Origin of the sequence: Xanthomonas sp. CFBP 7698 (assembly GCF_003600855.1) — a bacterium.
Lineage (GTDB): Bacteria > Pseudomonadota > Gammaproteobacteria > Xanthomonadales > Xanthomonadaceae > Xanthomonas > Xanthomonas cannabis.
This window is the reverse complement of the sequence record NZ_PRDN01000002.1, coordinates 225240-281171: the sequence shown is the minus strand read 5'-3', so window position 1 is coordinate 281171 and position 55932 is coordinate 225240. Positions and strand designations below refer to the sequence as shown.

General features: G+C 66.0%; 49 protein-coding genes and 1 pseudogene (1 of these 50 cut by a window edge). 21 read left to right on the top strand and 29 right to left on the bottom strand.

Going from position 1 to position 55932, the window contains the following annotated elements; all coding sequences use genetic code 11:
* Positions 1–86: 86 nt before the first annotated feature.
* Entirely contained in the window at positions 87–482 is a 396-nt protein-coding gene (gene bamE, locus XnspCFBP7698_RS09065; protein WP_104580006.1) for an outer membrane protein assembly factor BamE, read from the bottom strand.
* Between the two features lie 104 nt (positions 483–586).
* Here bamE and fur point away from each other — a divergent pair, with 104 nt between their 5' ends.
* Entirely contained in the window at positions 587–997 is a 411-nt protein-coding gene (fur, locus tag XnspCFBP7698_RS09060; RefSeq protein ID WP_005988392.1) for a ferric iron uptake transcriptional regulator, read from the top strand.
* Positions 998–1687: 690 nt separating this feature from the next.
* On the opposite strand, the gene recN is transcribed toward fur, so the two are convergent.
* On the bottom strand, positions 1688–3352 hold the full coding sequence (gene recN / locus XnspCFBP7698_RS09055) for a DNA repair protein RecN (protein WP_039403283.1): 1665 nt from the start codon (positions 3350–3352) through the stop codon (positions 1688–1690).
* Positions 3353–3489: 137 nt separating this feature from the next.
* Here recN and hrcA point away from each other — a divergent pair, with 137 nt between their 5' ends.
* The 6 genes from hrcA to XnspCFBP7698_RS09025 all read left to right on the top strand — a co-directional run bounded on the left by hrcA (position 3490) and on the right by XnspCFBP7698_RS09025 (position 11120).
* Entirely contained in the window at positions 3490–4521 is a 1032-nt protein-coding gene (gene hrcA / locus XnspCFBP7698_RS09050) for a heat-inducible transcriptional repressor HrcA (protein ID WP_039403282.1), read from the top strand.
* Between the two features lie 98 nt (positions 4522–4619).
* The gene (gene grpE, locus XnspCFBP7698_RS09045) at positions 4620–5138 is read left to right on the top strand and encodes a nucleotide exchange factor GrpE (RefSeq protein ID WP_047696740.1); all 519 of its coding nucleotides are present in this window, start codon (positions 4620–4622) and stop codon (positions 5136–5138) included.
* Positions 5139–5280: 142 nt separating this feature from the next.
* Entirely contained in the window at positions 5281–7209 is a 1929-nt protein-coding gene (dnaK, locus tag XnspCFBP7698_RS09040) for a molecular chaperone DnaK (RefSeq protein ID WP_104580007.1), read from the top strand.
* Positions 7210–7348: 139 nt separating this feature from the next.
* A complete protein-coding gene (gene dnaJ, locus XnspCFBP7698_RS09035) occupies positions 7349–8476 on the top strand; it encodes a molecular chaperone DnaJ (RefSeq protein WP_047696736.1) in 1128 nt (375 codons plus the stop codon).
* A gap of 608 nt (positions 8477–9084) precedes the next feature.
* Entirely contained in the window at positions 9085–9993 is a 909-nt protein-coding gene (gene pdxY, locus XnspCFBP7698_RS09030; protein WP_104580008.1) for a pyridoxal kinase, read from the top strand.
* On the top strand, positions 9990–11120 hold the full coding sequence (locus XnspCFBP7698_RS09025; protein ID WP_104580009.1) for a prephenate dehydrogenase: 1131 nt from the start codon (positions 9990–9992) through the stop codon (positions 11118–11120). The genes pdxY and XnspCFBP7698_RS09025 overlap by 4 nt, the downstream gene beginning before the upstream one ends.
* A gap of 238 nt (positions 11121–11358) precedes the next feature.
* Here the strand turns inward: XnspCFBP7698_RS09025 and XnspCFBP7698_RS09020 are convergent, their stop codons facing one another.
* From XnspCFBP7698_RS09020 to XnspCFBP7698_RS08960, 13 genes are all read right to left on the bottom strand, one after another.
* Positions 11359–11553, bottom strand: a complete 195-nt coding sequence (locus XnspCFBP7698_RS09020; protein WP_104580010.1) for a hypothetical protein — start codon at positions 11551–11553, stop codon at positions 11359–11361.
* 392 nt (positions 11554–11945) lie between these two features.
* A complete protein-coding gene (locus XnspCFBP7698_RS09015; RefSeq protein WP_104580011.1) occupies positions 11946–13349 on the bottom strand; it encodes a TolC family protein in 1404 nt (467 codons plus the stop codon).
* Positions 13346–14431: an HlyD family efflux transporter periplasmic adaptor subunit gene (locus XnspCFBP7698_RS09010; RefSeq protein WP_039403259.1), complete on the bottom strand. Its 1086-nt coding sequence runs from the start codon at positions 14429–14431 to the stop codon at positions 13346–13348. The genes XnspCFBP7698_RS09015 and XnspCFBP7698_RS09010 overlap by 4 nt, the downstream gene beginning before the upstream one ends.
* Positions 14415–16103, bottom strand: a complete 1689-nt coding sequence (locus XnspCFBP7698_RS09005; protein WP_047696729.1) for an ABC transporter ATP-binding protein — start codon at positions 16101–16103, stop codon at positions 14415–14417. The genes XnspCFBP7698_RS09010 and XnspCFBP7698_RS09005 overlap by 17 nt, the downstream gene beginning before the upstream one ends.
* Before the next feature lie 89 nt (positions 16104–16192).
* Positions 16193–17092 (bottom strand): hydrogen peroxide-inducible genes activator, encoded by a 900-nt coding sequence (locus XnspCFBP7698_RS09000; RefSeq protein ID WP_104580012.1) that lies wholly within the window; start codon positions 17090–17092, stop codon positions 16193–16195.
* Between the two features lie 87 nt (positions 17093–17179).
* A complete protein-coding gene (locus XnspCFBP7698_RS08995) occupies positions 17180–18946 on the bottom strand; it encodes an ABC transporter transmembrane domain-containing protein (RefSeq protein WP_104580013.1) in 1767 nt (588 codons plus the stop codon).
* On the bottom strand, positions 18943–19545 hold the full coding sequence (locus XnspCFBP7698_RS08990; protein WP_166752727.1) for a YigZ family protein: 603 nt from the start codon (positions 19543–19545) through the stop codon (positions 18943–18945). Before XnspCFBP7698_RS08990 ends, XnspCFBP7698_RS08995 begins: the two co-directional genes overlap by 4 nt.
* A gap of 228 nt (positions 19546–19773) precedes the next feature.
* On the bottom strand, positions 19774–20367 hold the full coding sequence (locus XnspCFBP7698_RS08985; RefSeq protein WP_047696722.1) for a TIGR00730 family Rossman fold protein: 594 nt from the start codon (positions 20365–20367) through the stop codon (positions 19774–19776).
* 158 nt (positions 20368–20525) lie between these two features.
* Positions 20526–21962 carry a dihydrolipoyl dehydrogenase gene (lpdA, locus tag XnspCFBP7698_RS08980; RefSeq protein ID WP_104580014.1) on the bottom strand — a complete coding sequence of 479 codons (1437 nt, stop codon included), beginning with the start codon at positions 21960–21962 and terminating at the stop codon, positions 20526–20528.
* A 146-nt stretch (positions 21963–22108) separates the two neighbouring features.
* Entirely contained in the window at positions 22109–23320 is a 1212-nt protein-coding gene (sucB, locus tag XnspCFBP7698_RS08975) for a dihydrolipoyllysine-residue succinyltransferase (RefSeq protein WP_047696719.1), read from the bottom strand.
* 40 nt (positions 23321–23360) lie between these two features.
* Positions 23361–26189, bottom strand: coding sequence for a 2-oxoglutarate dehydrogenase E1 component (locus XnspCFBP7698_RS08970; RefSeq protein WP_047696717.1), 2829 nt, complete (start codon positions 26187–26189; stop codon positions 23361–23363).
* Positions 26190–26369: 180 nt separating this feature from the next.
* A complete protein-coding gene (locus XnspCFBP7698_RS08965; protein WP_047696715.1) occupies positions 26370–27299 on the bottom strand; it encodes a GNAT family N-acetyltransferase in 930 nt (309 codons plus the stop codon).
* Entirely contained in the window at positions 27296–28777 is a 1482-nt protein-coding gene (locus tag XnspCFBP7698_RS08960; RefSeq protein WP_047696713.1) for a cupin domain-containing protein, read from the bottom strand. The genes XnspCFBP7698_RS08965 and XnspCFBP7698_RS08960 overlap by 4 nt, the downstream gene beginning before the upstream one ends.
* A 335-nt stretch (positions 28778–29112) precedes the next feature.
* On the opposite strand from XnspCFBP7698_RS08960, the gene XnspCFBP7698_RS08955 reads away from it, so the two are divergent.
* Positions 29113–29481 (top strand): PDZ domain-containing protein, encoded by a 369-nt coding sequence (locus XnspCFBP7698_RS08955; protein WP_326520488.1) that lies wholly within the window; start codon positions 29113–29115, stop codon positions 29479–29481.
* A 174-nt stretch (positions 29482–29655) separates the two neighbouring features.
* On the opposite strand, the gene XnspCFBP7698_RS08950 is transcribed toward XnspCFBP7698_RS08955, so the two are convergent.
* From XnspCFBP7698_RS08950 to XnspCFBP7698_RS08940, 3 genes are all read right to left on the bottom strand, one after another.
* Positions 29656–30165, bottom strand: a complete 510-nt coding sequence (locus XnspCFBP7698_RS08950; RefSeq protein WP_052077080.1) for a DUF3060 domain-containing protein — start codon at positions 30163–30165, stop codon at positions 29656–29658.
* 181 nt (positions 30166–30346) lie between these two features.
* Entirely contained in the window at positions 30347–31714 is a 1368-nt protein-coding gene (gene purB, locus XnspCFBP7698_RS08945; protein ID WP_104580015.1) for an adenylosuccinate lyase, read from the bottom strand.
* A 36-nt stretch (positions 31715–31750) separates the two neighbouring features.
* A complete protein-coding gene (locus XnspCFBP7698_RS08940) occupies positions 31751–33073 on the bottom strand; it encodes a hemolysin family protein (protein WP_104580016.1) in 1323 nt (440 codons plus the stop codon).
* A gap of 285 nt (positions 33074–33358) precedes the next feature.
* Here XnspCFBP7698_RS08940 and XnspCFBP7698_RS08935 point away from each other — a divergent pair, with 285 nt between their 5' ends.
* Positions 33359–34765 carry a class II fumarate hydratase gene (locus tag XnspCFBP7698_RS08935; RefSeq protein WP_104580017.1) on the top strand — a complete coding sequence of 469 codons (1407 nt, stop codon included), beginning with the start codon at positions 33359–33361 and terminating at the stop codon, positions 34763–34765.
* A 135-nt stretch (positions 34766–34900) separates the two neighbouring features.
* Here XnspCFBP7698_RS08935 and XnspCFBP7698_RS08930 read toward each other — a convergent pair whose 3' ends face one another.
* From XnspCFBP7698_RS08930 to XnspCFBP7698_RS08900, 7 genes are all read right to left on the bottom strand, one after another.
* Positions 34901–35323 carry a hypothetical protein gene (locus XnspCFBP7698_RS08930; RefSeq protein WP_184385150.1) on the bottom strand — a complete coding sequence of 141 codons (423 nt, stop codon included), beginning with the start codon at positions 35321–35323 and terminating at the stop codon, positions 34901–34903.
* A 274-nt stretch (positions 35324–35597) separates the two neighbouring features.
* On the bottom strand, positions 35598–36131 hold the full coding sequence (locus XnspCFBP7698_RS08925) for a DUF2884 family protein (RefSeq protein ID WP_104580019.1): 534 nt from the start codon (positions 36129–36131) through the stop codon (positions 35598–35600).
* Positions 36132–36153: 22 nt separating this feature from the next.
* Positions 36154–36978, bottom strand: coding sequence for a DUF4097 family beta strand repeat-containing protein (locus tag XnspCFBP7698_RS08920; RefSeq protein ID WP_104580020.1), 825 nt, complete (start codon positions 36976–36978; stop codon positions 36154–36156).
* 10 nt (positions 36979–36988) lie between these two features.
* Positions 36989–37975 carry a hypothetical protein gene (locus tag XnspCFBP7698_RS08915; protein ID WP_047696700.1) on the bottom strand — a complete coding sequence of 329 codons (987 nt, stop codon included), beginning with the start codon at positions 37973–37975 and terminating at the stop codon, positions 36989–36991.
* Positions 37972–38847, bottom strand: coding sequence for an ABC transporter ATP-binding protein (locus tag XnspCFBP7698_RS08910; RefSeq protein ID WP_047696698.1), 876 nt, complete (start codon positions 38845–38847; stop codon positions 37972–37974). The genes XnspCFBP7698_RS08915 and XnspCFBP7698_RS08910 overlap by 4 nt, the downstream gene beginning before the upstream one ends.
* Positions 38844–39206 (bottom strand): GntR family transcriptional regulator, encoded by a 363-nt coding sequence (locus tag XnspCFBP7698_RS08905; protein WP_003483692.1) that lies wholly within the window; start codon positions 39204–39206, stop codon positions 38844–38846. The genes XnspCFBP7698_RS08910 and XnspCFBP7698_RS08905 overlap by 4 nt, the downstream gene beginning before the upstream one ends.
* A gap of 2 nt (positions 39207–39208) precedes the next feature.
* Complete coding sequence (locus XnspCFBP7698_RS08900) at positions 39209–39457, bottom strand: hypothetical protein (protein WP_081422587.1); 249 nt, start codon at positions 39455–39457, stop codon at positions 39209–39211.
* A gap of 135 nt (positions 39458–39592) precedes the next feature.
* Here XnspCFBP7698_RS08900 and XnspCFBP7698_RS08895 point away from each other — a divergent pair, with 135 nt between their 5' ends.
* The 5 genes and pseudogenes from XnspCFBP7698_RS08895 (at position 39593) to XnspCFBP7698_RS08875 (ending at position 42612) form a co-directional block, all read left to right on the top strand.
* Complete coding sequence (locus XnspCFBP7698_RS08895) at positions 39593–40150, top strand: glutathione peroxidase (protein WP_104580021.1); 558 nt, start codon at positions 39593–39595, stop codon at positions 40148–40150.
* 90 nt (positions 40151–40240) lie between these two features.
* A complete protein-coding gene (locus XnspCFBP7698_RS08890) occupies positions 40241–41212 on the top strand; it encodes an FKBP-type peptidyl-prolyl cis-trans isomerase (protein WP_039403181.1) in 972 nt (323 codons plus the stop codon).
* A 61-nt stretch (positions 41213–41273) separates the two neighbouring features.
* Positions 41274–41627 (top strand): annotated as a pseudogene (locus XnspCFBP7698_RS08885) (UDP binding domain-containing protein); the annotation flags it as partial.
* Positions 41620–41856 (top strand): SlyX family protein, encoded by a 237-nt coding sequence (locus XnspCFBP7698_RS08880; protein ID WP_039403175.1) that lies wholly within the window; start codon positions 41620–41622, stop codon positions 41854–41856. The pseudogene XnspCFBP7698_RS08885 and the gene XnspCFBP7698_RS08880, both read left to right, overlap by 8 nt.
* Before the next feature lie 18 nt (positions 41857–41874).
* On the top strand, positions 41875–42612 hold the full coding sequence (locus XnspCFBP7698_RS08875; protein ID WP_324251030.1) for a DUF2058 family protein: 738 nt from the start codon (positions 41875–41877) through the stop codon (positions 42610–42612).
* Between the two features lie 140 nt (positions 42613–42752).
* Here the strand turns inward: XnspCFBP7698_RS08875 and XnspCFBP7698_RS08870 are convergent, their stop codons facing one another.
* On the bottom strand, positions 42753–42983 hold the full coding sequence (locus XnspCFBP7698_RS08870; RefSeq protein ID WP_104580022.1) for a hypothetical protein: 231 nt from the start codon (positions 42981–42983) through the stop codon (positions 42753–42755).
* A 21-nt stretch (positions 42984–43004) separates the two neighbouring features.
* Between XnspCFBP7698_RS08870 and XnspCFBP7698_RS08865 the strand changes: the two genes are divergently transcribed.
* From XnspCFBP7698_RS08865 to XnspCFBP7698_RS08845, 5 genes are all read left to right on the top strand, one after another.
* Entirely contained in the window at positions 43005–43847 is an 843-nt protein-coding gene (locus XnspCFBP7698_RS08865; RefSeq protein WP_104580164.1) for a transporter, read from the top strand.
* 422 nt (positions 43848–44269) lie between these two features.
* Positions 44270–45376, top strand: coding sequence for a LacI family DNA-binding transcriptional regulator (locus tag XnspCFBP7698_RS08860; RefSeq protein ID WP_233548951.1), 1107 nt, complete (start codon positions 44270–44272; stop codon positions 45374–45376).
* Positions 45377–45389: 13 nt separating this feature from the next.
* Complete coding sequence (gene fucP / locus XnspCFBP7698_RS08855; protein WP_104580023.1) at positions 45390–46700, top strand: L-fucose:H+ symporter permease; 1311 nt, start codon at positions 45390–45392, stop codon at positions 46698–46700.
* Entirely contained in the window at positions 46697–47683 is a 987-nt protein-coding gene (locus XnspCFBP7698_RS08850; RefSeq protein WP_199680121.1) for a carbohydrate kinase, read from the top strand. The genes fucP and XnspCFBP7698_RS08850 overlap by 4 nt, the downstream gene beginning before the upstream one ends.
* Positions 47680–48885 (top strand): AGE family epimerase/isomerase, encoded by a 1206-nt coding sequence (locus XnspCFBP7698_RS08845; protein WP_104580025.1) that lies wholly within the window; start codon positions 47680–47682, stop codon positions 48883–48885. Before XnspCFBP7698_RS08850 ends, XnspCFBP7698_RS08845 begins: the two co-directional genes overlap by 4 nt.
* A 130-nt stretch (positions 48886–49015) precedes the next feature.
* On the opposite strand, the gene metH is transcribed toward XnspCFBP7698_RS08845, so the two are convergent.
* The 3 genes from metH to XnspCFBP7698_RS08825 all read right to left on the bottom strand — a co-directional run bounded on the left by metH (position 49016) and on the right by XnspCFBP7698_RS08825 (position 54217).
* On the bottom strand, positions 49016–51769 hold the full coding sequence (gene metH, locus XnspCFBP7698_RS08840) for a methionine synthase (RefSeq protein ID WP_104580026.1): 2754 nt from the start codon (positions 51767–51769) through the stop codon (positions 49016–49018).
* A 316-nt stretch (positions 51770–52085) separates the two neighbouring features.
* Complete coding sequence (locus tag XnspCFBP7698_RS08830; RefSeq protein WP_104580028.1) at positions 52086–53225, bottom strand: homocysteine S-methyltransferase family protein; 1140 nt, start codon at positions 53223–53225, stop codon at positions 52086–52088.
* Positions 53222–54217 (bottom strand): metalloregulator ArsR/SmtB family transcription factor, encoded by a 996-nt coding sequence (locus XnspCFBP7698_RS08825; RefSeq protein ID WP_166743229.1) that lies wholly within the window; start codon positions 54215–54217, stop codon positions 53222–53224. The genes XnspCFBP7698_RS08830 and XnspCFBP7698_RS08825 overlap by 4 nt, the downstream gene beginning before the upstream one ends.
* Positions 54218–54340: 123 nt before the next feature.
* Between XnspCFBP7698_RS08825 and XnspCFBP7698_RS08820 the strand changes: the two genes are divergently transcribed.
* Together XnspCFBP7698_RS08820 and XnspCFBP7698_RS08810 are read left to right on the top strand one after the other, a co-directional pair.
* On the top strand, positions 54341–55489 hold the full coding sequence (locus XnspCFBP7698_RS08820) for an acyl-CoA dehydrogenase family protein (protein WP_123137382.1): 1149 nt from the start codon (positions 54341–54343) through the stop codon (positions 55487–55489).
* A 334-nt stretch (positions 55490–55823) separates the two neighbouring features.
* Positions 55824–55932 carry the start of a platelet-activating factor acetylhydrolase IB subunit gene (locus XnspCFBP7698_RS08810; RefSeq protein ID WP_146093202.1) on the top strand. It continues 1415 nt past the right edge of the window, so 109 of the gene's 1524 nt are visible here — the first part of the coding sequence; it begins with the start codon at positions 55824–55826; the stop codon falls past the right edge of the window.

Genomic DNA, 55932 nt, shown 5'->3' with positions numbered 1-55932 from the left:
CAGATGGAACAAAAAAACCGGCATCACTGGCCGGTTTTCAAGGCGCTGCACAGGGCCGGGCAATCGCCCGACCTGCAACCGGGCCATCAACGGCCGCGTTGCTTCTTCTTGTCGCGGGCCAGGTTGCGGCCGAACTGCTTGGGCGCGGACTTGGCCAGCTGCTCGTCCTGCGACGGGAAATAATCGCCTTCCCAACGCGCCACCTGATCGTTCTCGAAGAACACGGTGAAATTCTTGACTTCGGTATGCGCCAGGCGGTCGACGCGCTGGGTGGACGTGTAGTCCCAACGCTGCGCATGGAACGGGTCGGGAATGGACGGCGTCCCCAGCAACGCGCTGACCTGCTGCTTGCTCTGGCCTACCTGCAGTTGCTCCACGGCGTTCTGCTTGATCAGGTTGCCCTGGTAGATCGGCTGCTTGTAGATGATGCCGCAGCCAGCGGTGGAAAGAGCAATGGCGGCGACCAGCAGGAGATTGCGCATCGGGGAGTAAGTGCTGAGGAAATCACGCCGATGATACACTCCCGCCGGTCGCCGCGACCCGTTTGATGGCAGCTGGCGCTAAATCGCCAATGAACGGAGAACATATGGAAACCCACGACCTGCGCAAAGTCGGGCTCAAGGTGACCCATCCGCGCATGCGGATCCTGGAGTTGCTCGAACAGAAGAGCAACCAGCATCACCTCAGCGCAGAAGACATCTACCGGCAGCTGCTCGATCACGGCGACGAGATCGGGCTGGCCACGGTGTACCGCGTGCTGACGCAGTTCGAAGCCGCCGGCCTGGTGCTCAAGCACAATTTCGAGGGCGGGCAGGCCGTATACGAGCTCGATCGCGGCGGCCACCACGACCATATGGTCGATGTGGATACCGGCCACGTCATCGAGTTCGAAAGCGAAGAGATCGAAGCGCTGCAGCGCCAGATTGCGGCCAAGCACGGCTATGAGCTGGAAGAGCATTCGCTGGTGCTGTACGTGCGCAAGAAGCGTCCGCGCTGAGCCAGGTGTATCGCAGGAGGGAATGAGGAGGCGGCTTCGGCCGCCTTGTGCGTTGTGGGGTGTGTTGGTGGATTTGATGCACGGGCTTGCCCCCATCCGCCCTTCGGGCACCTTCCCCCGCAGGCGGGGGAAGGGAGCAGTCGGTGGTCAGTCGAAGTGCAACCGACATCGCGCTCAGCCAGGCATCCCTTCTCCCGCTGGCGGGAGAAGCTGGCGCACAGCGCCGGATGAGGGGCGACACCGTATACGGCTGTCGCGCCTGTCGTGGTCGCGTCGCCGCGATGTCGCCCCCATCCGCCCTTCGGGCACCTTCCCCCGCAGGCGGGAGAAGGGAGTAGGTGGGTCGTCAGTTGCAGTGCAACCGGCAGATCACGCGTAGCCAGGCATCCCTTCTCCCGCTGGCGGGAGAAGGTGGCGCGCAGCGCCGGATGAGGGGCGACACCGTGTACGGCTGTCGCGCCTGTCGTAGTCGCGTCGCAGCGATGTCGCCCCATCCGCCCTTCGGGCACCTTCCCCCGCAGGCGGGGGAAGGGAGCCTCGTCAGCGGAGCAAGGGCGTCTTGTAGACGAGTGTAGGGAGTTACGTCAGTGGAAAGGAACTCTCGCAAGCGCACGACGGTCGTGCTGCCACGCGTCATCACTGCCGCCGCCGTCGCACCGGCGTAGCGGCACTAGGCGCTGCCGGCCCCGATCAGGCGCTTTGCAACAGCTTGCGGGCAGCCGCGCGGGCTTCCTTGCTCACTTCCACGCCGCCGAGCATACGCGCCAGTTCTTCCTGGCGGGCCTGCGGGCCGAGCAGTTCGACCGCGCTCTGGGTCATGCCGTCCACCGGTGCCTTGCTGACCCGGTAGTGCGCGTGGCCCTTGGCCGCAACCTGCGGCAGGTGGGTCACGCACAGCACCTGGCGTTCTTCGCCCAGGGCGCGCAGCTTTTGCCCGACGATATCGGCCACCGCGCCGCCGATGCCCGAATCCACTTCGTCGAACACCATGGTCGGCACGCTGTCCAGGCCGAGCGCGGCCACCTCGATGGCCAGCGAGATACGCGATAGCTCGCCGCCGGAGGCGACCTTGCGCAGGGCACGCGGCGGTTGCCCGGCGTTGGCGGCTACCAGGAATTCCACCCGTTCGGCGCCGTTGGGGTCCGGCCGGGCGCTGTCGTGTGGCTGCAGCTGGATCAGGAATTGCCCACCGCCCATGCCCAGTTCGCCGATCAGGGTGGTGGTGGCGGCCGACAGGGCCTCGGCGGCGCTCTGGCGGCTGGCGCTGAGCACGCTGGCCGCACTGCGCCAGACGCCGGTGGCGGTGTCGATGTGCTTGTCCAGCTGCTGCAGGCGCTCGTCGGCGCCGCGTAGGCTCTCCACCTCGGCGCTCAGGTGGTCGCGGTGGGCGGCCAGCTCGTCCGGGGCGACGCGATGTTTGCGCGCCAGGTCGTGCAGCCGGCCTAGGCGGCGTTCCATGGCCTCGAACTGGGCCGGGTCGGCGTCCAGGTCGTCGCGCACGCGGTCGAGCAGGGCCAGTGCCTCTTCGATCTGGATCACGGCGCTGTCCAGCAGTGCGTCCACCTCACCCAGGCGCGGTTCGTGCTCGGCCACGCGGGCCAGATCGTGTCGACTGTCCTGCAACAGGCCCAGCGCGCTGGCGCCGTCGTCACCGTTGAGCTGTTGGGCCACGCTGTCGCAGGCGCCGATCAGCGCGGTGGCATGGGCCTGGCGGCGGTGATTGACGTCCAGGGCGGCGATCGCGGCCGGGTCCAGGTCCTCGCGTTCCAGTTCGGCAAGTTGGTGCTCGAGGAAGCCGATGCGGTCGGAGACATCGCCCTGCGCCGACAGCGCGTCGCGCTCGTCCAGCAGTGCCTGCCAGCGCTGGCTGGCCTGGCGCACCTGCTCGCGCTGGGCGCTGTTGCGGGCATAGGCGTCGAGCAGGGCGAGCTGGCTGTGGCGGGCCATCAGGGCCTGGTGTTCGTGCTGGCCATGGATTTCCACCAGCCGGGAGGCCAGTTCGGCCAGTTGCGAGGAGGTGACCGGGCGGCCGTTGATCCAGGCACGCGAGCCGCCGTCGGCGCGGATGATCCGGCGCAGCTGGCACTGGGCATCGTCATCCAGTTCGTTGTCGGCCAGCCAGGCCAGGCCGGGGTGCTCGGCCGGCAGCTGGAATTCGGCCGACAGTTCGGCGCGGTCGGCGCCGTGGCGCACCACGCCGCTGTCGGCGCGCAGGCCGGACAGAAAGCCCAGCGCGTCCACCATCAGCGACTTGCCAGCGCCGGTTTCGCCCGACACCACGGTCATGCCCGGCCCGAATTCCAGTTCGGTGGCACGGACAACGGCGAAATCCTTGATCGAGAGGTGTCTGAGCATGGGGTCGAGTGTGAACGCTTTGGGGAAGCTTAGGGTGGGAGGGGCAGACGGGGAATCAGGCGCTTGCCATCCCCGGGGGCAGACATTATCTATGCCCAGTCTCACCGGATGATCCCATGCGCGCGTCCCAGTCCCCAATGCTCGATCCCCGCGCCCGCCAGTTGCTGCGCACGCTGATTGCGCGCTATATCCGCGACGGCGAGCCGGTGGGCTCCAAGACGCTGGCCCAGCATGCGGGGCTGGATGTCAGCCCGGCCACCATCCGCAACATTCTTGCCGACCTGGAAGATGTGGGCCTGCTCAGCTCCCCGCACACCTCGGCCGGGCGCATTCCGACTGCACATGGCTACCGGGTCTTCGTTGACAGCCTGGTGCAGATGCAGCCGCCCGGCGAAGACGAAGTGCGCCGGCTGCGCGCGGAGCTGGCCAGCGGCAACGGCACCCAGTCGTTGCTGGGCAGCGCCTCGCAGATGCTGTCGGCGATGAGTCACTTCGTCGGGGTGGTCAGCGCGCCGCGGCGCGAGCAATTTGCGTTCCGGCACATCGATTTCGTGGCGCTGGACGCGCGCCGGGTGCTGGCGATCCTGGTGTTTGCAGACAACGAGGTGCAGAACCGGGTGATCGAGCCGCGCCGCGCCTACGAGCCCGCCGAGCTGGAACGGGTGGCCAATTACCTCAATGCGCAGTTCGCCGGGCGCGCGCTGTCGGACATCCGCGTCAGCCTGCTGCGCGAGCTGCGCATGGCCAAGAGCGAGATGGAGCAGCTGCTGGCGCACAGCGTGGACCTGGCCAGCGAGGCGCTGGTGCCGGCCGATGCCGACGACATGGTGATGGCCGGGCAGACCCGCCTGATGGGCGTGCAGGACCTGTCGGACCTGGACCGGCTGCGCGAGCTGTTCGAGGCCTTCGCCAGCAAGCGCGAGATCCTGCAGCTGCTCGAACGCACCATCCAGGCGCCGGGCGTGCGCATCTTCATCGGCGAGGAAACCGGCATGGTGTCGCTGGACGATGTCTCGCTGGTCACCGCGCCATACACTGCCAACGGCCAGGTGCTGGGCGTGCTGGGCGTGATCGGTCCCAAACGCATGGCCTATGACCGGGTGATTCCGCTGGTGCAGACCGCCGCCGAGGTGCTGGGCGCGGCCATGGAGCCGCCCGGCGCGCGATAACCGACGGCGATCGGCGCGATTGTTTGCTTGAAACGCGCGCGAGCGCCCACATACGGGGTGACGTTGGGGCGGGCGTTCCGCTTGCCCGGGAACTGCACATGAACCAAGACCACCCCGAATTCGACTCCGAAGACCTGTCCCAGAACCCACCCGAGACCGATCCGCTCAAGGCCGAGATCGAGTCGCTGCGCAGCGAGATCGCGTTGGTCAAGGCCGACGCCCTGCGCGAGCGCGCCGACCTGGAAAACCAGCGCAAGCGCATCGCGCGCGATGTCGAGAACGCCCGCAAGTTCGCCAACGAGAAGCTGCTGGGCGAGCTGCTGCCGGTGTTCGACAGCCTGGACGCCGGGTTGACCGCCGCCGGCAGCGAACCCAGCCCGCTGCGCGATGGCCTGGACATGACCTACAAGCAACTGCTCAAGGTCGCTGCCGACAACGGCCTGACCCTGCTCGACCCGGTCGGCCAGCCGTTCAACCCCGACCAGCACCAGGCGATCAGCCAGGGCGAGGCCGAAGGCATTGCGCCCGGCCACATCGTGCAGGTGTTCCAGAAGGGCTATCTGCTGAACGACCGCCTGCTGCGCCCGGCCCTGGTGGTCGTGGCCAAGCACGACTGACCGGCAGCGCCCGGCTGAACTGCCAGGCGCGCCGGTGAAACACAGATGCGCACGGATGGCTTGAACACCTGCGCACCACCCCCACATCTCAGCCAGACCCGGCGTCGCCGGACACAGCTACAGAATCATCAGGAGCGTATCCATGGGCAAGATCATTGGTATTGACCTCGGCACCACGAACTCGTGCGTGGCGATCATGGACGGCGGCAAGGCCCGCGTCATCGAAAATTCCGAGGGCGACCGCACCACGCCCTCGATCGTCGCCTACACCAAGGACGGCGAAGTGCTGGTCGGTGCCTCGGCCAAGCGCCAGGCCGTGACCAACCCGAAGAACACCTTCTACGCAGTGAAGCGCCTGATCGGCCGCAAGTTCACCGACGGCGAAGTGCAGAAGGACATCTCGCACGTGCCGTACGGCATCCTGGCGCACGACAACGGCGATGCCTGGGTGCAGACCAGCGATGGCAAGCGCATGGCGCCGCAGGAAATCTCCGCGCGCGTGCTGGAGAAGATGAAGAAGACCGCCGAAGACTTCCTCGGCGAGAAGGTCACCGAAGCGGTCATCACCGTGCCGGCGTACTTCAATGACAGCCAGCGTCAGGCCACCAAGGACGCCGGCCGCATCGCCGGTCTGGACGTCAAGCGCATCATCAACGAGCCGACTGCGGCAGCCCTGGCCTATGGCCTGGACAAGAACGGCGGCGACCGCAAGATTGCCGTGTACGACCTGGGCGGCGGTACCTTCGACGTCTCGATCATTGAAATTGCCGAAGTCGATGGCGAGAAGCAGTTCGAAGTGCTGGCCACCAACGGCGACACCTTCCTGGGCGGCGAAGACTTCGACAACCGCGTCATCGAGTACCTGGTCGACGAGTTCAACAAGGACCAGGGCATCGATCTGCGCAAGGATCCGTTGGCGCTGCAGCGCCTGAAGGACGCCGCAGAGCGCGCCAAGATCGAGCTGTCGACCAGCCAGCAGACCGAAGTGAACCTGCCGTACGTCACCGCCGATGCCTCGGGCCCGAAGCACCTCAACATCAAGTTGACCCGTGCCAAGCTCGAAGCGCTGGTCGAGGACCTGGTCAAGAAGTCGATCGAGCCGTGCCGCACCGCGTTGAACGACGCCGGCCTGCGCGCCAGCGACATCAACGAAGTAATCCTGGTCGGCGGTCAGACCCGCATGCCGAAGGTGCAGCAGGCGGTGGCCGATTTCTTCGGCAAGGAACCGCGCAAGGACGTCAACCCGGACGAAGCCGTGGCCGTGGGCGCTGCGATCCAGGGCGGCGTGCTGGCCGGCGACGTCAAGGACGTGCTGCTGCTGGACGTGACCCCGCTGTCGCTGGGTATCGAAACCATGGGCGGCGTGTTCACCAAGATCATCGAAAAGAACACCACTATCCCGACCAAGGCTTCGCAGACCTTCTCCACCGCCGAAGACAACCAGTCGGCCGTGACCGTGCACGTGTTGCAGGGTGAGCGCGAACAGGCCCGCTTCAACAAGTCGCTGGCCAAGTTCGACCTGTCCGGCATCGAGCCGGCGCCGCGCGGCATGCCGCAGGTGGAGGTGTCCTTCGACATCGACGCCAACGGCATCCTGCACGTCTCGGCCAAGGACAAGAAGACCAACAAGGAACAGAAGGTCGAGATCAAGGCCGGTTCGGGCCTGTCGGACGAAGAGATCCAGCGCATGGTCGCCGACGCGGAAGCCAACCGCGAAGAAGACAAGAAGTTCCAGGAGCTGGTGCAGACCCGCAACCAGGCCGATGGCCTGATCCACGCCACCCGCACCGCGATCACCGAGCATGGCAGCAAGGTCGGTGGCGATGTGATCGGCAAGGTGGAAGCGGCGCTGTCGGATCTTGAGACCGCCATGAAGGGCGACGACAAGGCGCAGATCGAAGCGCGCAGCAAGACGCTGGAAGAAGCCGGCCAGTCGCTGTACGCCGCGGCTGCCGCAGCAGAGCAGGGCGGCAACGCCGATGCGGCCAGCGGCAATGCGCAGGCCTCCAAGGCCGCCGACGACGTGGTGGACGCCGAGTTCACCGAGGTCAAGGACGACAAGAAGGCGTGAGTCGGGAATAGGGAATAGAGAATCGGAGGAGCGGTGCTGCGGCATCGCTCCTTCGCTGTTCTGGACCCCACCGAACGCTGATTGATTTGAGGATGTACGCTTTGAACGATTCCCTTCTCCCGATTCCCGATTCCCTGTCATGAGCAAACGCGATTACTACGAAGTGCTGGGCGTGGCCCGTGGCGCCAGCGACGAAGAGCTGAAGAAGGCGTATCGGCGTTGTGCGATGAAGCACCACCCGGACCGCAACCCCGGCGACGCTGCCGCCGAAGCGGCGTTCAAGGAGTGCAAGGAAGCCTACGAAGTGCTGTCCGATGGCAATAAGCGTCGTGCCTACGACGCGCATGGCCATGCGGCGTTCGAGCACGGCATGGGCGGTGGTGGCGGGCCTGGTGGCCCGGACATGGGAGATATCTTTGGCGATATCTTCGGCAATATTTTTGGCGGTGGCGCCGCCGGTCCGCGCGCTGCGCGACGTGGTGCCGACGTCGGTTACGTCCTGGAACTGGATCTGGAAGAAGCCGTCGCCGGCATCGAGCGACGCATCGAGATCCCGACCCTGATCGAGTGCACGCCATGCCATGGCAGCGGCTCGGAAGACGGCAAGGTCGAGACCTGTGGTACCTGCCATGGACGCGGCCAGGTCCGCATCCAGCGCGGCATCTTCGCGATGCAGCAGAGCTGCCCGCATTGCGACGGGCGCGGCACGTTGATCCAGAACCCGTGCAAGACCTGCCACGGGGCAGGGCGCGTGGAAGAGGACAAGGTGCTGTCGATCAAGGTGCCGGCCGGCGTGGATACCGGCGACCGGATTCGTCTTGCAGGCGAGGGCGAGGCCGGTCCGGCCGGCACGCCGCCGGGCGACCTGTATGTGGAAGTGCGCGTGCGTGAACATGCGATCTTCCAGCGCGATGGCGACGACCTGCATTGCGAAGTGCCGATCCGCATCTCGCAGGCGGCGCTTGGCGATACCGTCCGCGTGGCGACCCTTGGCGGCGAGGCGGAAATTCGCATCCCGGCTGAAACCCAGACCGGCAAGCTGTTTCGCCTGCGCGGTAAGGGCGTGCGCTCGGTGCGCAGCCGCAGCGAAGGCGATCTGTATTGCCGCGTGGTGGTGGAAACGCCGGTCAACCTCACCGCCGATCAGCGTGAGCTGCTGCAACAGTTCGAGGCTACGTTCACCGGTGAGGATGCGCGCAAGCATTCGCCCAAGTCGGCCACCTTCATCGATGGCGTCAAGGGTTTCTGGGACCGCATGACGTCGTAAACGACGTCTGTCTCGCGGGGAGCGACAGGAGACGCCATGCGTTTCCCGTCGCGGCAAGACCTCATTCCTTCTCCCATCGGAAGAAGGTGCCCGAAGGGCGGATGAGGGTGCGCGTGCAGGGCATCCGTCGCTCGCGGTGGATGACGCAATCGTGTCCTCAGCACTGCCAGAACACGGCAGAAAAACGATCTAGCTTCTCCCATCGGGAGAAGCTGCCCGAAGGGCGGATGAGGATGCGCGTGCAGGGCATCCGTCGCTCGCGGTCGATGACGCAATCGTGTCCTCTGCAACGCCAGAAAACGGCAGAAAAACGATCTTCCTTCTCCCATCGGGAGAAGGTGCCCGAAGGGCGGATGAGGGTGAGCCTGCAGGGGCATCAGCCGCTCGTCCCTCAATCGATGGCCGAACGTGGCAGCCACTGCCCTCGCATCATCATGGACACGCCAGGCGCGGTCTTGGCAACGCTCAATCGCGCTCGGTATGGCAATGCATCGAGCAGCTGCCATCTCGTGCCATCTGTACACGCCGGATCACACTGATCCACTACCCGCGTATCCGCTCACGCGTTCGGAGGATAATGGCGTCATCTCTTCGAAGACGGCCACCCCATGAGCGATGCAACCGACAGCCACCTCGTCCACGGTCGCCGCCAGCGCCCCGACGGTCCTTCGCCGATCGATGTGATCTCGGTGCAGTCGCAACTGGTCTACGGTCACGCCGGAAATAGCGCTGCGGTGCCGCCGCTGCGCGCGCTGGGGCTACGTGTGGCCGAAGTGCCGACGACGCTGCTGAGCAATGCGCCGTTCTACGCGACCCTGCGCGGGCGCATCCTGCCAGCCGACTGGCTGGCGGATTTGTTGCTCGGCGCCACCGAACGGGGCCTGCCGCAGCGCGCACGCATGCTGGTCTCCGGTTACTTCGGCAGCCTGGCCAATGGCGAAGCCTTCGCCGATTGGCTGGAGCAGACCTTGCCGCAGGCGCCGCAGCTGCGTTACTGCCTGGATCCGGTGATTGGCGACACGCACACCGGTCCCTACGTCGAACCGGGACTGGAGCGCGTCTTTGCCGAACGCCTGCTGCCGCACGCCTGGCTGGTTACGCCCAATGCCTTCGAACTGGGGCGATTGACCGGCATGCCCAGCCTACAGCAGGACGATGCCATCGCCGCCGCACGTGCCTTGCTGGCACGCGGGCCGCAGTGGGTGCTCGCCCACAGTGTGGCCGGTGCAGCAGGCGAGCTGGTCACCCTGGCGGTCAGCACGGAGGCGGTCTATCGCTGGGCCAGCCCGCATCTGCCTGTGGACGTGGCCGGCACCGGCGATGTGCTGATGGCCCTGCTGATCGGCTTATTGCTGCGCGATGTACCGTTTGAGCAGGCGGTGGGCCACGCGCTCAGTGGCGTGCACAGCGCACTGGAGGCGACCTTGGCGGCGGGGTACGAAGAATTCGACGTGCTGGCCGCCGCGCCGGCTGCGCTTGCGGCATCGCCGCGCTTTGCCGTCGAGCGCCTGGCATGATTCCCCAGCCGGTCGTCGGCATCGTCGGCATTGCCGGCGCGTACGGACGCTGGCTGGCGCAGTTCCTGCGCACGCGCATGCAGCTGGAAGTGATCGGCTTCGATCCTGCCGACAGTGGCGGCATCGACGAAGCCACCCTGGCGCAGCGGGCGGACGTGCTGATTTTTTCCGCGCCCATTCGCCACACCGCCGCCTTGATCGAGCGCTATGTCGCGCTTGCCGGCGCGCGCGCGGCATCGCAGCTGTGGATGGATGTCACCTCGATCAAGCAGGCGCCGGTGGCGGCGATGCTGGCATCGCCGGCCGAGGTGGTCGGCCTGCATCCGATGACTGCGCCACCCAAGTCGCCCACGCTGAAGGGGCGGGTGATGGTGGTGTGCGAAGCGCGCCTGCAGCGCTGGTCCACATGGGTACAGGCCTTGTGCACGGCCCTGCAGGCCGAATGCGTCTACGCCACGCCCGAGCACCATGACCGGGTGATGGCGCTGGTGCAGGCGATGGTGCATGCCACCCATCTGGCACAGGCCGGCACCTTGCGCGACTACGCGCCGCTGCTGGGCCAGTTGCAGGCCTTGATGCCGTATCGCTCGGCATCGTTCGAGCTGGACACGGCGGTGATCGCGCGAATTCTCTCGCTCAACCCCGCGATCTACGAAGACATCCAGTTCGGCAACCCGTACGTGGGCGAAATGCTCGACCGCTTGGTCTTGCAGCTGCAACAGCTGCGTGCACTCGTCGCGCAGGGCGACGATGCCGCACGCGCGCAGTTCCGGGCCCGGTTCCTGCACGACAACGCGCAGGCCCTGCAACACGACGCATTGGCCGCCGGCAACTACACCTACGAACGGGTGGGCTATCTGCTGGCAGATCTCACCGAGCCGCTGACCCTGAGCGTGTACCTGCCGGAAGACCAGCCTGGTTCGCTGCGCGCGCTGTTGCATGTGTTCGAGCAGCATGGGGTGAATCTGTCGTCGATCCATTCCTCGCGTACGCCGGTGGGCGAGTTGCACTTCCGGATCGGCTTCGAGCCCGACAGCGACCGGGTGGCGCTGACCCAGGCCGCGAGCGAGATCGACCGCAGTGGCATCGGGCGCGTCCTGGAACGGTCGGATCGCGCCATCAGTTGAAGCCCTGTCGGTTCACTGTCCGACGCTTGTGCGTTCACCGTAGCGCACTCGAGCGTGCACATGCGCCGCGCAGTTGTTCGGTGCGCTAAGACAGCGCCTGCGCGAAGCACAGGCAGCCGCCAACAGTTTCATCCACACAGGGTGTGGATGAAAGCTGCACAAGCATGTGGATAACCGGGCGCAGCCCTTGCGCGGCAAAGGCTGCCAGTTGGCTGGTCAAAAAATGATCAACACCGTCTCAAGGCATGGAAAGCTGCAGCTCGCCGCCTTCGGTCACGAAACGCTGGCCTTGCCGCTGCAGATGGCGGCCATCGGGTAGCTCATACCGCGGCGCGGCATGCGTTTCGGATGTGGATGCGTGCTCGTCGCGGAACTCGATGATGATGTACGGCTCGCCATCTGCACCAATCGCGGGAAATTGCCGGAAAGACATAGGCACCTCTGAAAGAGTCGAGGGTTGCAATGCGGATCATCGGCCCGCACCACCAGCGCGTGCTGGCACGCCGAGCATGCGTAGCCACGTGTTACCCCGGCGTCATCGCGCAATCCGGTGACAGCGGGAAGGTCGAGCCCGCTGGGCGCGCTGCTATGTCATGCGCGCCCGGCAACGCTGCAGCGGACGATGTGCACGTTCACACTACCGCCGGTCGCGGCAATGACGCGGGACCGCCAAGAGCGATGGCGCGGAAACTGGGTGCCTGCAGCACGCGGCTGACGCGGGCGCTTGCCAAGGCCGCGCGCACAATCGCTTGCGCGAAAAACCTCAAGACCCGGGTTGGCAGGGGCGCCAGGCAGTACCTGGCGCCCCTGCCAAAGCGCCACGCGTCAACGGCTCAGTTGCAGCGCGTCCCGGTCGGCCGTGGCAGCGGCCAGTTCGGCGCGTGCCGACGCGATGCGCGCCTGCGCATCGATCAGGCGCACGCGCGCGTCGTTGGCGGTTTCCTCGCGCTGATTGACCAGGAAGAAATCGCCCGAGCCCAGCTCGAAGCGGCGTCGTTCGGCGGCAGCCAGGCGGTCGGCCAGGCCGCGTTCTTCGTCGGCGATCTTGGCCAGGCGCTCGGCGGCATTGAGCGAGATGACGATGGATTCCACCTCCACCGAGATCTGGTCGCGCAGGAAACGGCTGCGTTGGTCCAGCGCCTCGATCTCGGCGCGCGCTTCGGCCACGCGGCCCTTGGCGGAGCGATTTTCCAGCGGCACGCTGAAGCGGAACCCGATGATCGCATCGGTCTGCGAGCGGTTTGGGCCACCCACGCCCGGGTCGCCCAGATCCTTGCTGACCTCGAAACTGACATCCAGCCGTGGCTTCAGATCGTTCTGCGCCAGCATCAGTCGTGCGGTGGCCTGATCGATGCGGGTCAGCACTGCGCGGTAATCCGGGCGTTCCACCGGCGCGGTGATCTTGCTGGCACCGGCCAGCCCTTCCAGCGCGGAGGTGTCGGCCGGCAGACGCTCGGTGGAGACGATCAGCGGCATGCCGGCCTCGTCGCGCAGGTACAGCGACAACGCGTTGGCGGCGTTGGCAAAGTCCTGCTCCGAGCGCACCACCAGGGCACGACGGCGAACCAGGTTCTGGTCGTTCTCGGTCAGCAGGATGGTTGGGCGCGCGCCCAGCGTGACCTGCCGCGAAATCGCGTTGCGTCGCCGCTCGGCCAACTCCAGCAGGTCCTTGTATGCGCGCAACTTCAAGCCGGCTGCCACCCAGCTCTGGTAGGCATCCACGGCGCGGCGCTGCACGCCGATCGCCACCATTTCCGCTTCGTACTGGGCCACATCGATGTCGGCGCTGGCGACGCTGCGACGGGTGCGGCGTTCGTCGACCACGCGGTCGCGCAGCAAGGCATACAGCGCCCCGACCTTCACTTCGCCGCCGCGGTCGGTATAGGACTTGTCTTCGTAGACCGGAAACGACCCACGCGACGAGCGGTAGCCACCGTAGTAGTAACCGCCGTTGTTCTCGAACGGCCGCTTGACGCCGGTTTCGATGGTGCTGCCGTCGTAATAGCCGGCCTCGCGCGAGCGGCCCTCGATATCGAACACGGTGTCGAACGCACCGTCGGCGGAGATGCCCTTGCCTTCGGCCTGGCGCACCTTTGCCAGCGCTTCGACGATCTGCGGTGCGGAACGGGCGGACGATTGCAGCACCTCGTCCAGGCTCAGCGGCGCGGCCTGGGCGAATGCCGCACCGGGGCACAGTGCGATCAGCAGGACAAGCAGACGGTGCCTCATTTCTTGCCCGTCTCCTCGTCTTCGGACTTGGAGGCGGCAGGCTTGGCCTTGCCATCCTCCTGCGTGGTCGCGGCGGGGCGGCGGCCAAATTCCAGCGGGAAGTTGTTGAGCTGGCGCCACAGTTCGTAGCCCACCCGCACCGTTTCGCCCTGCACCCAGCCGCGCACCTTGCCGCCCTGGCGGGCGAATTCCTGCGCCGGCCATGCCGGTTTGCCAGGCTGCGGTTCGACCAGGATGCGGAACAGGCCGTCGGGCGCGGCGTTGGGGTCGATGGCGCGCACGCGGCCGTCGAACATGCCGTGCGCCACCGACGGCCAGCCGCTGAACTGGATCGCCGGCCAGCCTTCGAACTCCAGCCGCACCGGGCGGCCGGGACGGATCAGCGGCACATCGCGGCCGTCGATATACAGCTCCACCGCGCGCTCCACGCGCTCCGGCGCGATCACCGCCAGCACCGTGCCGGGCGAGACCATGGCGCTGCCGCTGGCGGCGTTGAGTTGCTGCACGCGGCCATCGCGCGGCGCGCGCACCAGCTGCGCGGACTGGCGGTTCAACTGGATGTCGATGCGGGTCAGCTTGGCGCGCGACTCGGCCAGCTTGGCGTCGGCCTCGGCCACCTTGATCTGGGTCAGCTCGTAGTCGCGGCGGCCGGCCAGCCCTTCGTCCAGCAACTGCTTGCTGCGCGCGACATCAATGCTGGCAACCGCGCGTGACTGCTGGATGGCGGTGATCTCCGCCGCCACCTGCGCGCGCTCGCTGGCCAGGCGGGCGAGCAGATCCGGGTCCAGGTCGCCGACGCGGGCGATCGGGTCGCCCTTGGACACATGCTGGCCATCGTGCACGTACCAGCGCTCGACCCGGCCGGGCACGAAGGCGGTGACCTGTTGCTGGCGATCGCCGGGATCGAGCGAGACCACCTGGCCCTTGCCGCTGGCAGTCTGCACCCAGGGGGCGAACGCCAGGATGGACGCAGCGATGGCAACGCCGATCAGCAGCATCCACGCCAGCACCTTGGCGATGCTGGGCGGCCGCATGGACGCCAGGGTAGGGAAGTGCGCGATCCGGTCAGGGGCGTGCTGCATTGTCTGCCTCCTGGGTGGATGCGATCAGTTCGGCGCGGGTGGCGTAACGTTGCTGGCGCTCGGGCTCCAGCCGGAACCAGCCATCCAGGGTGATGTCCTCCGGCCGGCCGGTGCACAGCAGGACGGTGGTTCCGGCCTCCTTCAAGCGGCGCAGCACCCGGGTCAGGCGCTCGGCGGGCAACAGGTCGTACAGCTGCGACAACATCAGCACGCGCGGGCGCACCAGCAGCGCATTGGCCAGCTTCAGCGCCATCACCTCGCCGATCCACAGCGGGAAGCCGGAAGCAGCAAGCCGGGTGTCCAGGCCCTGCGGCAGCGCGGCGATGCGCGCGCGCAGCCCCACCGTGTCGATGGCTTCGAGCATCGCTTCGGACGTCACATCGGCCGAGGCCATCGCCAGGTATTCGCGGATGGTGACCTCCACGATGGTCGGGCGATCGAGCACGGTCACTTCCGAACGCAGCAGGTACATGTCGAAGGTGGCCATGTCGGCGCCGCCCACCATCACCAGGCCGCGATCGGGTACCACGTGCCGCTTGAGCACCATCGCCAGCAAGCGCTCCGCGCCGCCGTCGGCCAGCGTCACCAGCTGCTCGCCGGCGTCCAGGGCGAAATCGAACCGCGCCCCTTCGATCACCACGCCATCCAGCCGCACCGCGCTGTTGCCGGGCGTCTTGCCGGCCGCGGCCACCGCGCGTTCCTGGGGGATGGCGTACAGCAACGACAGTTCTTCTGCGCTGGCGACCAGGTCGTAAAACACGTCCAGGTACGAGCCCAGCTGCGCAATGCCGTAGAACACCGCGCTGAGGATCAGCTCGGCCGCCACCAGCTGGCCGATCGACAATTCGCCGCGCAGGATCAGGCTGCCGCCCAGCGCCAGCAGCGCTGCGCTGGCCACGGCATAGGTCAGCAGGAACGCCACGGTCTGGGTGAAGGTGTAGCGGAAATGACGCCGATGCTGTGCGACGTAGGCAGCGGTGACCGCCTCGGAGCGGTCCATCGCGAAATTGAGGTGGCGGCTGGATTTGTAGAAACCGTTGGAGCCGCCGACGCTTTCCAGCCAGTGCGCGGCATTGTGCTTGGCGTGGCTCAGCTCGACCGCGGTGCGGATCGAGCCGCGCGACCAGATCATCCAGATCGAGAAGATGGTGAGCAGCAGCAACGCGTTGAAGCCCAGGAAAAACGGGTGGTAGAAACTGGTGACGATCAGGCCCACCGCCGATTGCAGCACGATGGTGAAGGCGCCGACCGCCAGGCTAGGCACGGCTTTCTGCACCACCACCAGATCGAAGTAGCGGTTGAACACGTCGCCACGGTTCTGGTCGGCGAAGAACGGGTTCTGCGCGTGCACCGCACGCACGGTGATCTCGGCCACCACCCGCGCGAACAGGCGGCGCTCGAACAACGCCATCATCCACACCCGCATGGCGCTCAGGCAGGTCACCAGCAGCAGCAACCCCAGCAACAGGCCCGACAGCGTCCACAGCGGGGTGGGCAGCGCGGTGTTGGCAACGCTGTTGATCAGCAACTGCACCGAGATGGGCGTGGCCAGCGACAGCAAGCTGATCGCAACGCCGTACACCATGGCAAGACGCACATACGGCATGTCCGGCCCGACGATTTCCGCCAGCCAGCCCACCGCTTCCCGCCATCCGATCCGCTTGGCCGCCATTCGCTATCCGTTGATGAGTTCAGTGAAACATTGACGAGTTGCCGGCCCTGGAACAAGGCTGCGGCGCTTATTCAGCGCATAGGATTTTCCTATGCGGCTACCGCACGCAGCAGATCGGCGATCAAACCGAAGGCGGGCGCGCGACCGGCACCCTGCCGCCAGAGCAAACCGATCTCCCTATAGTAGCGCCCGCCTTTGACCGGCCGAACCACCACGTCGTCGCCTTCGCGGATTTCCTGGCGTACGTACAGGTCCGGGAGCAATGCAAGGCCCATGCCCATGCCGGCCATCTGGCGGATCGCATCCAGACTGGTGCCTTCGTAATCGCGCAGGACATGGGCACCGACCTCCATCGCAATGGCGGCCACCTGTTCGGCCAGGCGGTACTCCGGCATCAGGGTGAGCAGGTTGGCGCCGCACAGGTCGGCCGGGGTGATCCAGCGCTTGCTGCGCAGCGGGTGATCGGCAGCCATGGTGACGTGCAGCGGTTCGCGGAACAGCCGCTCGCTGTGCAGGCTGCGTCCGGCCACCGGCAATTGCGCCAGGATCAGGTCGTGCACGCCGTTGGCCAGGTCGCTGGCCAGCACCGTCGGCAGACCCTCGCGCACATGCACGCGCAGCGCCGGGTGCTCGCGGTGCAGGCGCGCGACCAGGCTGGGCATCAGATAGGCGCCCAGGGTCGGCGAGACACCGAGGCGAATCGTGCCGATCAACGGATCGGCCGAGGTGGCGCGCACTTCCTCCAGATCGGTGACGTCGAGCAGGATGCTGCGCGCGCGGTCGAGCAGGTCGCGGCCCAGCGGGGTCAGGATGGCCGGCACGCCGCGCTCGAACAGCGGCGCACCGATGATGGTTTCCAGCGCACGGATCTGCTGCGACAGCGACGGCTGCGAGACGCCCATCTGGTCGGCGGCACGGGTGAAGCTGCCGGTATCGGCCAGCGCGACGAAATAACTGAGCTGGCGGAGGGTGGTCTTGGGGCGGGGCATGGGCACGTCGGTCGGGGCAGTTTGCCCGGGGGCGCTGCGCCGGCTCGGCCGACACGCATCGCCCCACGGGTCGGGATCAAGCCGGGGTCATTGATCGATGAACTGCAAGCGCGCCAGCTCGGCATACAGGCCACCTTCGGCGATCAGCTGCGCATGCGTGCCCTGTGCCACGATGCGGCCGGCATCCATGACCACGATGCGGTCGGCCTTGAGCACGGTGGCCAGGCGGTGCGCGATGACCAGGGTGGTGCGGCCCTGCATCAGTCGGTCCAGTGCCTGTTGCACGGCGCGCTCGCTCTGCGCGTCCAGTGCGCTGGTGGCCTCGTCCAGCAACAGGATCGGCGCGTCCTTGAGCAGCGCACGCGCGATCGCCACGCGTTGCTGCTGGCCACCGGACAGGCGCGTGCCGCGCTCGCCGAGTTCGCTGGCGTAGCCCTGCGGCAGTGCCTGCAGGAAGCCATCTGCCTCCGCAGCGGTGGCCGCGGCTTCCACGTCGGCCGCGCTGGCCTCCAGCCGACCGTAGCGGATGTTGTCGGCTGCACTGGCGGCAAACAGGGTGGGTTGTTGCGGGACCAGGGCGATGTGTTCGCGCAGCCGCACCGGGTCGGTCTGGCGCAGGTCCACCCCGTCGATGCGCACGCTGCCGCTGGCCGGGTCATGGAAGCGCAGCAGCATCGACAGCACGGTGCTCTTGCCGGCTCCCGAGGGGCCGACCAGGGCTACGGTTTCGCCGGGGCTGACCTGCAGGTCGAAGCCATCCAGCGCCGGCGTGTCAGGACGCTGCGGGTAATGGAACACCACCTGGTCGAAATGGATCGCGCCACGCAGGGGGTGCGGCAGCGGCGTGGGCACGGGCGGCGCCACGATCGCCGGTTGTTCTTCGAGCAGTTCGCCGACCCGGCCCATGCCGCCGGCAGCACGTTGCAACTCGTTCCAGACCTCGGCCAGCGCGCCGACCGAGCCGCCGCCAATCAAGGCATACAGCACGAACTGCCCCAGCGTGCCCGGCGTCATGCGCCCGGCCACCACGTCGTGCGCGCCCAGCCACAGCACCGCGACGATGGCGCCGAAGATCAGCACGATCGCCACCGCAGTGACGCCGGCCTGGGTGCGGATCCGCAGCCGCGCGGTGTCGATGGCGGCAAACAGCGCCTGGCTGAAGCGCTGGCTTTCGTAGCGTTCGCGCGCATGCGCCTGCACGGTGCGCACTGCGCCCAGCGTTTCGGCCGCCAGGGTATTGGCATCGGCTACGCGGTCCTGGCTGGCACGCGAGATCTTCTGCAGCCGGCGTGCGCCCAGCACGATCGGCAGCACCGCCAGCGGAATGCCGATCAGGGTGAAGCCGGCCAGGCGCGGGCTGGTGACGAACAACATCACCATGCTGCCGATCACCGTCACCGAGCTGCGCAGCGCCACCGACATGGTGGTGCCGATCAGCCCACGCAGCAGTTCGCTGTCTGCCGACAGCCGCGACACCAGCTCGCCGCTGCGGCTGCGGTCGTGAAACCCGGCATCCAGTCCGATCAGGTGCGCGTACAGCCGCCCGCGCAGGTCGGCGACGACCTTTTCGCCCAGCAGCGAAACGAAGTAGAAGCGCGCCGCCGTGGCCAACGCCAGCACCACCGCCACCGCAAACAGCAGCGCGAATGCCTGGTTGATCTGTGCGCCACCGGAGAAGCCGTGGTCGATCATGCGCTTGACCGCGGCCGGCAGGCTCAGCGTGGCCGCCGACGACACCGCCAGCGCAATCAGCCATGCCGCGAACAGGCCGCGCTGGCGTTGCACGAATGGCCACAAGGTGCGCAGGCTGCCAAGCTTCCGCAACGGACTGGGCCTGGCGGCTGGCTGATTCATGCGGTTTCCGGAAGTGAGAGATGGACACGATTGCGAGTGGCGTCGCACAGGCGCGTTTTCAAGCCGGCAAGCTGATCTGCAGGCAGTTGCACGCGTAGCGCTGCGCCTGTCGCGTCGAACTGCTCGTCCAGTTTGTCGGCGTGGAAGGCGGCAAGCGCGGCATGCACCAGGCCGAGATCGTCGAACTGGCAGTGCAGGTCGAGCAGCGTGACCGCGATCAACGGCCGCCGCGTTGCCAGGCGCAGGCATTCGGCGGCGGTGCCACCATAGGCGCGGACCAGTCCTCCGGCACCAAGCTTGATGCCGCCATACCAGCGCGTGACGATCACCACCACCCGATCGAATCCCTGGCCGTCGATGGCCGCCAGGATCGGCCGGCCGGCAGTGCCGCTCGGCTCGCCATCGTCGCTGGAGCGGTAATCCTGCCCAAAGCGATAGGCCCAGCAGTTGTGCGTGGCATCGGGCGTGGAGACGCGCTGCACGATCTCCAGCGCCTGGGCCGCAGTGTCGAGCGCACAGGCATGGGCCAGAAAGCGGCTGTGCTTGATGTCCAGGCTGTGGTGCGCGTCAGCGGCGAGGGTATCGAGCATCGCTGCCATTCTAAGCGAGGCAGCGATGCCGGTTGCCGCAGTCGTGGTGGCGGACTGGCAGACCCTGGCTGTCGGGTTGGCGCTGCGGCCGCGGAGCGCAGCCGTTGCGGATGGAATAGTGGCGAGCGATCTCACCCTCGGTGGATCGGCGAGTTGACGCGGGTGCCGGCCAGTTTCACCGCACGTCGTCGCAGGCACGGCGCGCGATGAAACCAGGTGAGCTTGAGGTGTCCTCGACTACACCAGCGTCGCGCGACGCTTCTCGTCGATCCACTTGGACGCCTGCGCCGGCGTGTAGTGCTGCATCCACTCCAGCATCTGCGCGATATCGGCGCCGTACCACAGGTCGGTGCGCTGATCCGGGTGCAGGAACCGTTCTTCCACCATGCGATCGATCATGCCGATCAGCGGCGCATAGAAATTTTCGATATCCAGGAACGCGCAGGGCTTGTTGCCGATGCCGAGCTGGCGCCAGGTCAGCATTTCGAAAATCTCTTCCATGGTGCCGAAACCGCCGGGCAGGGCGACGAAGGCATCGGACAGCTCGAACATGCGCATCTTGCGCTCGTGCATCGAGCCGACGATCTCAAGCTCGGTCAGTCCGCGGTGCGCCACTTCCCAGTCCGCCAGCTGCTTGGGGATCACCCCTGTGACCTGGCCGCCGGCGGCGAGTACCGCGTTGGCCACCGTGCCCATCAGGCCGACATTGCCACCGCCGTAAACCAACCGCAGGCCTTGCTCGGCGATGCGCGTGCCCAGGGCGGTGGCGCGTTCGGCATAGGCCGGTTTGTTACCGGCGTTGGAACCGCAGTAGACGCAGATGCTTTTCATGGGATTCGGGAATGGGGAGTGGGGAATTGGGAATGGTTAAAGCAAGAGCAAAAGCGGAAGCCGGAACGCATGACGCCGGACCTAGGTCCGGCGTCAGCACAAGAGTGAGCAAGGGAGCGCTTCTACGATTCCCGATTCCCCACTCCCGATTCCCGGCCTCAGTTCGCCTTATGGATCGCGCGCTTGCTCACGGCCATCGCGGCATCGTGGATCGCCTCGGACAGGGTCGGGTGCGCGTGGCAGATGCGCGCCAGATCGTCCGCCGAGCCGTTGAACTCCATCGTCAGCACGCCTTCGTGCACCAGCTCGGACACGCCCACGCCCACCAGGTGCATGCCCAGCACGCGGTCGGTCTCGGCATCGGCAATCACCTTGACGAAGCCGGCCGGCTCGCCCATGGCGACCGCACGCCCAATCGCCGCGAACGGGAAGCTGCCAGCCTTGTAGGCGACGCCCTCGGCCTTGAGCTGCTGCTCGGTCTTGCCCACCCAGGCAATCTCCGGTTCGGTGTAGATGACCCACGGAATGGTGTCGAAGTTGACGTGGCCCGGCAGGCCGGCGATCAGTTCGGCCACCGCAATGCCTTCTTCGAAGCCCTTGTGCGCCAGCATCGGGCCGCGCACGCAGTCGCCGATTGCCCACACGCCGTCCACGCCGGTGTGGCAATGCCCGTCGACCTCGATCTGGCCACGGTCGGTGACCTTGACCCCGGTGCCGTCGGCCAGCAGGTTCTTGGTCGCGGCCTTGCGGCCCACGGCCACCAGCAGCTTGTCCACGGTCAGGGTCTGCTCGCCCGCGGCGTCGGTGTAGCTGAGCACCACCTGCTTGGCATCGCCGCTGCCGGTGATCTCGGTCTTGCTGACCTTGGCGCCGAGCTTGATGTCCAGGCCCTGCTTCTTGAATTCCTTCAACGCGGTCTTGGCCACTTCGGCATCGGCCAGCGACAGGAAGTCGGGCAGCGCTTCGAGGATGGTGACCTCGGCGCCCAGGCGCTTCCACACGCTGCCCAGCTCCAGGCCGATGACGCCAGCGCCGATGACGGCCAGACGCTTGGGAACGGAGGTGAAATCCAGGCCGCCGACGTTGTCGACGATGGTGTCGCCGTCGAACTTGGCGAACGGCAGCTCGATCGATTCCGAACCGGCCGCCAGGATCACGTTGGTGCCCTTCAGCTCGATTTCGCCGCCTTCGTGCTGGGTCACCTTGACGATGTTGCCCGGCTGCAGCTGGCCGAAGCCGTAGTACGGGGTGATCTTGTTGGCCTTGAACAGCATCGCGATGCCGCCGGTGAACTGCTTCACGATCTTGTCCTTGCGGCCGATCATGGTGGGCACGTCCATCTTGGCGTCGTTGAAGCTGATGCCGTGGTCGCCGAACAGGTGGCCCATGTTCCAGAACTGGCGCGAAGAATCCAGCAGCGCCTTGGACGGGATGCAGCCCACGCGCAGGCAGGTACCGCCCAGGGCGGGCTTGCCGTCCTTGCCGAGTGCGGCGTCGATGCAGGCGACCTTCATGCCCAGCTGGGCCGCGCGGATGGCGGCGTGATAACCGGCCGGACCGGCACCGATGACGACGACGTCGAATTGTTCGCTCATTTCATTTGCTCACGGGAATGGGGAATAGGGAATGGGGAATCGCAACAGCGCATGCGCCTGTCGCGTGCCATCCAGGTCCAGGCGGGAATGGAGCGGGCGGTGGGCGCTTGTCCCATTCCCGACTCTCCATTCCCGATTCCCGGCTCTTAAAGGCCGAACAGCATGCGGCCCGGGTTTTCCAGCTGGTTCTTGATGTCGACCAGAAACTGCACCGAGTCCTTGCCGTCGATGATGCGGTGGTCGTAGGACAGTGCCAGATACATCATCGGCGCGATCACGACCTGGCCGTTCTCGGCGATCGGACGTTCCTTGATCGCGTGCATGCCCAGGATGGCGCTCTGCGGCGGGTTGATGATCGGGGTGGACAGCAGCGAGCCGAAGGTGCCGCCATTGGTGATGGTGAAGGTGCCGCCCTGCAGATCGTCCAGGCCCAGCTTGCCGGCGCGCGCCTTGGCGGCGTAATCGGCGATGCCCTGTTCGACCTCTGCAAACGACTGGCGCTCGACGTTACGCAGCACCGGCGTGACCAGGCCCTTGTCGGTGGAGACGGCAATCGAGATGTCGCTGTAGCCGTGATAGATGATGTCGTCGCCGTCGATCGAGGCGTTGACCAGCGGGAAGCGCTGCAGCGCGTTGGCGGCGGCCTTGACGAAGAAGCTCATGAAACCGAGCTTGATGCCGTGCGCCTTCTGGAACTCGTCCTGCAGCTCCTTGCGTGCGGCCGACACCTTGGCCAGGTTGACTTCGTTGAAGGTGGTCAGCATCGCGGTGGAGTTCTTGGACTCCATCAGGCGCTTGGCGATGGTCTTGCGCACGCGGGTCATTGCCACGCGCTCTTCCGGACGGGCGCCGGAGGCCTTGCCCACGCCGCCGGCCTTGGCGAAGTTGACGATGTCTTCCTTGGTCACGGCGCCGCGACGGCCGGTGCCCTCGACCTGCGACGGATCCACGCCCTGGGTGATCGCGGCAAAGCGCGCACCCGGCGGCAGCGAATCTGCAGCGGACTTGGACGCCGGTGCAGGTGCCGCGGCAGCAGCCGGGGCCGGCGCGGCAGCAGGCGCTGCTGCAGCGGCCGGTGCATCGGCCTTCTTCTCTTCGGCCGGTGCAGCCGCAGCCACGGCGCCTTCTTCGATGATCGCCAGAATCTGGTTGCTGGTGACCGTGCTGCCGGTCTCGAACTTGATTTCCTTCAACACGCCGTCGACCGGCGAAGGAACTTCCAACACGACCTTGTCGGTTTCCAGGTCGACCAGATTCTCGTCGCGCTTGACCGCTTCACCGGCCTTCTTGTGCCAGCTGGCGATGGTGGCGTCGGAAACGGATTCGGGCAGTACCGGAACTTTGACTTCGGTGGCCATTCGGGGAGCGTCCTAGGGTTTTCGTTCTTTGGGGAAGGAGTTATTCAGCGACTTGGTCGTTGAACGGATTGAGCAACGCATCGGCGACCAGCTTCTGCTGTTCGGCGATGTGGTCGGCCATGTGGCCGGCGGCAGGCGAGGGCGAACGGGCGCGGCCGGCGTAATGCAGGCTCTGGCCACCGGCCAGGCAGAAGTTCAAGTGATGGCGGATCTGGTACCACGCACCCTGGTTCTGCGGTTCTTCCTGGCACCACACCACGTCGGTGGCATTGGCATAGCCCTTGAGCTCGGCTGCCAGCTGCGCCCGCGGGAACGGGTACAGCTGCTCGATACGCACGATGGCGACATCGTCCTGGCCACGCTTGGTCTGGTCTTCGAGCAGGTCGTAATAGACCTTGCCCGAGCACAACACCACGCGCTTGACCTTGGCCGCGTCGGCCTTGGCGTCCGGGATCAGATGCTGGAACTGCCCGTCGGCCAGCTCTTCCAGGCTGGACACCGCCAGCTTGTGGCGCAGCAGCGACTTGGGCGTCATCACCACCAGCGGCTTGCGGGTGGTCATACGCATCTGGCGACGGATCATGTGGAAGCACTGCGCCGGCGTGGTCGGCACGCAAACCAGCATGTTCTCCAGCGCGCACAGCTGCAGGAAGCGCTCCAGACGCGCAGAGCTGTGCTCCGGGCCCTGGCCTTCGTAGCCGTGCGGCAGGAACAGCGACAGGCCCGCGATACGGCCCCACTTGGCTTCGCCGGCGGCGATGAACTGGTCGATCACCACCTGCGCGCCGTTGGCGAAGTCGCCGAACTGCGCTTCCCAGATGCACAGCGCATTCGGGTCGGTGGTGGAATAGCCGTACTCGAAGCCCATCACCGCTTCTTCGCTGAGCAGCGAATCGATGATGGTGGCGTCTTCCGGGTTCTCGACCAGCTGGCGCAGCGGCAGATAGTAGTTGTCGTTCTTCTGGTCATGCAGGATCGCGTGACGGTGGAAGAACGTGCCACGACCGGCATCCTGGCCCACCAGACGCAGCTTGTGGCCCTCGGCCAGCAAGGTGGCGTAGGCGAGGTTTTCGGCAAAGCCCCAGTCGCCGAGCTGATCGCCAGCGGCCATCTTGACGCGGTCGTCGTAGATCTTGGCAACGCGGGCGTGCAGCTCCACGCCCTCGGGGATGGTGGTGATCAGCTTGGCCAGACGGTCCAGCTGATCGCGCTTGACGCGCGTGTCCACCGGGTCGGCGGCGGTGCCGACCAGATACTTGGACCAATCGATGGCGAATTCATCCGGCTTGCGCTTGGCCAGTTCGGTGGTGTACTCGCCCGAATCCAGCTTGTTGCGGTAGCCGTCCACCAGCGCCTTGGCCTCGTCGGCGCTCAGCACGCCCTCGCTTTCCAGCTTGGCGGCGTAGAGCTCGCGGGTGGTCTTGTGCTTGCGGATGGTCTGGTACATCACCGGCTGGGTCGCTGCCGGTTCATCGGCTTCGTTATGGCCCCAGCGGCGGTAGCAGACCAGGTCGATGACCACGTCCTTCTTGAACTGCTGGCGGAATTCGTAGGCCAGCTTGGACACGAACATCACCGCGTCCGGGTCGTCGCCGTTCACGTGGAAGACCGGCGCGCCGATCATCTTGGCCACATCCGTGCAGTACAGCGTGGAGCGGGCGTCGTCGCGGGTACTGGTGGTGAAGCCGATCTGGTTGTTGACGACAATGTGCACCGTGCCGCCGACCGCGAAACCGCGTGCCTGCGACATCTGGAACAGCTCCATCACCACGCCCTGGCCGGCAAACGCGGCATCGCCGTGGATCAGGATCGGCAGCACGCTCTTGCGCTCGGCATCGCCGAAACGCTCCTGGCGGGAGCGCACGCTGCCCACCACGACCGGGTCGACGATTTCCAGGTGCGAGGGATTGAACGCCAGCGCCAGATGCACCTGCTTGTCGGTGCCGACGGCGATGTCGGCCGAGAAGCCCATGTGGTACTTGACGTCGCCGGTGTGCGCGCGGTCGTCATGGGCATGCTCGAACTTGCCTTCGAATTCGTCGAACAGCTTGCGCGGGTTCTTGCCCAGCGTATTGACCAGCACGTTGAGGCGGCCGCGGTGGGCCATGCCGATCACGATGTCCTTGACCTGATCGTTGCCGGACTGGCGAATGATCTCGTCCATCATCGGAATCAGCGAGTCGCCGCCTTCCAGCGAAAAACGCTTCTGGCCGACGTACTTGGTGTGCAGGTAGCGCTCCAGGCCTTCGGCGGCGGTGAGCCGCTCCAGGGTGCGCTTGCGGCTGGCCGCATCGCCGGCAATCCGGCCGCCCGCATCTTCCAGGCGCCGGTAAATCCACTGGCGCTGGTCGAACTCCTGGATGTGCATGAACTCTGCGCCGATGGTGCTGGCGTAGGTCGCCTTCAGGCGGGCCAGCAGATCCTTCAGCTTCATCCGCGGCTGGCCGCCGACGCCACCGGTGCTGAACTCGCTGTCCATGTCCGCCTGCGAGAGGCTATGGAACGGCAGGTCCAGATCGGGCGGGTTGACCGGCGGGGTGAGCCCGAGCGGATCGAGCTGTGCGCCCAGGTGACCGCGCGCACGGTAGGCAGTGATCAAGCGGCCGACATTGCGCTCGCGCTCGTCGCTGGCGCCCGCGCCGGTCCCGGCATGGGCGGCCTGCTTGGAGGCGCTGAGGATGTGGGCAATGGCCGCCGAGTGCGGCACATCACCGGCATCGCGACCATTGAAGCCGTCGAAATAACTCTTCCACTTCGGATCGACACTGTCCGGGGCGACGAGGTACTGCTCGTACAGATCCTCGATATAGGCGGCGTTGCCGCCGGCGAGCTGCGATGACTGCGCGAACTGCTTTAGGAGATTATCCACGATGGTAAGTCGGGTCTGCTGTGGGGATGACTGTTCGGAAGCGGCAGGGCGAGATGCCCTATCGGTCGGTATCGAATCTCGAAAAATTATACCCCCTTGCGCTGGTGAGGGGGCGTCTGCAAGCTGACCGGCCGGGTAGACCAATCGGCATCGCGCCTACGTGGCAAGGGCGTTGCGGCGTCAGATGCCGAGTGCGCGCGGCTCGTTCCAGAGCGCGCTGCGCTCCCATATCTGCGCGAATTCGCGCTCCAGCTGGCGACTGCGGGCCGCGCCGGACAGCCAGGTTTCGCCGTCGTCGAAACGATGGCCTGTTGGACGAAAGTAGTAGGCGTCATCGCCGACCACATATGCCGATGCATAACTGGTATCGACAGGATCGCTGACGGCGCGGAACCGGAACACGCTGGGCAGGCGCTGGGCCAGACGCAACATCGCGCTGCTGCTGGCCGCGGCGCTGGCGGTGTCCTGCACCAGCACCTGCACGCGCTTGTCGTGCCGTGCAGTGGCGAAGCGTCGCAGTGCATCCAGTACCCCGGGATTGTCGAACAGGGGCGGGTCCAGGGCGCGGGTATAGATCAGCAATTGCCGCCGCGCGCTGCACAGCAGGCCGGTGGTGGCGGCCAGGGCCGCACCGAGGGTATCCACCGCCATGGGGCCGTCGAGCCGGCGATGGACCGGCGTGCCGGGTGGATCGACGGCATCGGCGCTGCAGTCGGGTGACAGGTTGGCAGGGCCGTCGGGAAGAAAGCCCTGACGTGCGAAGACCGCCCCGGCGTTTGCAGTCACACGGGCCTGCAGGCTGGGCCAGCCACGCTGGGCGGCGCTGGCCACGGCGGCGGCAAGCAGTTGATCCGACAGGCCGCAGCGGCGCCAGTCCGGCACCAAGCCGAGCCGGTCGACGCGCCGGTCCGGGGTCAGCCGGACCGAGGCGACCAGTTGGCCCTCCTCGGTGCGCGCGGCCAGGTGCAGGCTGAGCGGGTCCAGCGCGTCCCACTCGGCCCCGGCCGAAGCGCCCGGGGCCGCGCTGCAGGCCAGGCGCAGCGTACGCAGGGCGGCAGCGTCGGTGGCCGGGTCCAGCGAAACGATCTGTGGCCTGCGGTGTGGGCTCATGGACGAGGAGAGCTGCCTTGGTCTTCGTCGATGTCCGAGGCATCTTCGTCGTCGTCCCCGTTCTCGTTCTCGCCGAGCTCCGCTTCGGCGGAATCGACGCGCTCTTCCGGGGTATCCGCGTCGTCAGCGACCTCCTCGACCTCCGCAGCGTCGTCGATGGCATCGTCGGCCTCCACGGTATCGGCATCGTCATGCGCGTCGTCGTGATCGGCCGACACGCTCAGCGCTGCTGCCTGTGCGTCGTCGATGTCCTCGATGTCCTCGTGCGTATCCTCATGGGCGCGCTGGTAATGGCCCTGGGCCAGCAGCTCCAGCACTACCTCGCGGCCGCGTGCCGTCAGCTGGCCGTACAGCGCGCCATCGACTTCCTCGGCGGCCGCCAGGCGTGCGGCGTCCTTGGCGGAGAGCGCAAATTCCAGGCCGCTGCAGAACAGCGTGGCGCCGCGCTTGGCGCGCCGCCAGGCCAAGCGCGACCACGGGTGGCGGTACAGCACCACGCCTTCGTCCAGGGCCTGTTCCACCGCTTCGCGTGGGATCGGCTCGGGCGCGGGCACCACGTCGCCGGAGGCGCGGTAGGTGGTCATGAACCGGCCGAACCAGTCGCCCAGGCGGTCCGGGTCGTTCATGCGCAGCGCGTTGAGCGCGGCGACCACGCGGTTCATCGCGGTGACGTCGATCTCGTACGGGTCGGTCGGCACCTTGAGGTCTTCATCGTGGTAACGCACCGCTTCGTCGGCATCGGCGATCAAGGTGTCCAGGTAATCGCCGATCAGCTCGGCCGAGGACGGGGCGCGGGTGCCGATGGAGAACGTCAGGCAGGCGTCTTCGGCCACACCGTGATGCGGCACCAGCGGCGGAAGATACAGCATGTCGCCCGGGCCCAGCACCCACTCGTGGGTGGGCTTGAACTCGCGCAGCAGCTTGAGGTCGACATCGTCACGGAACGCGAGCGGCGTGGGCTTGCGGCCCTGCGAGGTGCGTGCGTCGATCTGCCAGCGGCGCTGGCCCTGGCCCTGCAGCAGGAACACGTCGTAATGGTCGACATGCGCGCCAACCGAGCCACCGGTGGCCGCGAAGCTGATCATGATGTCGTCGATGCGCCAGCGCGGCAGGAAGCGGAAGTGCTCCAGCAGTGCGCGCACGTCGGCGTCCCACTTGTCCACGTCCTGCACCAGCAGGGTCCAGTCATGGTCGGGCAGGCCCGGGAAGTCGGTTTCCTGGAATGGGCCGGTGCGCACGTCCCAGCCGTCGGTGGCGCGGTCGTGGCTGATCAGGCGTGCCAGCACGCCGTCTTCGCAGGCCAGGCCGGCCAGATCTTCCGGCTGCAGCGGCGAGGCGAAGTCCGCGAAGGCATTGCGGATCAGCAGCGGGTGCTTGTGCCAGTAATTGCGCAGAAAGCGCTCCACCGGCATGCCCAACGGCTGACCCGGGCGGGCCTGGACTTCGATGACGGGAGGGGTTGCCTTGCGTGCAGCCATGGTGGGGTCCTTGCAGGGTATCGATGGAATGCGGAGGGCGCGGGCAGGGCCGGCGCGAATGGCGCTATTGTCCGATGCTTGCGCCGGATCTGCACCTGCGCGCTAGGGCGGCAACAGGCAAGGCTTCAGGGAGGTGGTGATTCGGTCTATGCGGTGCGGATGACTGTGGTCGGGTGTACCACGCTGCGGCGCCATGCGGCCCGCACGGTGGTCGGGCGCCCGCCGTGCTGTGACGCAAGGGCGGGTGTCCGATGGCACATGAGCGCGCCGCATCAGGAACCCGATACTGGGTCACCGCAGCGGGGTATGCGCTGCTTTCGACAAAGGACTGACCGATGCGTCGTTGGACAGCGGGTGTGCTGTTGCTGACCGCCATGCTGAGCATCAGCGGCGCGGTGCAGGCAGCGGAAGAGAAGGGGTGGTTCGGTCTGAGTTTTGCCGTGGAAAGCGAGGGGTTTTCGTTCAACCCCACCCTCACGTCGGTCAAGATCGATGGCATCAAGCCGGCATCGCCGGCCGCCGCGGCCGGTCTGCAGGTAGGCGATGCAATCGTGTCGGCGCAGGGCGTCCCGGTGGCAGGCAGCAAGGCCGATGTGCTGAAAGCGGCGGTCACTCGCAAGGTCGGCGAAACCTTGCGGTTCGTGATCGTGCGGGGCGCTGCCAAGCCGCGTGAAGTGACCCTGGTGGCGGCGCGGCGGCCCTGATCGGCCGGCGCCGATCGCTATGCTCACGCAATTCGCGCTGGAATGCAGCGCCTGGGTGTCTCGCCGATCGGCTTGATGCTGTGGCAGCAAGGGCACCTGCATGACATCACCACTGGTTGGCAGTGTGGCCCAGGCGGCTGCGCGTGCTGCACCGGCAACCACGTGCAGCGCGGCTTACATCACCTTGTTGCCGCTGCCGCGATCATCCAGGGTGGGCTTGCTGGACGGATTGACGGTGTTGTCGTTGCCGGAAAACCGCACCTGCTTCACGTCGTGCGCCAGCACCAGGTTCTTGTTGCCCTGGATGTCGACGCTGTCGACATTGGTCAGATTGAGCGTGTTGTCGTGGCCGATCACGCTGAGCTCGCCCAGCTGCGCATTGAGCACGGTGAAGTTGCTGCCTTCCACGCGAATGGCGCGGGCCTTGTCCAGATTCATTGCGCCGCGCGAGGCGGTGATGGTGACCGTGCCGCAGTCGCCGTGCAGGATCCACTCGCTGTCGTTACGGGTCAGCCGCACGTCCTTGCCGCCGCAATCGGCGCCGCTGGCCGGGTCGGTCAGCGTGGACGACATGGCCGACATGGCCGACATGGCCTGGCCGGCTGGGCCCTCGGCGCTGCAGCCACTCAAGGCGGCCATGCCGGTCAATGCAAACAGCACAGGTGTAATCCGGACTGCGCGCATGGGAAATCCTTTGCTTGGATGAGGCCGGCACCATACCAGCCGCGATGCGGCAGGCCGTTGACGCCGCTCTTGCGTCCGGCGCCGAGGCATGCGCCGGTTGCGCGGCTGGCGACCGCGGCCGGCGCCGCCGCCGGACTACGGTCGCGTCCGGCTGTTGCCATGACGGCGGTCCCGCAGGCGATCAGACTGCGCGTGCCAGCTGCTCGGCCAGGCCGATGTAGCCGCCCGGGGTCAGCGCACGCAGGCGCTGCTTGTCGTCTTCCGGCAGCTGCAGGCTTTCCACGAACGCCTGCATCGAGGCGGCAGTGATGCCCTGGCCACGCGTCAGTGCCTTCAATTGCTCATACGGGTTAGGCAGGCCATGGCGGCGCATCACCGTCTGCACGGCTTCGGCCAGCACTTCCCAGGCCGCATCGAGGTCGGCATCCAGGCGCTCGGGATTGACGGTCAGCTTGCCCAGGCCCTTGGCCAGCGAATCCAGCGCCACCTGGGTGTGGCCGAACGCGGTGCCCAGCGCACGCAGGACGGTGGAGTCGGTGAGGTCGCGCTGCCAGCGGCTGATCGGCAACTTGGCCGAGAAGTGCTCGAACAGTGCGTTGGCGATGCCAAAATTGCCTTCGGCATTTTCGAAGTCGATCGGGTTGACCTTGTGCGGCATCGTGGACGAGCCGACTTCGCCTTCCTTGAGCTTCTGCTTGAAATAGCCCAGCGAGATGTAGCCCCAGATGTCGCGCGACAGGTCGATCAGGATGGTGTTGGCGCGGCGGCTGGCGTCGCCGATTTCGGCCACGTTGTCGTGCGGCTCGATCTGGGTGGTGTACGGGTTGAACACCAGGCCCAGGCTCTCGACGAAGCGCTGTGCGAATTCGGCCCAATCCAGCTGTGGATACGACACCAGGTGCGCGTTGTAGTTGCCGACCGCGCCGTTGATCTTGCCGGTCAGTTCCACGGCGGCGATCTGCTTGCGCTGGCGCTCCAGGCGCGCCACCACATTGGCGATTTCCTTGCCGAGCGTGGTCGGCGATGCGGTCTGGCCGTGCGTGCGCGAGAGCATCGGCTGGGCAGCCTGGGCATGCGCCAGCGTGCGCAGCGAGGCGGCGATGCCGCCGAGCGCGGGCAGCAGGACCTCGCGGCGCGCCTGCTCCAGCATCAGGCCGTAGCTGAGGTTGTTGATGTCCTCGCTGGTGCAGGCAAAGTGCACGAATTCCAGCGCCGGGCCCAGCTCGGCGTCGCCGGCGAGCTGTTCCTTGATGAAGTACTCCACCGCCTTGACGTCGTGGTTGGTGGTGCGCTCGATCTCCTTGACCCGCGCGGCGTGGGTCACGCTGAAATCGTCGGCCAGCGCGCGCAGGCGCTGGCTGGCGGCGGCGGAAAACGGCGCCAGCTCGGCAATGCCCGGCTCGGCGGCCAGGGCCAGCAGCCACTCGATCTCCACCTTCACCCGCGCCCTGATCAGGCCGTATTCGGAAAAGATCGGGCGCAGCGCGTCCACTTTGGAGGCATAGCGGCCGTCGAGCGGGGACAGGGCGAGCAGGGCGGAATCCGACATGGGCAGGGGCACTGGGAAGCTGGCGGGGCCGGTATTCTACGCCGCCCCGGCGCCGGCTTCGCCCACCGGCCGCACCGTCACTGCCTGGATGCGGTGGCCAGCCATGCGCCGCACGGTCAGCGCGTGGCCGTCCAGCTCCAGGGTTTCGCCTTCTTCGGGCAGCCGCTGCAGCTGATGCACGATCAGTCCGCCGACCGAATTGACATGGTCCGGAGCGCTCAGGTCCTGGCCGAGCAGGCGTTCCAGGCGGAAGATCGAGGTGCTGCCGGCCACCAGCAGCGAGCCGTCCTGACTGCGCACCGGCGCGTCGCGCACCACATGGCGGTGCTCGTCCTCGATCTCGCCGACCACCACTTCCAGCAGGTCTTCCAGGGTGAAGAAGCCCAGGATGCGGCCTTCGTCTTCCACGCACAGCGCCAGATGGGTGGTGCCGGTACGGAACTGCTCCAGCGCGCTGGGGATCGGGGTTTCCAGGGGCAGCAGCGCCGGTGGGCGCAGCAGCGGGCGCAGATCGTCCAGGTCCTGGCCGCGCGCCATCGCCACCAGCAGATCCTTGGTGTGCAAGATGCCCAGCACCTGCTCGCCATCGGCGTCGAACCAGGGGTAGCGGCTGTAGCGCGATTCGCTGAATTCGGCGAGTACCGCCTCCAGCGTCATGCCTTCGCGCAGGCTGCGCAGGTGCTCGCGCGGGCGCATCAGGTCGCCGGCCACCAGATCCGGCAGGTCCAGCGCATGGCTCATCAGGGCCAACCCATGGTCCGGCGTGGGCGCGTTGGGGTCCTGTCGTCCCACGATCAGCTTCAATTCTTCGCGCGAATAACGGTGCGATTGATGCTCCACATCGCCCCAGCCCAGCAGCCGCAACAATCGGTTGGCGCTGGTATTGAGCAGCCAGATCGCCGGAAACATGACCCAGTAGAAGACGTACAGTGGCGCTGCGGTCCACAGCGACATGCGCTCCGGGCGCCGGATCGCCATGGTCTTGGGGGCGAGCTCGCCCAGCACGATGTGCAGGAAGGAAATCAGGCTAAAGGCGATGGCCAGGGCGGTGAACTGCGCCGCCTCGGGTGACATGCCCAGCATATCGAACACCGGCGCCAGCAGGTGCGCGAAGGCCGGCTCGCCGACCCAGCCCAGCCCGAGCGAGGCCAGGGTGATGCCGAGCTGGCAGGCCGACAGGTACGCATCCAGATGCGCATGCACGCCCAGCAGCAGGCGGCCGCGCCACCCGTTGGTCTGCGCCAGGCCCACGGCCTGGGTATGACGCAGCTTGACCAGCGCAAACTCGGCAGCAACGAAAAATCCGTTCAACAGCACCAGCAACAGCGCGACGAATAACAGCAGCACGTTAGCGAGCATGTTCGCCTCCGCATGCTGCGGCGCCGCTGCGTGCCGGTGTCAACCGATGGGCGTGCACCGTGGTGGGCGATGTCGCAAAAAAGAACGCAGGGCCTGCGTGTCTACAGTCAGGGTCGTCGCCCATGGCAGCGTGGTACCTCGTATGGATCGATGCTCAGTCTAGTGCACGTGTTGCGATGACACCGTCGCAACGTTGCCAGCGGGTATCGTAGTGGGCCTCGCCAGCGTGGGTGCGCCCGCTGCCAGCCATTGCGTCACCACCACCACTACGTGCGGAGAGTGCAGATGAGCGAACGTTTCAGGACCGAACACGACAGCATGGGGCAATTGCAGGTGCCCGCAGATGCGTTGTGGGGCGCGCAGACCCAGCGTGCGGTACAGAATTTCCCGGTGTCCGGCCAGCCGATGCCGCGCGGTTTCATTCGCGCGCTGGGGCTGATCAAGGCCGCTGCCGCAGGCGTCAATGCCGACCTCGGGCTGTTGCCGAAGTCGATCGGCAAGACCGTACAGGATGCGGCATTGCAGGTGGCCGATGGCACGCACGATGCGCAGTTTCCGATCGATGTGTACCAGACCGGCTCGGGTACCTCGTCCAACATGAATGCCAACGAGGTGATCGCCACACTGGCCACGCGCGCCGGCAAGGATGCGGTGCATCCCAACGACCACGTCAATCTTGGCCAGAGTTCCAACGATGTGATCCCCACTGCCATCCGCGTCTCTGCGTTGCTTGCGGTGCAAGACCATCTGCAGCCGGCACTCAAGCACCTGCGCAAGACCATCGACAAGCGCGCCAAGTCTCTGGACAAGATCGTCAAGACCGGGCGCACGCACTTGATGGATGCGATGCCGCTGACGTTCGGGCAGGAATTCGGCACCTGGTCGGCGCAGCTGAGTTCGGCGCAGGAGCGCATTGACGATGCGCTCAAGCGGTTGCGGCGGCTGCCGCTGGGCGGCACCGCGATCGGCACCGGCATCAATGCCGATCCGCGTTTCGGCGCCAAGGTGGCCAAGGCCTTGTCGAGCCTGAGCGGGGCCAAGTTTGAAAGTGCGCAGAACAAGTTCGAAGGCCTGGCCGCGCAGGACGATGCGGTGGAGTTGTCGGGCCAGCTCAATGCACTGGCCGTTGCACTCATCAAGATCGCCAACGACCTGCGCTGGATGAATGCCGGCCCGTTGGCGGGCCTGGGCGAGATCGAATTGCCGGCGTTGCAACCCGGCAGTTCGATCATGCCCGGCAAGGTCAATCCGGTGATTCCCGAGGCCACGGTCATGGCATGCGCGCAGGTCATCGGCCACCACACCGCGATCACCGTGGCCGGGCAGACCGGCAATTTCCAGTTGAACGTGACCTTGCCGCTGATCGCCTACAACCTGCTGGATTCGATCACCTTGCTGGGCAACGTCGCGCGCCTGCTGGCCGATAGCGCCATCGCCGGATTGAAGGTGCGCCAGGAGCGCGTGCGCGAGGCACTGGACCGCAATCCGATCCTGGTGACCGCGCTCAACCCGATCATCGGCTACGAGAAGGCCGCCGCGATCGCCAAACGTGCCTACAAGGAACAGCGCCCGGTGCTGGACGTGGCGCTGGAAGACAGCGGGCTCGGCGAAGCGGATCTGCGCCGTTTGCTGGATCCGGCCGCGCTGACGCGTGGTGGCATCCAGGCCGGCAGCAGTGGTGGCGGTGGCTGACCACTGAACGCGTGTGCATATGTAGGAGCGCACCTGGGCGCGATGAAGCCTTCCCGATAAAGCTTCATCGCGCACCAGTGCGCTCCTACACGGTCTCGCGCCAATCTACGTCTTTGCGCGGACTTGGCCGGCGACTCAGTGCCGCTCGGCCTGGATGTTGCCAAAGCTTTCGCGATACGGCTGCAGCGACGGAATCTCATCCAGCAATTGGCTGCTGAGCGTCTGGATCTCGGGTGTGGCGGTCAGCTTGATCGACTTGTATTCCGGGTCCGGGCCGGCGTCGTTGACCGCCTGCTGGCGCAGCATCTGCAGGTGCCCGAACAGCAGTTGCAGCCTGGCGCGGGTCGGCTCCTTCTGCGGTAGCGCGATATCGTCGATCTTGAGGGTGCCGTCCGGGGTGATCTCCGCGTTGGCGGCAGGCGGGCGACGGATCATCACCGACTGCGTGGTGATGGCGACGCGCGGCTTACCACGTTCGGCACGCCGGGACGACTGATCGCCGCAGGCGGCGAGTGTGCACAGCAACAGCGCCATGCAGAACATCACGAACTTGTTCATGGGATCGGTGGGTCGAGGGGAGCGCACTAGTGTAATCCCGCCGCGGTCTACGGGTGCCGGCGCGGGTGGTCGGCAGAGCTGACAAAACGTCGCAGGGGTGCGCCAACCAGCGGTTGCAACACGATCATCGTGCGCCGCTGACGGATTGCATGTTCACCCGTGCGCAGAGTGTCGGCCAGTGGCTGCGGCGATGTCCGACCAGTCCGATGCAGGGCCGCAAGCACGACGGCGGCCGCCGCGGAGCCGAGCCGCTGCCTCACTCCGCACGCCGCCCTCAATCGCGGCAGTCGGCAACATCCTTCTGGGTGAGATTGGCATAGGGGCCAAATTCGGGCACGGCGCTGGCTGCGGCATCCTGCGCGCCGCGTAGCGTGTCCAGCTGATCGCAGATCAGCCTGGCCTTCTGTTTGAAGGTCTCCGCTTCGGCTTCGATCTTGTCGCCGATCTGGTCCGTGTTGCCGCTCAGCACGCCTTTGAGCGCTTCACCGGCGGCATGCGCGCCGAATGCCGCGCCCTGCGTACCGATATCGATGCCCTTGGCAGCAACGCCCTGGATCTGTGCGTAGTAATTGCGCATCGCCTGATGCTGCATGTCGTTCAAGTTCACCGCCTTGCCGTCGATGCTGAGCGCACCGTCGGCACTGATGGTCGCCGCCGGCAAGCCGCTGCGCTTGAGCGTCACGCTCTTGCCGTTGAAGGTCACGCCGCGGCCGCTGTCGTTCTCGCCCGACACCACCACCTTCGGCTCGGACTTGCCGCAGCCCACCAGCAGCACGCTGGCCATTACCGTAGAAATAAGCAGTTTCATAAGCTATCCCCCAAATGAAGAGTTACCTGTCCGCCGGCACACGCATGGCGCCGCCCACATCGCTGGCACTGATGTCGCCGCTGCCCTTGCGCGCAAGGCTCACATCGCCACTGACCTTGCGCACATGGATCGAGCCGGAGCTGACCGCCTCGACCCGAACGCTTCCCCGCACGTCCTCGATCTCCATCTCGCCCGACCCCACGGTGCCGACGGTGACGTTGCCTGCCACGTCGCGCAGTTTGACGTCGCCGGAGCCGACCGTACCGACGTCGGTTGCGCCATGGATCTGCTTTGCCTTCAGATCGCCCGAGCCCACCGCCAGCACACGCAGCGCACCGATATCCTCCAGCTCGATGTCGCCGGAGCCCACCTTGGCGGTGACACGTCCCTTGCTGCGGCGGACGGTCATATCGCCCGAACCGACATCGGCGCTGACGGATGCGGCACCGCTGATCTCGGCATCACCGGAGCCCACATCGAACTGCACCAGCACAGTGTTCGGCACGCTGCCGCGCAGGTCCAGATACGAATAGTTTTCGCCGATGGACATGCGGATCAGGCGGTCTTCGGCCAGGGTCACCACCAGCTTGTCGCCAACCCGCTTCTGGGTCACGGTCAGGTGCTTGAGCAGCTCGGCCTTGGCCGCACAGGCGCGGCCTTGCAGGCGTCCGCCGGTACCGGGCGCGGCGTCCAGACGCAGGTCGTTGGAACCGACTTCGAACAACACCGTCTTCACTCCCGCCAGTTGCAGCTCCAGGCTGCGCGGCTCGGAGTACTTGCATTGCTCTTCGGCAGCCGCGGCGCCGGGCAATGCGAACAGAAGGGCCAGGGTCAGGTCCAGGCGCATGGAATGTCCTTCAGGCTTCGGAGCGCCGGCGGCGCAGGTAGATGGAGGCGACGATCAGGGCCACACCGATGGCGGCGCCGATCCAGATGTCGGCATTGCCATAGACGCGTGCACTGTCGGTGTGCTGCAGGGCCCACTGCACCAGGTCGCTGGGGTTCTGCATGGCGCTGCTGTCCAGGTTGCCGCTGACCGCACGCGGCGACCAGGTGCCCGGCAGCACGCTGAGCAGGCCGCGGTAGCCGACGATGTACCAGATCCAGCCGATCGGCAGCGACACGCCGGGCATCGCCGCAAGGATGCTCAGCATCACGCAGGCCAGCAGCGGGAACAGCACCGCCCACAGGAACGGCTTGCTCGAGGCCCAGGCCGAGCAGAACATCAGCCAGCCGATGGTGGGCAACGACCACAGCAGGCTCATCGGCACGGTCTTGAGCAGCAACCACAGTAGCGCGAACGGATGCGAGTGCGTGGCCATGGCCCACGGGCTGGGCGCACCGGCGATCAACGCGCCGCCGATGGCGATCAGCCACAGCGCCAGCCCCACCACCAGGCCGATTGCAATGGCGATCAGCGGCGCCAGCAACAGCGCCCAGGCGGCCTTGGACAGCACGGTCTGCACGTCGGAGACCGGCAGCGATTTCCAGAACAGCACGCTGCGGTCGCGGCGGTCGTCGTACAGGCTGCCCAGCGCATAGAAGAACACCACGAAGGCCAGTACCACCGAGGCGATGCCGATCCCGCCCAGCAGCAGGCCGTCGCCTACCTGGCCCAGGGTGCGGGTGTAGTCGGCCATGTCGCCCGGATTGACGCTGTCGCCGACCATGTTGCGGCGGGCGGTGATCGCACCGATCACCGCGCCCAGCAGCGCGAAGAACACCGCAATGCCCCCGGTGATCAGCTGCGCCCACACGAAGCCGCCACGGTGTTCCCAGTATTCGCGTTTGAGCAGCCAGCCGAAGGTGCGGGCAGGCGATGCGTGGTTGGTCATGGCATTCATGCGTAGGTCCCCTTCATGACGGCAACAAACAGGTCGGCCAGGCCGGGATTGCGAGTCTCGCCGAAGTGGGCGAGCTGCGCTTTGGGCACGCCGTCGAACAACATCACCGTCTTGCCGAAGGGCAGGGCGCGTTCGTCGATCGGCGTCAGTGTTCGCGCGGCATCGAGGTGCTCGGCACCGACCAGCACTTCGGTGTAGCGCTGCGCCACGTCCTCCATGTCGGCGGTCAGCACGATGCGGCCGTCGCGGATGAACATCACATCGGTAAGGATGTGTTCGATCTCCTCGACCTGGTGCGTGGTGACGATGATGGTCTTCTGCTCGTCGAAGTAATCCTCCAGCAGGCGCTGGTAGAACTGCTTGCGGTAGAGGATGTCCAGGCCCAGGGTGGGCTCGTCCAGCACCAGGATGCGTGCGTCGATGGCCATCACCAGCGCCAGGTGCAACTGCACGATCATGCCCTTGGACAATTCGCGCACCCGCGATTTGCGGTTGAGCTGGGTGTTGGCCAGGAAGCGCTCGCACTTGGCGCGGTCGAAGCGCGGATGCACGCCGGCCACGAAGTCGATCGCCTCGCCAACCCGCAGCCAGCGCGGCAGCACCGCCACGTCGGCGATGAAGCAGACCTCGTTCATCAGCGCGTTGCGCTGGGTGCGCGGGTCCAGGCCCAGCACGCGCAGCTCGCCGTCGAAGTCGGTCAGGCCCAGTACCGCCTTCAGTGCAGTGGTCTTGCCGGCACCGTTGGGGCCGATCAGGCCGACGATGCGGCCGGCGGCGATGGTGAAGCTGGTGTTGTCCAGCGCCAGGCGATGTTTGTAGGCCTTGCGCAGGCCGCGGGCGTCGACGACATGGTCGGTGGAGACGGCGGTCATGGTGTTTTCCCCTGTGGCAACAGATCGTCGATGGACAGGCCCAGGCGCTGGATGCGTTCCAGCACCGCCGGCCATTCTTCATTCAAGAAACGCTCGCGTTCGCTGCCGCGCAGCTTCTGTGCGGCTTCCGGGGTCATGAACATGCCCAGGCCGCGGCGTTTTTCGACCAGGTTCTCGTCCGCCAGTTCCTGATAGGCGCGCGAGACGGTGATCGGATTCAATTGATAGTCCGCCGCCACTTGGCGCACCGAGGGCAGGGCATCGCCCGGCTTGAGGATTCCATCGAGCATCATGGCAATGACCCGTTCCTTGAGTTGGCGGTAGATGGGAGCGCCGTCGCTCCATTGGATGTCGTTCATGATCAGCTCCGTGGGCGCAGAACCTGCGCGAAGGAGAAATAGGGCATCGACAGCGAGGCGCGCGGATGCCGGCCAGGCCGGGTGCGTGCTTCGGGGGGAGTTGTCGCGTTTTCCGTAACCGCTTCCGACACGCCATAATCGGCGCCGGACTCCGTCACCTGACTGGAAGCGGCTCCCAGCCAACCAATGGCAAACAGGGTGCTGCCGAACAGCAACAGCGGAACTGGTCGCGTGACACGTGTGCTGTTCATGCTTTCCCCCTGCGTTGGATGACTGGTGTTGTATTCAACTATAACACCGACACGCAGGCAGTCAACCGTCTGTCACACCCAACTGATGGCACCCCGCCAGATTCGGGATGCCGATCCCTCGCCGAGGTCTTGCCCATGTTGCTGAAACGTCTGTTAGTGGTTGTATTTGCTGGATTTTTCGCGGGCTCGGCGCTGGCCGCCGGCGCTGCGCTGCTGGATCTGGACTACCGCCCGCTCGCCGGAAAGGCCCCAATCAACCTGAACCGTAGTTACGGCGGCAAGGTAGTGATGGTGGTCAACACCGCCAGCAAGTGCGGCTACACCCCGCAGTACGAAGGCCTGGAAGCGCTCAACAAGCGCTACGCCAGCCGTGGATTTGCGGTGCTGGGCTTTCCGTCCAACGATTTTCAGGGGCAGGAGCCCGGATCCGAGAAACAGATCCAGGAATTCTGCACGCTGACTTATGGCGTCAAGTTCCCGATGTTCGAGAAGGTGCATGTGCTTGGCAAGGAGGCCACGCCGTTGTACCAGCGGCTGACCCAGGCGACGGGCGTGGCGCCGGGGTGGAACTTCCACAAGTATCTGATTGGTCGCGATGGGCGCGTGGTGGCGCAGTTCCCCAGCAAGATCAAACCGGACGATCCGCGCGTTGTGGCGGCGATCGAACGCGAGCTCAATGCGCCCTCGCGCTGAGCACGGCTCTCGCAACGCCGCGTGCGCATGCGACAATGCGTGTTCAGCGCCGTCGGCGGCGTGTCTTTTCACTTTCGGGAAGTGCATCGAATGAAGATGGGAAAGCGCGGCGCGGCGGCGTCGCTACTGATGGTGGCAATGGCGGCTTCGGTGCCGGCGATGTCGCAGCAACCGGCCGCAGCGGCCACCAAGGAGAAGCCAGTTTTGAATGCATCGTCTGAGAAAAGCACGCGCGACAACGTCAGTTACGCCATCGGGATGGACGTGGCCCGCTCGTTCGAGCCGATCGCCCAGGACATCGATCTGAGCGCCATGCAACGCGCCATCGAAAATGCATTCAAGGGTGGCAAGCCGCTGTTGTCCGACGAGCAGACCCAGGCCACCGATACCGCCCTGCGCACCGCGCTGGCGGCCCGTAACGGCCAGCAGGTGCCGGGCATGGCGCCTGGTTCCGCGCCGGCTGCCCCGTCCAAGGAAAACGTCGGCCTGATGCTCGGCGACCGTGCAGTTGGTCCGTCGCTGGCCGGCATCAAGGACGAGATCGACCTGTCGATCCTGATGGAAGCGGTGCGTACCGTGTTCGCCAAGGGCACCACGCGCCTGACCCAGCAGGAAGCGGCCGCCACCATGCAGGCGTTCGCCTCGGCCAAGCAGGGCGCTGCCGGTGCCAAGAATCGCGAAGAAGGCAATGCCTTCCTTGCCAAGAACAAGACCGAAAAAGGCGTGATCACCACCGCATCCGGCCTGCAGTACATGGTGCTGCGTCAGGGCAGCGGCGAGCGTCCGATGCGGACCAACAAGGTGCGCGTCAATTACGAAGGCAAGCTGCTCAATGGGCAGGTGTTCGATAGTTCCTACCAGCGCGGCCAGCCGGCCGAGTTCGGTCTGGATCAGGTCATTCCCGGCTGGACCGAGGGCGTTGCGTTGATGCCGGTCGGTTCGAAATATCGTTTCTGGATTCCATCCAACCTGGCCTATGGCCCGAACGGGACGCAGGGTGGGCCGATCGGACCGGACGCAACCTTGACGTTCGATGTCGAACTGATGGGCATCCTTCCCTGATCTTTCGCAGGACTTCCGCCCCCATGCGCGTTGCGATTTCTGGCACCGGTGACGTTGGTCCAACACCGATGACATGCGTGCTGCGTCCAGCCATTGCCTGATGGCGCAGCCGTCGAAAGCCGCTGCCACCGTGCGAGCCTCCGACCCGGAGGCCACTCGTGAAGCCAGGCGCATCTTCGGCGGGCGCGATGACCTGACCTTCTGCGACGGAGCGTTCGCGGTACCGGAAGGCGCCGACGCATTGGTTCTGGTCACCGGGTGGAAGCAGCTCCGCAGCCCGGACTTCGGCAAGATCAGGCAGGCAGTGAAGGACGAGGTCGTGTTCGACGGCCGCAACCTGTATGACCGGCAAGAGATCGACGCCGCTGGTCTGGCTTACTACGCTATCGGACGAGGCCGTTCGTTACATGCATGAGCAACTCTCGCCGCGCGACCAGGACCTGGAAGCGCGATTGGTGGAACTGGAAACGCGCCTCTCCTTTCAGGAGCAGGCGCTCAACGAACTGAGTGAAGCGCTCGCGGACGCCCGCTTGACCGGCGCCCGCAATGCCGAACTGATCCGCCACCTGCTCGAGGATCTGGGCAAGGTGCGCTCCACGTTGTTTGCCGATGCGGCGGATGAACCGCCGCCTCCGCACTATTAATTGCAGATTGCCGCCGCCATGAGCGATACCCTACGTGACCAGCTGCTTGGCCTGGGCTTCAAGTCCGCGCCCAAGCCAGAACGCAAACCCGACGCGCGGCCTGCCGCGCGTCCGCACGGCAAGGGCGGCAAGCCCGCACCCGGCGGCCACCGGCCGGATGGCCAGGGCAGGGGGCCTCAGCGGTCGTCTGCCGCCGCGGCCACCGATGGCAGCGGCGAACGCAAGCACGGGGGCAGGCCCGATCGTCGTAACGACGGCCGGCCGGCCGGGTCGCCACGTCCGCCGCAGGCCGACGCAGGCCGGCGCGGTCCCAGGCCGCCGCGCACGCGCGAAGACATCGATCTGGCCAAGGCCTATGCGATCCGGGCGCAGCGCGAGAAGGACGAACGCATCGAAGCCGAGCGTATCAAGCAGGAAGAAGCACGCCTGCGCCGCGAAGCCAAGGCCAAGCTGGAAGAACTGCTCAAGGACAAGGGACTGAATCACGCCGATGCCGACATTGCCCGGCATTTTCCGTACGGCGGCAAGATCAAGCGCATCTATGTCACCGCGGACCAGCTCAAGGCACTCAACGCCGGCGAGCTCGGCGTGCTGCAGCTCAACGGGCGCTATCTGCTGGTGACGGCCGAAGTGCTGGCCGAAGCCGAGGCGGTGTTCGCGCCATCGGTCGCCCTGAAGGTGGACCCGAACGCACCTGCGGGCGAGGATCCCTATGCCGATCCCAAGTACCAGGTGCCTGACGATCTGGTCTGGTAAGACGGCATCACGTGGCTGGTTTGAAAGGGCACCTGAGGGTGCCCTTGTCGTTGGCGGGCGAGCTTGCCAATGGTTGCGGCTGGGCAGGGCGGCGGGATGCTGACCCGTCGGATCGGGCTTGCCTGCCGGCCTGGCGATCGTCAGTGCCGGAGCAGTCGCTCGTTGACGTCACCGCGTGTCGGCGAGTGCGCCTGTTGTAGCTGTCGCCGCAGCGTGCTGTTTTGCCGTGCCGCGGCCTGCCACGCGTACAACGCTGGCTGCGCCGCTGGCGAGAGCGGCACGGTATACAAACCGGTCACGGCCGGCGCGGCACCATGCGCGCCGTTGCTGGTCGACGCAGCCATCCCGATGATTGCTGCGTTGTCGCTCACTTCCTGCCGATGGTGCCGCCCATGTCCGTGTTTTCTGTTCCCGCGCAATTGCGTGCCGATGCACCGTCGGTGCCGGCGTCTTCCTTCGTGAGCGAGGGGTTGCAGCTGCGCGCAGGGCGACCTCTGCTGTTGGCTGGGGCGCTGCTGGTGTTGTGCCTGAGCAGCCGGCCGGCCGCGGCGCAGGCGGAGGATCCACCGGCGTTCGACCGGCCCGGCATCCCGTTTGCCGCCGAGGTGTTGCAGCCCGGCGCATTCGCCTGGGAGCAGGGTTTGCCGGATGCGAGCACCGATCGCACCGATGGCCAGCGGACCACGCTGTACACCGCCGACACCGTGCTGCGTCTGGGCCTGTCGCAGCAGGTGGAGCTGCAACTGGGCAGCGACAGTTACAACTGGCAGCACGGGGGCGGCCAACGCGTGCGCGGCGGCGGCGACAGTCATATTGGCTTGAAAGTGGCCCTGCCATCGCGCTCCGACAGTTTTCACTGGGCGGCGCTGGGCACCTACAGCGTCCCGACGGGCAGCCCTGCCTTCAGCGACGGCTATGCCCGCGAACTCGGCGTCACCGCCTCCTGGGACCTCGCGCAGCAGCGTGCGTTTGCGCTGTACGTCAACTACGCGCGCGACGACGAGGGCCACACCTGGACCTTTGCGCCTAATTACACGTTTTTTTCTGGCGAGCATTTCAGCAGCTACGTCGAAGCCGGGTTCGATACCGGCAGCGAGCATTCGCGCGTGGCGGGTGCGGGCGGCGCCTGGCAACTGCCGCACGCGATGCAGCTGGATGTCTCGGTGCTGCGCGGTCTGACCTCGAAGAGCCCGGACTGGCAGGGCGGGATTGGCTTGTCGATCGCGTTTCAGTAACGACTGCGGGTAAGCGAGGGCGTCTGCGTCGTGGTGCCCGACGACGCTAGCCGTGCGCTGCGCAGCTGCCAGTGGTGGCCGGACGGTCGTGGCGGCATCGCAATGCCGGGCTGCATTCTCGAGCTGGCGGTGGCGGTGGCGGTCACGGGCAAAGAAGTTCTAGATACCGGAGGGGCGCAAGGCGGAGACGGCACCACGTTGGTGGCAGCCGCTCTTGCGGCAAGGAGCCGTGCGCTGCTTGATCGCCCCAACCGACCAGTCGGCACGCACTGAGTGGACTATCCCGTCCGATTTGTTGCACTGCCGCATGCATTGAGAACAAGGAAAAGGCCTAATTGGATCGATCCAATGAACGCCACGGGCATGCGCATTTCTCTCAACGCCAGGTCTGCAACTTGACGCGTGCCGCGCCCACATCCGCAATGGACGAGGACGGCGACGCGCGCCGTCTGCGCCGTGGCGCAGTGACGTTGCGCGATATCGCGGTCGCCATCGGCGTGTCGCGTGCCACCGTCTCGCTGGTACTGCGCGGCAGCCCCTTGGTGCATGCGAGCACGCGGGCACGTGTCGAGGCCGAGCTGGATCGACAGAACTATGTGTACAACCGCGCTGCAGCCAATCTGCGCCGGCGCACCTCGTCCAGCATCGCGTTGGTCATCAACGACCTGTCCAATCCATTTTTTGCCGAGTTCGCCGCAGGCGTCGATGAAGCGCTGGGCGCGGCGGGGTATGTGACGCTGCTGGGCAGCACCGGTGAATCGACGCAGCGCCAGCAGGCGGTGCTGACCTCGTTGATGGAGCACACGCCGGCCGGAATCATCCTGTCGCCGGCCGAAGGCAGTCAGGCGCAGGCCCTGACCCAGGTGCTCGGCCGCCAGCGCAACGTCGTGCTGTTCAACCGTGAAGTGGAGGGTGCCGGTTGGGATCTGCTGGCGCTCGACAACGAGCAGGGCGCGTTTCTGGCCTGCACACACCTCATTGCGCAAGGTCACCGGCACATCGTGTTCTTCGGTGGCCATGCCGAATCCAGTTCGTGCCGTCAGCGCCGTGCCGGCTACACGCGTGCAATGACGGATGCGGGGCTGGCCGTGCAGTACGTCGAGTCGGCTCCCAATCGCCAGGATGCCGCGCTGTGTGGCGCACGCATGTTGGGCAGCGCGGGCCAGCGCGTGAGTGCGGCGGTTTGCTACAACGACAGCGTGGCGCTGGGCCTGATGGCCGCGCTGGCGATGCAGGGCCGTGTGCCCGGCCGCGATTTTGCGGTGACCGGCTTCGACGATATCGCCGAAGCCGCGTTGTTCACCCCGGCCCTGACCACGCTGGCCGCCGATCCGCGCGCGCGTGGCCGACAGGCCGCGCAACTGGTGCTGCAGCGTATCGGCAGCCCTGAACTGGCGGCGCAACGGCTCACCGCCGCCGTCGCCTTGAAGATCCGTGCAAGCAGTGCATGCGCGCCGACCGCAGCGCCTGCGCCGCAACGCGCAAGCCATTCCCCCAACCGTTCCCCCACCAAGGCCTCAGGCCGCTGACCAGGCAACTCCTATGGTTTCCCTTTCCACGCAATCCACTGTGCCAAGCGGCAACAAGGCGCCCGTCAACAACGGCGTCGCATTGTCGGTGGTCACCACGATCTTCTTCATGTGGGGCTTTCTCACCTGCCTCAACGACATCCTGATCCCGCATCTCAAAGCGGTGTTCGAGCTCAACTTCGCCCAGGCGATGCTGGTGCAGTTCACCTTCTTCGGTGCGTATTTCCTGATGTCGCTGCCGGCCGGTTGGCTGGTGAACCGGTTGGGCTACAAGCAGGGCATCGTGGCCGGGCTGGCAGTGGCGGCAGTCGGCGCGCTGGGCTTCTGGCCGGCGGCAGAATTGCGGGTGTATGGCGCCTTCCTGGGTGCACTGTTCGTGCTGGCTACCGGCATCACCATCCTGCAGGTGGCGGCCAACCCGTATGTCGCATTGCTGGGACCCGAGCGCAGCGCGTCCAGCCGGCTGACCCTGGCGCAGGCGCTCAATTCACTGGGCACCGCGATCGCGCCGTTGCTGGGCGGTTGGTTGATCCTGTCCAACACGGTGATGAGCAGCGATGCGCTCAAGGCGCTGCCGGAACCCGAGCAGCTTGCCTACCGCGTGCAGGAAGCGCAGGCAGTGCAGGGCCCGTACATCGGCCTGGGCGTGGTGCTGTTCCTGCTGGCGATCTTCGTGTTCCTGTTCCGCCTGCCGGCATTGACCGACGCTGGCGCGCAGAAGGAAGAAAGCAAGCATTCGCTGCTGGATGCGCTGCGCCACCCGCATGTGCGCTTCGGCGTGCTGGCGATCTTCTTCTATGTTGGTGCGGAAGTGGCGATCGGCAGCCTGATGGTCAATTACTTCTCGTTGCCGGAGATCGGCGGTTTCACCGAGCGCGAAGCGACCAAGTACGTCTCGGCCTACTGGACGCTGGCGATGATCGGCCGTTTCATCGGCTCGGCACTGCTGGCCAAACTGTCGCCACGCGTCCTGTTGTCGGCGTTCGCGGCGATCAATGCACTGCTGCTGGGCGCCACCATGGTCAGCGGCGGCATGCTGGCGGTGTACGCACTGGTGGCGATCGGCCTGTTCAACTCGATCATGTTCCCGACCATCTTCACCCTGGGCATCGAGCGCCTCGGCCCGCTGACCGGGCGTGCGTCGAGCCTGTTGATCATGGCCATTGTCGGCGGTGCGATCGTGCCGTATCTGCAGGGCCTGCTCGCAGACCGGATCGGCCTGCATGAGTCGTTCGTGCTGCCGCTGGTGTGCTACCTGTACATCGTGTTCTACGGTATCTGGGGCTCTCGTCTGCGTGGCGCATTGGCGGAGGCGCACGCATGAGCGCTGCCAAGAACCAGGTGATCTGCTTCGGCGAGGCCCTGATCGACATGCTGGCCTTGCCACAAGCCAGCAGCGACGACGCGCGCACGTTTGCGCAATATGCGGGCGGCGCACCGGCCAATGTGGCCGTCGCTGTCGCCAAGCTCGGCGGTGCGTCTCATTTTGTCGGCATGCTTGGGCGCGACATGTTCGGCGACTTCCTGCTGCAGAGCCTGCAGCAGGCCGGTGTAGCCACTGGCGGCATCGTGCGCACCGATCAGGCCAAGACGGCGCTGGCGTTCGTCGCGTTGGACGAGGCGGGCGAGCGCAGTTTCAGTTTCTACCGGCCGCCTGCAGCGGATCTGCTGTTCCGTCCCGAACATTTTGCTGCCGATGGCTTCGCGCAGGCGGCGGTGCTGCATGTGTGCTCCAACAGCATGACCGAGCCGGAGATTGCGCAATGCACGCTGGACGGCATGCGCCGCGCGCGCGCCGATGGCGCCATCGTCAGCCTCGATCTCAACCTGCGCCCGATGCTGTGGCCACAGGACGTGAACCCGGCGCCGGTGCTGTGGGAGGCGTTGGCCCTGGCCGATGTGGTCAAGCTCTCGCGCGAAGAGCTCGACTATCTGGCCGGCACGCTGGGCAGCGATGCCAGCGCAGTGACGCAGAAGCTGTGGCAGGGCAACGCGACCTGGCTGCTGGTCACCGATGGTGGCGGCCCGGTGCACTGGCAGACCCGCACCGATTCCGGCCAGGTGCCGGCGTTCACCGTGCAGGTGCGCGATAGCACTGCTGCGGGCGATGCGTTCGTGGGTGGGCTGCTGTTCCAGCTGGCTGCGCGCGGCACCACGCTGGCGCAATTGTGCGGCGATACCTCGGCGATGACCGAGGTGATCCGGTTCGCTGCCGCCGTCGGCGCATTGGCGGTCACGCGCAAGGGCGCGTTCGCCGCAATGCCCGGCATCGATGACGTCCATTCTCTGATCCAGGAACAAGCATGAGCCCGTTGCCCGCATCTCCCGCACCCGATTTCCGCTCGGCCGATGTCCTGCGCCAGCACATCGCCGACACCATGGCGTTCTACCACCCGCGCGCGATCGACCCGGCCGGTGGCTTTTTTCAGTATTTCCGCGATGACGGCTCCATCTACGACGCCGGCCACCGGCATCTGGTGAGTAGCACACGCTTTGTCTTCAATTACGCGATGGCCTACCGCGAGTTCGGCAACGCCGAGTACCTGGAGGCGGTGCACCACGGCCTGGATTACCTGCGCAACGTGCATCGCAATGCGGCGACCGGCGGTTATGCCTGGACGCTGCGCGATGGCGTGGTGGAAGACGACATGAACCACTGCTACGGCGTTGCGTTCGTGCTGCTGGCGTATTCGTGCGGGCTGAAGGCCGGCATCGCCGAAGCCCGCACGTGGATGGACGAAACCTGGCAGCTGCTGGAGAAACACTTCTGGGAGCCGGAATTTGGTTTATACCGCGATGAAGCGGACGCCCAATTCAACTTCACCACGTATCGCGGCCAGAACGCCAACATGCATATGTGCGAGGCGATGATCGCCGCGTATGAGGCCAGTGGCGAGCAACGTTATCTCGACCGTGCGCTGCAGTTGGCCGACAACATGACGCGCCGTCAGGCCGCCAAGGCCGATGGCCTGGTGTGGGAGCACTACGACCCGCAGTGGAACATCGATTGGGACTACAACCGCGATGATCCCAAGCACCTGTTCCGCCCCTGGGGCTTCCAGCCAGGCCATCAGACCGAATGGGCCAAGCTGCTGATGCTGCTGGACCGCTACGCGCCGGCCGACTGGTTGTTGCCGACCGCGCAACACCTGTTCGATGTGGCGGTGGAACGCTCCTGGGATGCCCAACGCGGCGGGCTGTATTACGGCTTCGCACCGGACGGGCAGGTCTGCGACGACGACAAGTACTTCTGGGTGCAGGCCGAATCGCTCGCTGCCGCCGCATTACTGGCCCAGCGCAGTGGCGAGGATCGCTACTGGCAGTGGTACGACAAGCTGTGGGACTACGCCTGGAAACACATGATCGATCACCGCTACGGCGCGTGGTATCGCATCCTGGACGCGGACAACCGCAAGTACAGCGACGAGAAGAGCCCGGCCGGCAAGACCGATTACCACACCATGGGCGCATGCCACGAAGTGTTGAACGTCCTGCGGCCAACAGCTTGATGCTGGTGTAATCCGGCAGCGCGGTCGAAGGTTGGCGGCTGCACCGTAGGAGCGCACCCGGGCGCGACAGGGCTTTACTGGTAACGCCCTGTCGCGCCCGGGTGCGCTCCTACGGTGTTTGCGGCGGCCCTTACTCCGGGTCGTAATCCAGGTTCGATGCCAGCCAGCGTTCGGCCAAGGCCAGCGTGATCCCCTTGCGCTTGGCGTAGTCGGCGACCTGTTCCTTGCCCAGGCGCCCGACCACGAAATACTGGCTCTTGGGATGGCTGAAGTAATAGCCGGACACCGCGGCGGTAGGCAGCATCGCGAAACTCTCGGTCAGCGTCATCGTGGTGTTCTGCTCCGCATCGAGCAGGTCGAACAGCGTGCGTTTTTCGCTGTGTTCCGGGCAGGCCGGGTAACCGGGGGCAGGGCGAATGCCGCGATAGCGCTCGGCGATCAAGGCGTCGTTGTCCAGCCTCTCGTCGTCCGCATAGCCCCAGAACTCGGTACGCACCCGCTGATGCAAGCGCTCTGCCAGTGCTTCGGCCAGGCGATCGGCCAGCGCCTTGAGCAGGATCGAATTGTAGTCGTCGTGCGCGGCTTCAAAGCGGGCCACATGCGGGTCGATGCCGATGCCCGCGGTGACCGCGAAGGCCCCGATCCAGTCCTGCACACCGCTGTCCTTGGGCGCGATGAAATCAGCCAGGCAGAAATCCGGGCGGTCGAGGGGTTTGTCGACTTGCTGGCGCAAGAAATGCAGGGAATGGGGAATGGAGAATCGGGAATGGTCGAGCGCGGGAGCATCGCTTTGCGATTCCCGACTCCCGATTCCCGATTCCGCCGCTTCGGTCAGTACGACGACGTCATCGCCCATGCTATTGGCCGGCCATAGCCCAAACACGGCCTTCGCCGTCAGCCACTTCTCGTCGACGATCTGCTTGAGCATGCGGCGTGCGTCGCGATACAGCTCGCTGGCCTGGGTGCCGACGATCTCGTCGCTGAGGATGGCCGGGAACTTGCCGGACAGCTCCCAGGCCTGGAAGAACGGGGTCCAGTCGATCAGCTCGACCAACTCCTGCAGCGGGTAGTCGTCGAAGACGTGCAGGCCCGGCTGGCGTGGCGCGGGCGGCACGTAGCTGTCCCATCCGCCATCGAAGCGTTGCGCACGCGCCTTTTCCAGCGACACCAGTCGCTTGGCATCGCCACGGTTGCGATGGCGGGCACGGATCTCGGCGTAGTCGGCGTCGTTGGCGGCCACGAACGCCTGACGCAGGTCGCGCGAGATCAGCGATTGCGCAACGCCGACCGCACGCGAGGCATCTTTGACCCACACGGTGGGCGCGGTGTAGTGCGGGTCGATCTTCAGCGCGGTATGCGCGCGCGAGGTGGTGGCACCGCCGATCAAGAGCGGGATCTCGAACCCCTGGCGCTGCATCTCGCGCGCCACATGCGACATCTCTTCCAGCGACGGCGTGATCAGGCCCGACAGGCCGATCAGGTCGGCATTTTCTGCGCGTGCACGATCCAGGATCACCTGCGCCGACACCATCACGCCCAGGTCCACCACATCGAAGTTGTTGCAGGCCAACACCACTCCGACAATGTTCTTGCCGATGTCGTGCACATCGCCCTTGACGGTGGCCATGATGATCTTGCCATTGGACCTGCCGACATCGCCGGTGCGCAGTTTTTCCGCTTCGATGTAGGGCAATAGATACGCCACGGCCTTTTTCATCACGCGTGCGGACTTGACCACCTGCGGCAGGAACATCTTGCCGGCGCCGAACAGGTCGCCGACCACGTTCATGCCGTCCATCAGCGGGCCTTCGATCACATCCAGCGGGCGGGTGGACTGCTGACGCGCTTCTTCGGTATCGGTGTCCACGTACGCATCGATGCCGTGTACCAATGCATGCGCCAGACGCGCGCGTACCGGCTTGTCGCGCCAGGCCAGGTCCTCGGCTTTCGCCGCACCCTTGGTGCCCTTGTAACGCTCGGCGATCTCCAGCAGGCGTTCGGTGCCGTCCTTGCGCCGGTTGAGGATCACATCCTCCACGCGCTCGCGTAGCTCAGGGTCCAGATCGTCGTAGATCGGCATGCCGCCCGCGTTGACGATGCCCATGTCCATGCCGGCCTTGATCGCATGGAACAGGAACACCGAGTGGATCGCCTGGCGCACGCTTTCGTTGCCGCGGAACGAGAACGACACATTCGACACGCCGCCGGAGATATGGCAGTGCGGCAAGGTGCGTTTGATTTCACGGGTGGCTTCGATGAAGTCCACTGCGTAGTTGTCGTGTTCTTCGATGCCGGTGGCGACGGCAAAGATGTTCGGGTCGAAGATGATGTCTTCCGGCGGGAAGCCGACCTGCTCGGTCAGCACCTTGTAGGCACGCGTGCAGATTTCCACCTTGCGTGCGCAGGTGTCCGCCTGACCCACCTCATCGAAGGCCATCACCACCGCGGCGGCGCCATAGCGCAGCACCTTGCGTGCCTGCTCGATGAAGACCGCTTCGCCCTCCTTGAGCGAGATCGAATTGACCACGCTCTTGCCTTGCAGGCATTTCAGGCCCGCTTCGATCACCGTCCACTTGGACGAATCGACCATCACCGGGATGCGCGCGATATCCGGTTCGGACATGATCAGATTGAGAAAGCGGGTCATCGCCTTCTCGGAATCGATCAGGCCCTCGTCCATGTTGACGTCGAGGATCTGCGCACCATTGGCCACCTGTTGGCGCGCCACTTCCACCGCTTCTTCGTAGCGCTCTTCCTTGATCAGCTTGCGGAACTGGGCGCTGCCGGTGACGTTGGTGCGCTCGCCGACGTTGATAAACAGCAGGTCCGGGGTGATGACCAGCGGTTCCAGGCCGGACAGGCGGGTGTAGCGGGGAGTGCTCATGCAAGGCTCTGCTGGAGGTTGGCGCCGCGATCAGTCTGGGTGTGTTGGTGTTCGTGACCAAATGAGGGGGCGCGATGGAATGCGGCCCTCATCCGGCGCTGCGCGCCACCTTCTCCCGCAGGCGGGAGAAGGGCAAGGCGCGGCGCGCGAAGCGTCTTTGCGCCCAGCACCGCCATGCTGTGTCTTTCTTCCGCCAGCGGGAGAAGGGTAGGGCGCGGCGCGTGGAGCGTCGTTGTGGCAAGCCACGCCATGCTGTGTCCTTCTCCCGCCTGCGGGAGAAGGTGCCCGAAGGGCGGATGAGGGCACGCCTGCCACATCACGCCGCCAGCTCCTGCGCGCCAGGCAATTGCCGCGGTGGCAGATCGGCCACCGCTTCGGCGATGGCGCGGATGTGATCGGGCGAGGTGCCGCAGCAGCCGCCGACCAGATTGAGCAGGCCGGCCTGCGCGAATTCGCGCAAGGTGTGCGCCATCTCTTCCGGCGTTTCGTCGTACTCGCCGAATGCATTCGGCAAGCCGGCATTGGGGTGCGCGCTGACGTAGGCATCGGCAATCCGCGCCAGCGTTTCCACATGCGGGCGCAGGTCCTTCGCGCCGAGCGCGCAGTTCAATCCCACCGACAACGGCCGGCCATGCGCAACCGACGCATAGAACGCCTCGGCCGTCTGGCCGGACAAGGTGCGGCCGGAGGCGTCGGTGATGGTGCCGGAGATCATCACCGGCAAGCGCCCGCCGCGTGCCTCGAAGACTTCTTCGATCGCGTACAGCGCGGCCTTGGCATTGAGCGTGTCGAAGATGGTCTCCACCATCAGCGTGTCGGCGCCGCCGTCGATCAGGCCTTCGATCGCCTCGCGGTAGGTCTGCCGCAGCGCATCGAAGCTGGTATTGCGATACCCGGGGTCGTTGACGTCCGGGCTGATCGACGCGGTGCGACTGGTGGGGCCGAGCACGCCGATGACAAAGCGCGGCTTGTGCGGTGTCAGCGCCTCAACGGCATCGCAGCATGCGCGCGCCACCTGCGCGCCGGCCTTGTTCAGTTCGTACACCAGATGTTCCAGGTGATAGTCGGCCTGGCTCACCGAGGTGGCGTTGAAGGTGTTGGTTTCCAGCAGGTCGGCACCGGCGTCCAGATAGGCGCGGTGAATGCCGGCAATGATCTCCGGGCGCGTCAGCAGCAGGAGATCATTGTTGCCTTTCAGGTCATGCCCTTCAGGCGCATGCGCGTGATCGCATCCCGGGCCATGCACGTGCGCGCTGTCGTAGCCGTCGGCAAAACGCGTGCCGCGGTAATCCGGTTCCTGCAGGTCGTGGCGCTGGATCATGGTGCCCATCGCGCCGTCGATGATGAGGATGCGCGCGCGCAATGCGGCCGTGAGCGAGGCAGCGCGCTCGGGGTGCAGCCACGGCAATGCAAACGGGATTGGGGATTCGGAATTGGGGATTCGCGCGTGCGTCATGGCCCGGTTCTCCTCGCCGCAGTGTCGTTGTTTTCCACCAATCCCGAGTGCCGATTCCCGATTCCCGGCTTCACCGCAATCAATGAAATCACCTCGAAATGCGGCGGACGTTTTTCGCGCGTCACCGTCTCCAGGCTGGACACCTCCAGATCCGCCTTCTCGACGAACCTGCGCAGCTCCTTGGCGGCAAAACCGAGATTGACGTGGCCGTAGGCATGCACCGCGGCGCGATGTTCGTGCTTGGCCAGGCTGCACAGCAGCAGGCGGCCGCCGGGGCGCAGCACGCGCGCCGATTCGGCCACCGCCTGCGCAGGCTTTGCGGCGTAGGTGAGCGCATGCATCAGCACCACCAGGTCGAAGCTGGCATCGGGGAACGGCAGCGCATGCATGTCGCCCTCGCGCACTTCCACGTTGCGCAGCTTGCGCAGGCGTTCGCTGGCGGCGGCGACCACGCGGGCACTGGTGTCGATGCAGATGTAGCGGGTGGCGTGCGGGGCCACCAGTTCAGCCAGTACGCCGTCGCCGGAGGCGATGTCCAGCACGTCGCCGGTTTCCAGCAGGGGCAGGGCGGTGCGCGCCAGTGCCTCCCAGGTGCGGCCGGGCGAGTAGTGGCGCTCCATGTCACCGGCGACCGAATCGGCCCAGTTCTGGTCGGCGGCGCGGTTGGCCAGCACCGCCGCCACGCGCTCGGCGTCCTGGCGCAGCAGCGGATCGTCGCTGCCGGTGCTCAGCGCCAGCCACAGCGCCCGTTGCGCCGGGTCCAGCGACACTTCGTCGAAGCGGTAGTACGCCGACACGCCGGCGCGGCGGTCGCGCACCAGCCCGGCTTCCTTGAGCTTGGCAAGGTGGGTGGACACGCGCGGCTGGGCCAGTCGGGTAATGGCCGACAGCTCGGCCACGGTGAGTTCTTCCTGTTCCAGCAAGGCCAGCAGGCGGACTCGGGTAGCGTCGGCGAATACTTTCAGGCGGGCCGACCAGTCTTCCAGATCCATGAATATCTCTATATCGCGATATGGAGATATTTTCGGCGGGGCGGGGTGTGGGGTCAACTACATACGCATGCGAATGGTTGTGGCTACAATGGCCGCTCAGCCAATACCCGGGAGGGGTCGAACGTGGATTTCAGCTTTACCGAAGAACAACTGATGATCCAGGACGTGGCCCGCCGGATCGCCCAGGAAAAGATCGCCCCCAGCGCCGAGCAGTTCGACCGCAGCGGCGAATTCCCGCTGGAAAACATCCAGCTGCTGGGTGAGAACGGCCTGATGGGCATCGAGGTACCGGCCGAGTACGGCGGCGCCGGCATGGACCCGATCAGCTACGCACTGGCGATGATCGAAATTGCTGCCGCCGACGGTGCGCACTCCACCATCATGTCGGTCAATAATTCGCTGTTCTGTACCGGCATCCTGAAGAACGGCACCGAGGCGCAGAAGCAGCTGTACGTGCGCGCGATTGCCGAAGGCACGCACATCGGTGCCTTCGCGCTGACCGAGCCGCAGTCTGGTTCGGATGCCTCGGCGATGCGTTGCCGCGCGGTCAGGCAGGCCGATGGCCGCTTCGTCATCAATGGCAAGAAGAGCTGGATCACCTCCGGCCCGGTGGCCAGGTACATCGTGCTGTTCGCGGTGACCGAACCGGACAAGGGCTCGCGCGGCATCACCGCGTTCATGGTCGATACCGAGCGTGCCGGCTTCCACCGCGGCAAGACCGAGCCCAAGCTCGGCATTCGCGCCTCGGCCACCTGCGAGATCGAGTTCGCCGACTACATCGCGCAGCCTGACGAGGTGCTGGGCCAGGAGGGAGCGGGCTTCAAGACCGCAATGAGCGTGCTCGATGCCGGGCGTATCGGGATCGCGTCGCAGGCCGTGGGCATTGCGCGCGCCGCCTATGAAGCCACGCTGGCGTATGCGAAGGAGCGCAAGGCCTTCGGCGCGGCGATCGGCACTTTCCAGATGACCCAGGCCAAGATTGCCGACATGAAGTGCAAGCTGGATGCAGCCTTGTTGCTGACGCTGCGCGCGGCCTGGCTCAAGGGGCAGGGCAAGTCATTCGGCACCGAAGCGGCGGTCGCCAAGCTCACCGCCTCCGAGGCAGCGATGTGGATCACCCACCAGGCCGTGCAGATTCACGGCGGCATGGGGTATTCCAAGGAAATGCCGCTGGAGCGCTACTTCCGCGATGCCAAGATCACCGAAATCTACGAAGGCACCTCGGAGATCCAGCGTCTGGTGATCGCACGCAGCGAAACCGGCCTGCGCTGAGCGGCCGGTTCCGGCAGCGCGCCGCCGGTTGCCGACTCCGTTGGCCCGAGGTGCGCAGCGCTCGATCCAGTGCTTGATTTAGGCGATTGCTTTCCACTGCCAAGTAGGAGCGCGCTCGCGCGCGATGAAGCGTTATCGATAACGCCGCATCGCGCGCAAAGCACGCTCCTACGCAAGCGTGAGCGGTCTGCGATCAGAGATGTGTCGTGCCAGTGGCTTGGCGCCGACACATCACAAGCACTTCGCAGCCTTACATGGCGGTGGCTGCGTCCACGCTTGTGGTGCGCGGCGCGCGCGGATCACAATCGTGGCTTCTCCAGCCTCTGGTGCGCGCATGCTCCGGTCCTTGCACGCTGTGTTTCCTCGCCTTTCGCTATCCGCCATCGCGCCCGCACTGGTGTGTTGGGGGCTGCTGCTGGTCTGTCCCGCAGCGAGCGCGCAGA

Coding starts and splice junctions, on each gene's coding strand:
- bamE (WP_104580006.1), bottom strand. CDS start 482: ATGCGCAATCTCCTGCTGGTCGCCGCCATTGCTCTTTCCACCGCTGGC.
- fur (WP_005988392.1), top strand. CDS start 587: ATGGAAACCCACGACCTGCGCAAAGTCGGGCTCAAGGTGACCCATCCG.
- recN (WP_039403283.1), bottom strand. CDS start 3,352: ATGCTCAGACACCTCTCGATCAAGGATTTCGCCGTTGTCCGTGCCACC.
- hrcA (WP_039403282.1), top strand. CDS start 3,490: ATGCTCGATCCCCGCGCCCGCCAGTTGCTGCGCACGCTGATTGCGCGC.
- grpE (WP_047696740.1), top strand. CDS start 4,620: ATGAACCAAGACCACCCCGAATTCGACTCCGAAGACCTGTCCCAGAAC.
- dnaK (WP_104580007.1), top strand. CDS start 5,281: ATGGGCAAGATCATTGGTATTGACCTCGGCACCACGAACTCGTGCGTG.
- dnaJ (WP_047696736.1), top strand. CDS start 7,349: ATGAGCAAACGCGATTACTACGAAGTGCTGGGCGTGGCCCGTGGCGCC.
- pdxY (WP_104580008.1), top strand. CDS start 9,085: ATGAGCGATGCAACCGACAGCCACCTCGTCCACGGTCGCCGCCAGCGC.
- XnspCFBP7698_RS09025 (WP_104580009.1), top strand. CDS start 9,990: ATGATTCCCCAGCCGGTCGTCGGCATCGTCGGCATTGCCGGCGCGTAC.
- XnspCFBP7698_RS09020 (WP_104580010.1), bottom strand. CDS start 11,553: ATGTCTTTCCGGCAATTTCCCGCGATTGGTGCAGATGGCGAGCCGTAC.
- XnspCFBP7698_RS09015 (WP_104580011.1), bottom strand. CDS start 13,349: ATGAGGCACCGTCTGCTTGTCCTGCTGATCGCACTGTGCCCCGGTGCG.
- XnspCFBP7698_RS09010 (WP_039403259.1), bottom strand. CDS start 14,431: ATGCAGCACGCCCCTGACCGGATCGCGCACTTCCCTACCCTGGCGTCC.
- XnspCFBP7698_RS09005 (WP_047696729.1), bottom strand. CDS start 16,103: ATGGCGGCCAAGCGGATCGGATGGCGGGAAGCGGTGGGCTGGCTGGCG.
- XnspCFBP7698_RS09000 (WP_104580012.1), bottom strand. CDS start 17,092: ATGCCCCGCCCCAAGACCACCCTCCGCCAGCTCAGTTATTTCGTCGCG.
- XnspCFBP7698_RS08995 (WP_104580013.1), bottom strand. CDS start 18,946: ATGAATCAGCCAGCCGCCAGGCCCAGTCCGTTGCGGAAGCTTGGCAGC.
- XnspCFBP7698_RS08990 (WP_166752727.1), bottom strand. CDS start 19,545: ATGGCAGCGATGCTCGATACCCTCGCCGCTGACGCGCACCACAGCCTG.
- XnspCFBP7698_RS08985 (WP_047696722.1), bottom strand. CDS start 20,367: ATGAAAAGCATCTGCGTCTACTGCGGTTCCAACGCCGGTAACAAACCG.
- lpdA (WP_104580014.1), bottom strand. CDS start 21,962: ATGAGCGAACAATTCGACGTCGTCGTCATCGGTGCCGGTCCGGCCGGT.
- sucB (WP_047696719.1), bottom strand. CDS start 23,320: ATGGCCACCGAAGTCAAAGTTCCGGTACTGCCCGAATCCGTTTCCGAC.
- XnspCFBP7698_RS08965 (WP_047696715.1), bottom strand. CDS start 27,299: ATGAGCCCACACCGCAGGCCACAGATCGTTTCGCTGGACCCGGCCACC.
- XnspCFBP7698_RS08960 (WP_047696713.1), bottom strand. CDS start 28,777: ATGGCTGCACGCAAGGCAACCCCTCCCGTCATCGAAGTCCAGGCCCGC.
- XnspCFBP7698_RS08955 (WP_326520488.1), top strand. CDS start 29,113: ATGCGTCGTTGGACAGCGGGTGTGCTGTTGCTGACCGCCATGCTGAGC.
- XnspCFBP7698_RS08950 (WP_052077080.1), bottom strand. CDS start 30,165: ATGCGCGCAGTCCGGATTACACCTGTGCTGTTTGCATTGACCGGCATG.
- purB (WP_104580015.1), bottom strand. CDS start 31,714: ATGTCGGATTCCGCCCTGCTCGCCCTGTCCCCGCTCGACGGCCGCTAT.
- XnspCFBP7698_RS08940 (WP_104580016.1), bottom strand. CDS start 33,073: ATGCTCGCTAACGTGCTGCTGTTATTCGTCGCGCTGTTGCTGGTGCTG.
- XnspCFBP7698_RS08935 (WP_104580017.1), top strand. CDS start 33,359: ATGAGCGAACGTTTCAGGACCGAACACGACAGCATGGGGCAATTGCAG.
- XnspCFBP7698_RS08930 (WP_184385150.1), bottom strand. CDS start 35,323: ATGAACAAGTTCGTGATGTTCTGCATGGCGCTGTTGCTGTGCACACTC.
- XnspCFBP7698_RS08925 (WP_104580019.1), bottom strand. CDS start 36,131: ATGAAACTGCTTATTTCTACGGTAATGGCCAGCGTGCTGCTGGTGGGC.
- XnspCFBP7698_RS08920 (WP_104580020.1), bottom strand. CDS start 36,978: ATGCGCCTGGACCTGACCCTGGCCCTTCTGTTCGCATTGCCCGGCGCC.
- XnspCFBP7698_RS08915 (WP_047696700.1), bottom strand. CDS start 37,975: ATGAATGCCATGACCAACCACGCATCGCCTGCCCGCACCTTCGGCTGG.
- XnspCFBP7698_RS08910 (WP_047696698.1), bottom strand. CDS start 38,847: ATGACCGCCGTCTCCACCGACCATGTCGTCGACGCCCGCGGCCTGCGC.
- XnspCFBP7698_RS08905 (WP_003483692.1), bottom strand. CDS start 39,206: ATGAACGACATCCAATGGAGCGACGGCGCTCCCATCTACCGCCAACTC.
- XnspCFBP7698_RS08900 (WP_081422587.1), bottom strand. CDS start 39,457: ATGAACAGCACACGTGTCACGCGACCAGTTCCGCTGTTGCTGTTCGGC.
- XnspCFBP7698_RS08895 (WP_104580021.1), top strand. CDS start 39,593: ATGTTGCTGAAACGTCTGTTAGTGGTTGTATTTGCTGGATTTTTCGCG.
- XnspCFBP7698_RS08890 (WP_039403181.1), top strand. CDS start 40,241: ATGAAGATGGGAAAGCGCGGCGCGGCGGCGTCGCTACTGATGGTGGCA.
- XnspCFBP7698_RS08880 (WP_039403175.1), top strand. CDS start 41,620: ATGCATGAGCAACTCTCGCCGCGCGACCAGGACCTGGAAGCGCGATTG.
- XnspCFBP7698_RS08875 (WP_324251030.1), top strand. CDS start 41,875: ATGAGCGATACCCTACGTGACCAGCTGCTTGGCCTGGGCTTCAAGTCC.
- XnspCFBP7698_RS08865 (WP_104580164.1), top strand. CDS start 43,005: ATGTCCGTGTTTTCTGTTCCCGCGCAATTGCGTGCCGATGCACCGTCG.
- XnspCFBP7698_RS08860 (WP_233548951.1), top strand. CDS start 44,270: ATGGACGAGGACGGCGACGCGCGCCGTCTGCGCCGTGGCGCAGTGACG.
- fucP (WP_104580023.1), top strand. CDS start 45,390: ATGGTTTCCCTTTCCACGCAATCCACTGTGCCAAGCGGCAACAAGGCG.
- XnspCFBP7698_RS08850 (WP_199680121.1), top strand. CDS start 46,697: ATGAGCGCTGCCAAGAACCAGGTGATCTGCTTCGGCGAGGCCCTGATC.
- XnspCFBP7698_RS08845 (WP_104580025.1), top strand. CDS start 47,680: ATGAGCCCGTTGCCCGCATCTCCCGCACCCGATTTCCGCTCGGCCGAT.
- metH (WP_104580026.1), bottom strand. CDS start 51,769: ATGAGCACTCCCCGCTACACCCGCCTGTCCGGCCTGGAACCGCTGGTC.
- XnspCFBP7698_RS08830 (WP_104580028.1), bottom strand. CDS start 53,225: ATGACGCACGCGCGAATCCCCAATTCCGAATCCCCAATCCCGTTTGCA.
- XnspCFBP7698_RS08825 (WP_166743229.1), bottom strand. CDS start 54,217: ATGGATCTGGAAGACTGGTCGGCCCGCCTGAAAGTATTCGCCGACGCT.